The organism is Salinimonas chungwhensis DSM 16280 (assembly GCF_000378185.1).
GTDB lineage: Bacteria > Pseudomonadota > Gammaproteobacteria > Enterobacterales > Alteromonadaceae > Alteromonas > Alteromonas chungwhensis.
Genome location: NZ_KB899377.1, coordinates 115,344 through 173,014, shown reverse-complemented (window position 1 = coordinate 173,014; position 57,671 = coordinate 115,344). Strand labels below are relative to the sequence as shown.

The window sequence follows — 57,671 nt, the reverse complement described above, 5'->3', positions numbered from 1 at the left end:
GTGAGTCTGAAAACTGGTTAAACCTGGCTGACCAACTGTTCCCGCTGAGAATTGATCATCTACGAATTACAGATGGCAAAATAGGTTTTTACAACCCTGACGCTGAACCTCCTGTGGAGGTATCGTTGCATAACATTAATGGCGAAGGTAAGAACCTGGTCAACAGCCGCGATTTATCTAAAAATTTAATGGCCACCTTCAATGCCTCGGCGCAAACCGCCGAACAAGGCACATTAGCCCTTTCCACTTCACTGGATCCCAGTACCCAACGACCCACGTTTGATTTAGATCTTCAGGCTAATGATGTAGCGCTGGTTAATTTTGAGAACCTGTTGGACGCTTATGCACCGTTCGATCTAGAGGCCGGCACGCTGGAACTAGCCATGGAAATTGCCAGTGACGATGGTTATATCAGTGGTTATGTTAAACCTATTTTGAAAAATGTGACCATATTTTCCTGGGAAGGCGATATCGAGCAGGACGACGATGGCTTTTTTGAAGGTATGGTGGAAATGGGTTCGGCCTTCATCGCCGAATTATTTGAAAACCAGTCAGAAGAGCAGATAGCTACCCGCATCCCGATTGAGGGCCAGCTAAGTAAACCAGATACGCCTCTACTGCCCGCCATAGGGGGGGTGCTAAAAAATGCATTCATCAATGCCATGAAAGGCGATGTGGAAAAAAGCATTAAGTTAGAAGATGCCACGCAGCAAAAAGAAGAAAAACAGCAGACCGCCAGTGATCAGAACGCGTCTGACGCATAACCGTGCTTAGCTTTTATTAAAAAACGAAAGAGTAGTCTGTGGATAAGCGGGTCAGGCTATACAAAATCGTGCAAAATCGGACACCCACGCAAAATCGGACACCCACGCGTGATGTTTGATGGATAATTAATCTATGTGCATCAGTGGTTTCGCTATACTTCATAAAAACCCACACAATTGCACGATGAAGATAGTAACGTTTTTACGCTTAGCATGGCGTTGTTCCCGTTGAAAACTACCGCTTTGGTGTTTCTGATTGGATCTGTCGACTATCCCGTAGCGCGGGATCTTGAAATAAAAATTGCGCGAGCGTATAAAGCGGCTGGTACAAAAGTGAGATTTGTACAATTACCCATGGCAAGAAGGCTGAAGCTGTTCAACGCTGGCGTGATTGATGCCGATCTGGCTGCGCGCTCTAATTTGTCAAAAAGCTATCCTGATGTCCTTCAGGTTGGACCTCCCTTACTCCCCCTTGACTTGTACCTTATCTGTCCGCCAGACACTCAATGCACTGAACAGCGCTTTCAGGATACATCAGTCAGTGTTTATAGTAGCCGTGGTAGTAAGGCGTTACTTGATGAGGACGGGCACATATTCTCACTCAAAGGCCTGGCGACATATGTCGATTCTCCACGGCAACTTCTGACTTTATTTAATCAACGTCGCGTTGATTATTTTGTTCATGTTGTCGTCAGTCAGAAGATAGAGGAGGCCCCGATACAACGTCCTTACCAGTCTTTCTTTTTGGGCAGCTATAATCTTCCTCATCATGTTCACAAAAGCCACAACGATATGGTGAGTTCTTTATCAACGGACCTCAGCCGAATTTTTTCGGCTCAATAGTGCGGTGGCGGTGTTTCATCACTTAATCTGGCAATATCAGAAGGCTCCATCGTTTTAATCTTCTCCATCAGATGCCGGATCTGTATTTGCAGCTTTTCAATCTGGTGTTGTTGCCCGGTCAGTGCATCGTTTAACTCATCGATGGTATGCTCCTGAAAGGCTACCTTGGTCTGAAGTTCTTCTATGGCATTATATGCATCAGTTAATGATGTCGTGTCGTTACTACTCATTTTCAAATTCCCATAATTCGGCAAGACCGCTACTACTTTCTGAGACAATGCTTTGCGGGCCGGCAAACCCGACAGCGTAAACCACGGCGCTGGGCGGGGAAGCACCGTCTTTAGGGGTGACTTTCCATTCAGCGACGGACTCACCGGTGGCAACGTCCCATAAATCCACGCTGCGAGTGGGTGAGCCGGTTAATAAATAGTTGCCGTCTTCAGAAAATACAGCATCCGTAAATATTTTCTGGCGTGCAATATACTGAAGGTTAGCCACCGGTGCACCTGTTTGAACATTCCAAATCTGTGACTTTTTCTGACTGCCCGCGGTAAAGGCATAACGCCCCTCGTCGTCCAGAGCCACCAACGTTACCCGGCTGGGATGCGTAAAGGTATGTATGATTTGCCCGTTATCGGTACTCCACAAGTAAGCAACGTAGTCATTGGAGCCGGTGAGAGCATACTTGCCGTTGGGAGATATATCTACACTGTTAATTTTTTCCTGATGGCCAAAAAACTCCAGCCTGCGGCCGGTTTCCGGTTCAAAATACATGGCTTTACCGTTCGAACGACCAACCAGAATTCCTTTACCATCATTGGCCACTGCAACGTCACGAATGGTGGACGTGTCAATTCGCCAAAAGCCCATTGGCTCGCCGCTTTCCAGACTCCATAACGCAAACGCTTCACGGTCACTGGTGACCACCACTTTTTTATCGGCGGAAATATGGATGGTATTTACCAGATTCGCCGCCTCCCCCTGATGGGACCAATGATACATCGGCTCACTAGCTTTTACCTGCCACACATCGATACCATTATTCACCCCCGAAACCACCGCCAGGGTGCCATCGGATGAAATATCTGCCGCGTAAATCCCTTCTTTGCCATGCAGCCACTGCTTCTCCGGATCATAATCAGGGCCGGAACATGCCGGTAACAAACACACCGTCAAAGCCGCGATGCCAGTCCAATGGAACGATTTAAACAGTTTCATGTCGAACAGGTTTTCCTTCTTACAGCTTGAAATAACATAACACGGGATGAAGTAAATCGCGCAAAAGTCTTGTAATCGACTTAATGCGCCTACACAGTATACATAATTAACGTGCGCAATCGGGTTCGTAAGAATCTGGATTTTACGAATAACGATTCGCTATTACTTTACTTAAACGGAGAATAAATATGCGTAAGTCACTTGTCGCATTGTCGACAGTAGCCGCGCTGGGGCTTTTCGCCTGCCAGCCGGACACAGCAGAAAACACAACTAACCAAAACGAAGAAGCAACATCTTCTGATGTGTCAAAATCCGGTGAAGCAATGACCGATGCGCAAAAGCACGCTTATGCCATGGGCGCCAGCATGGGCTTATTTGTTAACAACCGCGCGCAACAGCAAGAGCAGCTGGATGTGCCCATGGACAGAGAAGCTTTGAAACAAGGCTTTGAAGATGGCTTAAATGATTCACTTAAATTCAGCCAGGAAGAAATCCAGCAGTTGGCCCAGGAAGGTGAACAGGTTCTGCGTGAAAAACAACAGGCTCAGGCCCAAAAACAGGCTGAAGAGAATGTTCAGCAGGGTAAAGAGTACATGGCTGAAAATGCCAAAAAAGAAGGTGTAAAAGCCACTGAGTCTGGTATTCAGTACGAAGTTCTCGAAGAGGGTGATGGCGCCAGTCCGTCAGCAGAAGATACTGTGCAAGTCCACTATCGGGGCACCTTAATTGACGGGACAGAATTCGATTCCTCTTATGCTCGCGACGAGCCTGCTACATTCCCGCTTAATCGGGTGATTCCAGGTTGGACTGAGGGCGTTCAGCTGATGCAGGAAGGCGCTAAGTACCGCTTTGTTATTCCACCAGAACTTGCTTATGGCGAACGAGCGACCGGTGCTATTACACCTAATTCAACGCTAATTTTTGAAGTTGAATTACTCGATGTGATGGACGAAAACGCTGAAGAAGAAACGGAATAAATTCTGTTTATAAAATAGAAAAGCCGGTGCACATGCACCGGCTTCTTTGTTTTTAACGGCAAATCCGTGCCAGCCTTATTCCCAACGTGTATAAACTTTAGACGTGGTTTACAGCGCGTGCCCGGATAGTAATACGGGCTTTTCAATTTTTGTCTAATCGACATTAATAACTATAGGCTGTATTACTAAAGCTGCCAGTTTCTGCTAGAACCGATTTGGAACAAAAACCTGTTTGTTTATAGCGTTAGGTGATTTCGACGCTCCCGCTTTACTCTGACGGTTGCGCAATGCCGTAAAACAATACGGCCGGCTTTATACAGAAACAATCCGCCAATCAGGAAAAAGCCTGTGGCAAAATCTTCAATCAATTTAAATACCTCAATCGCCCCTACTGCCAATAGCACCGCACCGGTCATAAACAACAGGAAGCCGACGATTGTCAGACCAAACTTTTTGGGCACTGACGGCTTGTGGTAATTTACCGCTTTCACATTTTCACTGACCATAACGTTGCTCTCTTTAAATCACATCCATTGACATGGATAATCATAAGACCACCGTTTAAACAGGTTGGTTCATTTTTATCCGGGGCAACACAGGAGCGTGTGGCGGCAATGACGCCGACAGATATACTGGGTTGTTTAAAAAATAGTTTAAAAACATTACTTTGGCAAGCATACATTGAAAACGCCTTTAATTACCCGTGGGGGATACCACAAATTAAAAGATGAACTGGACGCTTTGTGGCGCCAGGAACGTCCCGAAGTCACACGTAAAGTTACCTGGGCTGCCAGTTTAGGCGATCGTAGTGAAAATGCTGATTATCAGTACAATAAAAAACGTCTGCGAGAAATAGATCGCCGGGTACGCTATCTGCGTAAATGTCTGGAGCGGTTGAAAGCTATCGACTACAACCCGGAGCAGGAAGGTAAAGTGTTTTTCGGGGCCTGGGTAGAAATAGAAAACGAAGATGGCAAGACACTCATCCTGCGAATTGTCGGTTATGACGAAATTTTTGGTCGAAGAGATTATATCTCTGTGGACTCCCCTATGGCACGAGCCCTGTTGGGAAAATCTGAAGATGATGAGGTGCTGGTGCACACCGAGGCTGGCCAGTTTGAATGGTGGATTAATCGCATTTGGTACGATACAACAGATAAATTATGAAACTGACAATGGCGGATAAAACCACCGATCATCAGCAATGATATTGAAACACAGGACCTGCCATGAGGCGAGCTCCACAAAAAAGAGGATATAAAAATGCAAATTAGGAAAATGTTAGCATGGTGTGGTCTTTTGGCGAGTATAACTCCAACCGCATTCGCCCATGACTTTTGGCTGGCGCCAGGCCAGTATATTAGTGAGACACCCACATCAGTATCTATTCAGTTTAAGGTGGGTCACAAAGAAAATATTAATAACTGGAATTTACGCTGGGACACCATTGTTGCATTGCGAAGCTATAACTCAGATGGCGTCACCGACTTAGCGGCCAGTATTATCCCTAAATCTGACTTACTACCAGGTGCTGCAAAAACCCCGACGCTTCAACCTGGAACCTATGTTATTGGCTTTGAAAGCTATCATAGTGTAAGCGAATTAGTCGCGGACAAGTTCAACAGTTATGTTAAAGATGAAGGCCTTAAAGCAATAGCAGAATACAGACAGTCAAACGGCTTAATGAATTCCACCGGCATTGAGCTTTATTCTCGTAAAGCCAAGACGATTGTTCAGATTGGCGACGAGCTTACCGCTAACGCTACCAAGCCGGTTGGACACACACTTGAAATTGTTCCATTGCAGCATCCCTACGACTTAGCCAACGATGGCTCGCTGTCGGTGAAGGTTCTTTTCAGGGGACAGCCACTTCAGCATGCGAAAATTGACGCCCTGCCATTAAACAACGCTACTCACACAGCGCAATCAGCACGAACTGACAATAAGGGGCATGCGACGTTTAAATTTAATAAAAAAGGGCCGGTAAAACTCAATGTGGTCTGGGGTGTCCCACTGCAAAATAACAATCGTGCTGACTTTGAAACCTACTTTTCAAGTCTGACATTTACGGCTAATCATGCTGCAGAGTAAAGCTTAATATTGATGAAAAGCTCTTAGTGAGTATCTTTGGCGATGACAAACATGCTCTGAGCCATCGATTATTATCATTTAACCAGCCGTTCAAGCTATGGATGGTCAGCCGATACCCAATTGTGGCAGGGCCCAGCGAACAGACACAGCTACCCAGGGGCTGGCGATTGATTTTTGCAGCCAAATGCTTTTGTATACTGATATGCAAAGCATCTTCTGGAGTTTTGCGATTCAGGTTCTGGATTAAAGTCAACATAGCGCATACAGGCAGCTAATGCAGGCTTATTTAACAAAGCCTGTGGTTTTGAAGCTGCTTTCCCAGTACCGACCGTGCAAGGTCTTCTTCGGTAACCTGTCTGATTATATTGTCGTTGAGTAATCGCATAAATCAACTTACGCTGTATAGCCGCATCCGATACACTTTCACCATGCTCTCCACCGCTTTAATTTCTGTCAGAGCCATTCTCTTTCTTTGAATTGGACCTATGACCCGGCAGACCAAAACTGTGCCTTTATGGTGGGTGAACCAGCGGTGTGGAAATACTTCTATTACCCATTGCTATGCTCGGAGGGTGGTGCTTTGTATCCGTGGGTATCTAAGTATGAGCCATGATAGAAAGTACGTAGGTGTACAGAACTACGCTATTTTAAATTTATGTACCATTCGAAGCTCTGCATCCATTGTTGATTATAAGCAGCATCATTTATTCGTTCAGGAAAATAATCAAATTTATTATTGAAATCAATTTCTCTCAAGCCATTATTTTTGAGCTTTAACGATTCATAAGCTAATAGACTAAAGAATAGTGGTGTAGATAACGAATAATGTTATCTTCCTTGGATTTCAATGCAAAGCGTCTTAACTCGTCTCCTGTGACTCTGGAGAAATTTCAACTCAACTTTGAAGTTTTATTATGTCGGCCGTATTACATTTTTACTTAATGTTTAGTGGTGCAATGGTGACTGTAAGTATAATCACCGCAATACTACTTTGTTCACGATTAGGCCGCAGGCAGCATACGGAGCTTAAGTTTTGGGTGTGCACTACTGCACTTTTGGCTGCGATACATGAATATTATCTATATATCTTTTTTAGTGGGGCGTCGCTTGAAAGTATGGTCCTGGCGGCCAAATATCTCAACGTTACCGCGCTATGGATAATGCCCACTGTCGTATTACTTATCACTCGACTCACTGGTTATCTCTACTCCCCTGTTGCGATAACTGTCACCTTATTATTCTGCCTTTCGGTGAGTATCTACGAGGTAATTTCGGCCATTCCTATCCCGTTTTCCGCAATGCCAGAGATAAAAACAATAAATACATTTTGGGGTAGCGCTGTTCCAATATTAACTGGCCCTTCCAGTCTTCTTGGTAGTATCAGAAATTTAGCATTCATAGCATGTCAGTTATGGTACCTGTGCTCGATGCTTATGTACGTGCGAAGCAATAAAGATGTGAGAAGTCAGTTCTTTATTGGCTATATGATTCTCTCAAGCATCCTTTTTCTCCATGATATATTGGTGGTTTTTGGATTCATAAACAGCGTATTCATTTCGTTGTTGGGCGTACTGGTACTCATTGGTTACTTTGCGATCAGATTGATTGTTGAACATGACAGCATGCAGGTTAAATTGGCTGAACTGGCTTTTAAGGATTTACAGACAGGCCTTCCGAATCGCGCTCAAATGGTAAAATCTCTAGAGTCAGAAAAATGGCTTTTAATGGAAAGAGCTTCTATTGCATTTTGGATCGTCGATATTGACCATTTTTCACGTTACAACAGGACTTTTGGTCGTAAAGTCGGCAACCGAATCCTCCGTCGCATAGCAACTCAGCTGAAGTCTGTAGCGGAAACGCATCAAATTAAATTAGCGAAACTGGATATCGATCAATTTCTGTTAGTCTGCTGTGGTGAGACCAATAACGAAGAATTTATCCATCAGGTTGCAATCTCTGTTCAATATGCAGCTCAACAGGAGATTTTTATTGATCAAAGGGATTTTAAGCCCACCTGTACAATTGGTATGGCGGTATTGCGCAGTGAGGAAGTCCGCGAACCAGAAGAGCTATTTGGATTCGCAGAGCAAGCTATTGCTCATGCAAAACAGTTTTCGAAGTCAAATATCGTAAGGCTGGAAGAGAGTGACTTACATCGAAGTCGCTACGAGCAGTCGCTAATGAAATCACTTCAGGACGCCCTCGATGATTTTCTTTTGCAGGCATTTTTTCAACCCCAGATAAGTGCTAGCGGTGAACTTTATGGCGCCGAAGTTCTTGTGAGGTGGCATAGCAAGCAAGGTTTTATCCCTCCCTGTGACTTCATCCCTTTAGCAGAAAAGTATGGGCTCATTCACAAACTGGGGTCCCAAATTCTGGAAAAATCACTTACGGCTATACATAAGTATCAAAACCAACTGTTAAAGAAAGATTTCAGGTTATCAATCAATGTTTCTTCATGGGAACTAGGGCGACCAAGCTATGTCTCTGACATTTTAAGATTATTTGAAAAATATAATGTTTCTCCCGCGTTATACACACTTGAAGTAACTGAGTCAGCAATGATGCACGATATCGACAAATCAATAGAGAAGTTGCTGGAATTAAAGCAACATGGTTTTCGCATAGCGCTGGATGATTTTGGTACTGGCTACTCTTCACTAAGTTACCTTACCAAGCTTCCTCTAGATATCCTGAAAATAGATAAAGCTTTTGTAAAGCAAATGGACTGTGAAGCAGAGGTAATGTTCGTGAAGGGAATACATGATATCAGCCTTTCCTGTAACCTGGTTACATTAGTAGAAGGCATTGAAAGTGAATTTCAAGTAAATGCTCTGCTGGCAATGGGAATTAAGTATTTCCAGGGGTATTACTTTTCTCGTCCATTACCATTTGAAGAATTTGAGAGTTTATATTTGTCTCCCTCTCGCAAAGCTATCAGTAAATTATAACGGTCGCTAAGTAAGAAAAGTGGCAGGCCCAATGGGTATGTTCATCATCGTAGCGTGATGATACAACTGTAGTGAAAGTTAAAGAATCGCCTTAAACGTAAATATAGTTTGTTGCGTGTTTGAGTCAACCCTGAGCTCACCATCATGCGCCTCTGCAATTTGTGAGGCGATGAAAAGACCCAGCCCTAATCCCTGACTATGACTACTGCTTTGCTCACGCCAAAATGGCTGAAACAGCCTTTCCTGGGTTTCTGGAGGAATTGGTTGGCCGCCGTTTGAAACAGACAATTCTAATTCATCTTTGTTTGTACGTCCTTTCACATAAATAGGCTGTTTATGGTCGCCATGAACGATGGCATTTATCAGCAGGTTAGAGAGTAACTGGCTAATGCGATCCTGATCACAATTAAAGGTACCCGCGATTTCTATATCCGCCTGTACATCACATTCTGGATGTAGATCGACAAGCTCGTTAACTGTCCACAAAAGCGCGCTGCCCAAATCTTCCACTGAGCTTAACTTCAATGGTATGCCATTGCCCATTTTTCCATGGGTAAAGTCCATGACATCGCTGATCAGCCGGGTCATTCGCTTAGTGCTCTTATCCATTTTAGTGAGCACTTTTTGCGATGTTTCATCGGTAACATTGCCTTTAAGGTAATCTATGCCCATGCTTACTGATGAGAGCGGGGTTCGTAAATCGTGCCCGAGAATGGCGATGTATTGTTCACGTAGTTTTGAAGCCGTCTGCTCATAAGATAGATCAGACTGAGTGTTGGTTAGCGCTTCTTCAGCTTCAAGTTGCCGAGAGATCAGTTCAGCAAATGCCGCAATCTGTCCCTTTATAAAGGGCGTGTTGAGTTTTTTCGGCAAAGGATCCAAGCCGCAAATCGTGCCGAAAAAATTATTGTTATGATCATAAATAGGATACGAAAAATAGCTCTCAAACCCATACATCAAAGGAATATCGCTTCGGCTATACGTACCATCGGTACTCGCCTGTTCGATGATTATAGGTTTCGCAGTACTTCTGACCCGGTCACAAAACGTGGCTTTGATGTCTAGCTCGTCCCCCGGCTTGAGATCAAAGCTAACTTTATCCAGCACCGCGCAACTTTTCCAATATGACTCGGTAACCCTGGCCACACAAATAAAACGCAGGCCCGTGGTATCTGCCAGCATACTCATTATGTGCGGCACGGCGTCAATAGACTGAATAGTTTGTAAATCTTTATCAACAGCCACTAATCTGAATTACCATATTAAGAAGTTTATAAATAGCAATGCCGTCTGCCACTGTACGACAGTCACACTATCGAAAAGTGCCACGCCTTTTTTGAGAAGAATTATTTAAATTTTACTCATTTACAGAGGAATTTTTTTGCGCATTTGTTTACGCTCACCCTGTTGCTTCTTTGCTTTGATACGTTTTTCTTTCGCCCCTTTACTTACGCGGGTGGGCTTGCGTTTTTTTTCTACTATCAACGCCTGGGCTATCCAGGCCACTAACCGCTCCTGCGCATCAAAGCGGTTTTGTTCCTGAGTGCGATAGTTTTGTGCCTTTAATACAAACACCCCGTCAGTATTTACACGGCTATCAGGTTTGTTTAAAAGCTTTTGTTTAACCTCGTCAGGCAATGATGAAGCAGCAATGTCAAACCGTAGATGAATCGCCGAATTGACTTTATTAACATTTTGACCGCCTGCACCCTGCGCCCGTATTGCTGTCATATCTATATCATCATCTTCAATCTGTACCGACGAAGAAATTTTGATCATGGTTTACCTCTGGTTTTCTCAGGTGTATTAAAAATGGCCTGTTATTCGTAACAAGCGCTCTACACCCTATACGTGTGATCGTGAAAATAGATAAACTTTGCCAGCTTAACCGGATTTGACGCTTTAAAAAAGTGAAAAATAGTTCTCAGCGCAGTATCTTTGACCAACTATCCGTAAAATTACTTATCCACTTTTAATACCAGCTTTGTATACTGTTCACTTCAGGTAATTTCTTATTCCCAGGGACATGGGAAGCCGCATCACTACATTTGATAGGAAATTGATTAGGAAAGCTCATGGCAGATCACGCAGAAATTTATGATTGCGAACTTTTTCAGCGACTCGGGGCTGACAGAGAGCTTGTTCAAAAGCTGCTAAGCCGGTTCTCCGCCAACCTTCCTATTTTGATTGTTCGTCTATCCCAAGCACTTAAATGCGGCGATGCACAACGAGCGTGCGCTCAGATAAATACCTTGCAAGAGGTTGCAAAATCTATCGGTGCAACAGATATTATCAAACAGCTAAACACGCTAAACACATTGCTTGAAGAATTCCCTGCTTGCCAATGGCAGTCCTTTCAGCAAAATATTGAGAATATTGCGCTGGGCTTTCGTAATCATCTTCAGCAGCGGTTTTCTATTACAGTATCAGATAGCCCTGAAACCTTAGCCTGATGAGACAAACGCACTGCTTCACAGGGTTATCAGTGCTATACTGTCCGGCAATTTTTTAGATAATATTTTTCTTTTTTGGCAGATCATGACATACATGCTCCAGCCCAGCTTTTGAGTACCGCACTGATATTATGATTATAAAGACTATCGCAAATGAACTGGCGGTTAACCCCGCCCAGATTGAAGCTGCCGTTTCACTCTTAGACAGCGGCGCCACCGTCCCTTTCATTGCTCGCTATCGGAAAGAGGCCACGCGGGGGCTGGATGATACGCAGCTGCGCACACTGGAGCAGCGCCTGACTTATTTGCGTGAGCTTGATGAGCGACGCAATGTCATTCTTAAGTCAGTTGAAGAGCAAGGTAAGTTGTCGGACACGCTAAAACAACAGATTGTTGATGCTGACAGCAAGACTACTCTGGAAGATCTTTATCTTCCTTACAAACCTCGTCGGCGAACCAAAGGGCAGATTGCCATCGAAGCCGGTTTGCAACCCCTGGCTGATGAGCTGTTTAACGACCCTTCTCAAGTACCTGAATCTCTGGCGCAGCGCTATGTAAGTTCTGACAACGGGGTGGCTGACATAAAAGCAGCGCTGGAAGGCGCCCGCTATATTTTGATGGAGCGGTTTGCAGAGGATGCCAGCCTGCTGGCCAAGATCCGCCGATACCTTACCGACAATGCTTTTATCGACAGTACCGTTGTGAAAGGTAAAGAAAATGACGCGCAAAAATACAAAGATTACTTTGCCCATTCCGAAAAATTAAAAGCCGTTCCCTCGCACCGTGCGCTGGCGATGTTTCGTGGTCGCAACGAAGGCGTACTGCAAATACAGCTTAATGCTGACCCGAAAAGTGAGGATCCTAAAGCCCCGTCTCATTGCGAGCACATTATCGCTGAACACTACAATATCGCTAATCGCGGACGACCTGCCGATGCATTTTTGCAACAGGTCGTACAGTGGACCTGGAAAATAAAAATTGGTCTGCATATGGAAACCGAGTTTTTCAGCACGCTGCGCGATCACGCCGAAGAAGAGGCCATCAGTGTTTTTGCCAAAAATCTCAATGACCTGTTAATGGCCGCCCCGGCTGGCGCAAAAACCACGATGGGTCTGGATCCAGGTCTGCGCACCGGAGTGAAAGTGGCTATCGTAGATGGCACCGGAAAAGTTGTGGCAACAAACACGATCTTCCCCCACACACCTCAAAATCAATGGGATAAAGCCTTACGCACTTTGGCTACTTTATGTAAGCAACATAAGGTTCAGCTCATCAGTATCGGCAATGGCACCGGATCCCGTGAAACCGATAAGCTGGTGGGTGAAATGCTCAAGGCTCACAGTGAGATTAGTGCGCAGAAAATAATGGTCAGTGAAGCCGGGGCGTCTGTTTACTCAGCGTCTGAACTGGCCTCCAAAGAGTTGCCGGGAATGGATGTATCATTACGTGGTGCGGTTTCCATTGCGCGTAGATTACAAGATCCCCTGGCTGAGCTGGTAAAGATAGAACCTAAAGCAATCGGTGTGGGCCAGTATCAGCATGATGTCAGTCAAAGTCAGCTGGGTAAATCGTTGGATCGGGTAATAGAAGACTGCGTAAACGCGGTTGGCGTAGATTTAAATACTGCTTCACCCGCCCTGCTTAGCTACGTGTCCGGGTTAAACAAAACACTGGCGCAGAATATTGTTCAGTTTCGGGATACTAATGGCGCGTTTGATAACCGTAAGTCGTTGTTAAAAGTCGAGCGTCTGGGGCCTAAAGCATTTGAGCAGGCAGCAGGCTTTTTACGCATTTACGATGGTAATAATGCGCTTGACCAGTCGGCAGTGCATCCGGAGTCTTATGCTGTGGTCGATGCTATCGTTAAAAAAACCGATGTCGCCGTGAATGACCTGATTGGCAATACTGCGCTGCTCAAAGCGCTTTCACCGGAGACTTTTACCAGTGAAGCATTTGGCTTGCCAACGGTGAAAGATATTCTTAGCGAGCTTGATAAGCCTGGGCGGGATCCGCGACCAGAATTTAAGACAGCCACATTTAAAGAAGGCGTTGAAACAATTACTGACCTGACGCCGGGGATGATTCTCGAGGGTGTGGTAAGTAATGTGGCGAACTTTGGGGCCTTTGTAGATGTTGGTGTTCACCAGGATGGTCTGGTTCATATTTCAGCCCTTACGGACAAATTCATCTCTGACCCCCGGGAAGTCGTCAAAGCCGGTGATATTGTGAAGGTCAAAGTGATGGAAGTCGATGTTGCGCGCAAGCGTATCTCTTTTTCCATGCGCCTTGATGACACGCCGGGCGCGCCCGCTAAACAAGGTAATGCAGGTGCCCATAAAGGCAAGGCAAAAAATGCCAAAGCAGGAAGTAAAAAGCCGCGCTCTGAAAAATCCTCACAGCCTTCGAACCTGGCGATGGGCAACGCGTTTGCCGATGCGTTTGCCAAGGCCAAACAAAAATAACAGACGTCAGGCGCTGGTCTGAAAACCAGCGTCTTTTGGGGTATAAGCCTGCCGATAAGTAAACTGGATCCGTGCCATCCTCTCAGTCAGCGGATTTGCTGATTCTGAGGGGGCCTTACCATTTTGCTCATCGGTTCGTTCCTGAGCCAGTTCACTACGCGCCTGAGCGATTGCCTGCGCCGCCTCGCTGGCTACCTTTCTGTCCTGAGATGAAGGCTCAGCCGGAGCCAGTGCCGCTTTTCTCACCTGCTCCATTTTTTGTATTGTTTCAGCCGGTGTTTTCTCCTTACTGACATCAATACTTACTTCACCACCGGTCGCATACCGCTTATTATCAGGTCCGGTAGTATATTCATACTGAGGCGCTGACGCATATTGGCCACCAGCCGCCCGGTGAGCCTCTTCATGAATGCGCACTTCTCTATCCCGCTTTTCCAGCTCAGCAACTTTCTGTTCTGCCTGTTGCTCTTGCTGACGCTGTTCTGCCTGTTCTCGTCCTGCACTTTGTTCTTCGCTACTGTTATTTTTAGACGATTGGCCGGCGACACCCGACCCGGCATCTTGCGGCTCGACGGTGACTGGCTTTTCATAGGTAACAGCGTGTTGTGATGCGGCGGGCTGACGTGTACGATCTGAGTCAGAGCCTGGCCCCTGGCCAGCCTGTTCAGGCTCAGATCCTGCAGCTTTGGGTATGGTTTCCTGAAGCACGTTTTCACGACGGGCAGCTTCGGTATTGAGATTACCGGACGGCGAGGCGAGGACCGAGGGAAAAGCCGGCGCAATATTCATTGATCAGGCCCGCGTGTCGATAAGCTGTCCAACTGTATCATCTGTAACACTAACTACTTTCGCAGCAGCTTCATGATAAATCGTGTTGGTTTGCAGGGCCATCAGGTGTGTAACCAGACCCTGAGCCGATGGTTCATTGTTTTGCCTGGCGATTTGCGAGGCGGCCTCTGTCACCTTTTGGCTGGCCTGATGCATACCATACTGAGCATGGGTAAGGGCTGAACCCATCGAGTTGTTGATGCTCACCGTCATAAGTTTGTTACCTTTCCTCACTCTGCTAATGCTTAAGTATTAACCATTAAACAAAGAAAGTAAAAAAGTATTAGTCAGGAAACTCTGGTGGTTACAAAACGCTTAATGATATCAGCGGTTTGTTTCGGGTGAGAGATAAACGGAGCATGAGAGGCGCCGGAAAGTACCACTGCATCAGACTGGGGATGTAACTGGCAAATGCTATCAATGGCCGTTTTAGGCACGAGACTGTCCAACCTGCCATAAATACGCAACGTCGGCTGTTTTATTTGCCCTACATGCCTGCGTAAATCTTCATTAGAGAGCAGTTCAAGAGAGGCTTTAAGTGTCTCAACAGAAGGCTGGGGGTACTCTTTAACACTGTGTTTTATCGTTTTCACGTCTTTGCGTGCTGTCTCGCAGCCCATGGTCTGAATAGCTAAAAACCGATCCAGCGTTTTTGCAAAGTTTTCACCCAGCTCATACTGGAACTGTTGTAATAATGCCGGTTCGATACCGGGCCATCCCTGCTGCGAAGCAAATCGTGGAGAAGAGGCTATTGTTACCAGACCCATCACTTTTTCCGGCATACTGAGCGCCAGTTGCTGAGCCACAAGTCCGCCCATAGACCACCCCGCAAGAATACAGTTAGCCGGCAAAACCGGAGCTAAGATCTCTGCCAAGCCGGCAATTGTATAGTCGGTCGGTGCAACACTGTGATTTTCGCCAAATCCGGGTAAGTCAATTACCGTGACACTGTACTCATCTGACAGTAATGGTGAAAACTCTTTGAATACACCACTATTCATTCCCCATCCGTGCAGCAAAACCAGATCTTTTCCTGTGCCCTGAGTACGGGTTATCAGATCAGTATTTTTTGTACAATTGTGCAAATTGTTCACCCTTATTATGCCCATTTTCAGGCAGCCGTTACGGAGACATTGACGCGATTTATGATGCGCTGGTTAAACTATTCCTGTCTGCTCTGTCAGCAACCTCTTACCGGGGAAGATCCCCTGTGCTGCAGACACTGCAAAACCGATACCTGTTTTTTCGAACATCACACAAATCCACCTAACTTACTGCGCAGACCAGAAATTTCGCGTTACCTACGGCATGCCCATTGTAATGCGTTGTATGCATGTGGTTACTATCAGTGGCCATTTAATCAGATGATTCAAAACCTCAAGTTCAGTTATGACCTGCGCTACGCCAGTATTCTGGCCCGCTGGTTTGTTCAGACATCTGTTGATTATATTACGCCGCTGCCACAGATTTTACTCCCTGTCCCCTTACCGCCATGGCGTTATTGGAAGCGTCAGTTCAATCAAGCGGGTGAGCTGAGCCGGCAACTAAGCCGACTCACGGGAATTGCCACATATGGCGGTTGGGCCACCCGCCGGAATGGCAAGGCGCAACATACGCTGCAACGCTCAGAGCGACTGACTAACCTGCGCAATATGTTTGAGATACGCAGCTTGCCACCGGTTAAAAATGTCGCAATTGTGGATGATGTAGTTACTACAGGCTGCACGGTCGATGCGCTGGCTGCACTTATTCGCCGCCAAGCACCGGATACTGACGTACAAATCTGGGCGATGGCGGTAACACCGCCACCTTCCCGGCGCCGTCTTACTTCAGGTGCGCCGACTGATAAATAGCATTGCTCATCAGCTTATCAGTGCCTCGCCAGTAACCACGAAAATGAATATCATCAACAAAGCCGATGACCACACCCCGGCCCAGGTCATCGGCTACCACAGCAGCTGTCTGTCCGACCATTTCAGTCAACTGCGAGGCGCTGTAGCCTGCCATCAATGGTGACTCGACGTAAGTAGCCGGTGTGGTAAAGGGCGAATTATCGGTTTCAACAATCATATTGGTGGTTTTAAACATCGGCAGTTGCGCCTGTTCATAGCCAAAAAATATCGGATGGGTTGGGTCGATATTAGTGTTGTATACCGCACCCGCAATAAGTTTTTTGGCATACCGGGCACCGCGATCCGCATAGGTCAGACCTTCAGTGCTAAACGCTTCTTCAATCTTTTCTTTATCAACAATCTCCAGCGGCAACCATTGCTGGTCGGCAAACAAACGAAGCGCTGTACGAACGCCGATAAGCGTGCCGCCTTGTTTAACCCAGCGCGTGACTGACCGGGCTACCTTATCATTCATTTGGTTGTAGTCACCGCTGGCAAAAATGATATGACTGTAGTTATTGAGATTGATACTACCTAACCTGTGCTCTTCAACTAATGTTGCCGCCAGGCCAACCCGGGTATCCAGATAATGCCAGATTTCGCCCACTTCGTACTCGCTGGAAGCGCGTCCACCCACCAGCAGAACAGAGGGCGCGTCAATCGGAACCATTGAACTACTGCCAATATCTATCCCTGCGGTTGTATGCCCTGAACGAAGAGCATGAACCGGCAACTCAAAATCAGATTGAATAGCCGAGAGAATCGCGGGCAAGTCATCCGGCTGCTCAAGACCGGTTGGTAAAATAATTGTACCGGCAGCAAAATCCCGGGGCTTGCCGCTGCTTAACGATGCGGTAAAAGCCTCCTGTGCTGAACGCACCATCGCACCGGCTTCTAACAGACGCTGTAATGCTGCAGGGCTGTAATAGTGTTGCCAGTTGATAGCGTAGGCATAGGCATCCTCAGGTAAAGGCTTAAATGACTGTTTAACCGGCGCTTTACCGGTTTCAATCTGGCCCGCATCACCTGATGCTACCGGCGCATAATCGACATTGAAAGCCAGCGGTAAATTCCAGTTTGAAACGTCATAAAAGGTATTATCAACAAAGTCAGTACGGGTAGAAAATAACGACTTCACCAAGCGATAACCCGGCTGGTCTACAGGCACATAAATCGCCTGACCCGCGTTGAACTTGCGCTTGTCAATTTTGGTATTTTCCGTCAGCCAGCTGTACTCAATTTTATGCTGGTCAAGCAGGCTCAGCAATGCATCAAACCGCGCAATATCGTCAGGCCGGGCCAGGACATAACCGGCGTGTTTGTCTTTGTTTATCAGTTTCTGTGTGCTTTGGGCAAACTCACGTTGATAGTTGCGTATTGCCGGCTTATTCGCCATCGCGCCAGCAAAAGTACTTAAAGAAGTGGTTACCTGATTTTGAATTGTGTCAGAGAATGTCAGCTTGCCATTAATGGTGTCCTGCACATGGCCTCTGCTGCTGGCCTGTTCAAATAGAATACCGATACTGCCCAGCGAGTCGGGATACGACGAACCTTTACCGTAATAAAAGTCATCAAAGCCTTCTTCCGAAAAATAAAGCTGGCCCTGTTTGTCAAAAGCCTCAATATGGAATTCGGCCAGTGCTTCAGTTAAACGCACATTGCCTTCGGGGGTATTTGGATTCTTACGACTGGGTACGCCGGGCTGAAAAAAATAAGAGCTGTTAGGACCCATTTCGTGAAAATCGGTCAAAATATGCGGACGCCAGCGCTGCATTTGAGCAATTCGTGCTCTGGACTCAGGGTGCGTTAACAGCAGCCAGTCGCGGTTAAGATCAAACCAATAGTGATTGGTCCGACCGGAAGGCCAGCCTTCAGCATGCTCACGATGCTCCGGGTCAGAAACCAGCTGCTTGCCTTTGTGCATGTTTGCCCACTGCGCAAACCGGGACAGGCCGTCCGGGTTGAAAGACGGATCCAGCAGCACAATATTATTTTGCAACAGCGCATTCACTTTTTCGGACTGCCCGGCGCTCAAATAATAAGCGATGAGCATCGAGGCATTTGCGCCAGAAGGTTCATTGCCGTGAATACTGTAGCCCATGTATAGGATAAGCGGGGCGTCTTCGCTGTCAGCCTGACCTTTTTGCAGCTTTGAAATGTGGTTTTCACGCAAACTGTCTATATTGCGCTGATTGTTTGTCGAAGTAATAGTCAGCAATAACAGGGGGCGGTTTTCATGCGTGCGGCCAGTTTCCTGCACTGTGACGCGGTCAGATTTTTCAGCCAAAAGGCGCATGTATCCTACCAATTGGTCATGGCGCACATGCCACTCGCCAACCTGTGCACCAAGATAGGATTCTGGCGTCGGAATGGCGGGGTTATAGGTGGTTTCCGCTGGCAGATACTGCGCGGCCGGTTTGCCCTGACCTTCATCGGCAGAGATTTTATCAATGACTGCGCTGGCAGGGGTCCACGCGATAAGCGCAACGATAGCCAGCGCACCTTTAAGCGCCATATTATTGAGTAACGCAAATACTTTTTGCATAAATAAATTCCGTAATTGTGTCGTCGTAAGGCGAATGACCTGATAGGTAAAAAGCATCAATACTTGACTGTTTTACTCAGGTAAATTTGTTATTATGTCGTCCAGATACGTTACAACGCAGGACTTGGTCATGATTACTATATCAGAAGAAGCACAAGCGCATTTTGCAAAATTGCTGGAAAAACAAGAATCCGGGACGAATATCCGGGTCTTTGTTATCAATCCAGGTACATCCTCGGCAGAGTGCGGCGTCTCCTACTGCCCGCCAAATGCAGTGGAAGATAATGATCAACAATTAGAATTTAATGGTTTCAACGCTGTGGTGGATGCTGAGAGCGCACCTTATCTTGAAGAAGCAGAAATCGACTACGTCACCGATCAAATGGGGTCGCAACTTACGTTGAAGGCCCCTAACGCAAAAGCCAGAAAAGTGCCTGATGATGCGCCTCTGGTCGAGCGTGTGAATTATATGATTGAAGCTGAAATCAATCCTCAGTTGGCCAGCCATGGTGGCCAGGTTGTGTTGACAGAGATAACCGAAGAGGGTTATGCCGTACTGCAATTCGGAGGGGGGTGTAATGGTTGTGCTATGGTTGATGTTACCCTTAAAGAAGGCATAGAGAAGCAAATGATTGAAGAGTTTGCCGGCGAGCTAAAAGGCGTTAAAGATGCCACCGAGCATCAGGCGGGCGAGCACTCTTACTATTAATTACTAGTCCTCGTGCCGTCTGTTCGTGAACATTTAACCGACCCGCTGCGATGCTGGCGTCGGTTCACTGCCGGTTTGGTGGTATTTGTTGCCGGTGCTGGATTATTGCTGGGCGTTGCTCAGTACCATATTGTTCTGTACTGGCTTGCACTTGGTACATTGCTGATCGGATTTGTACTGGCTATGTCAGGGTATCTGGGCTTGTTCATTCAACGCTTTAGCGGCCTGAATGAAGCTAAGAAGCGATCACGCGGCGGTAATTAAGCCACCATAGCATACCGCCCAGACTCATCCCCCGGGCCAGTAAAAATCCCAATAAGGCATACCAAAGTGCTTCGTTGCCCACATCTTTTAACGCCCACCATAGTGGAAAATATACGGCGGCAGCGCTGAAAATCATGGTGTCGCGCATGGCAGAGGAGCGGGTCAGCCCCACAAAAACGCCGTCGAATAAGAAACACCAGTGGCCCAGTAGTGGTAGCCAGATCATTAGTGGCAAATAGGGTACGGCGGCGTCAAATAAAGCGGGTAAATTTGTTAACAGGCCGATGATATCGCGTCCAAACCACCAAAAAGACAGCGCATAGGCAATGGCAAACAGCGATGACCACAAAAGCCCCCTGAGGGTCTGGCGGATGACCTCTTTACGCTGTTTTTGTCCAGCGGCCTCGCCCACCAGAGCCTCCACAGCATAAGCGATACCATCCAGTCCCAATGCAATCAAAACAAAAAACTGCATTAAAATAGCATTTACAGCTGCTGCAGTTTCTCCGTATCTGGCGCCTTGCAAAGTTAAAAAAGCCAGGCACAACTGCAGGGCTAAATTTCTTATGAGCATGTCGCCATTTAGTTTTAATAAGATACGTCTGGCAGCAGCATTAAACCACTCTCGCTGGGGCCGTAAGCCGTCACAAAGCCGCAGTGCCACGACCAAGGCCATTATCGCCATCGAATATTCTGCAATAACGGTGGCTAGCGCCACACCTCCAACCGACATATCCAATCCCAGCACGAAGAAAAAATCGAGCCCGGCATTTACCAGATTACCTACGATCTGAATAATCATCACAGCACGGGGTCTTTGTTGTCCCACCAGCCAGCCGATGAGCGCCAGATTAAGCATTGCAGCCGGAGCAGACCATACCCGCACTGAAAAATAAGCGCTGATGAACTGACTCACTTGCGTATTAGGATCAGCCAGAAAAAGTCCGGCAGTCAGGATAGGTTGCTGTAAGGTAAAAACAGCGGCCCCCAGCAACAGCGCCATGGCACTGCTTTGATAGAACACTTTTGCCGCGGACTCTTGCGGCTTGTCATGGCCTCTGGCCTGTGCGCTCAACCCCGTGGCCGACATACGTAAGAATCCGCAAACCCAGTAAATTTGGGTAAGTATCAGCGCTCCGATGGATGCCCCTGCCAACATAGCGGGTGAATCCATATGTCCCATTACTGCCGTATCCACTAGTCCTAATAAGGGTGTGGTAATATTCGCCAGAATCATGGGCGCGGCCAAAGTCAGCATATGCCAGTGGGCTGGCCAGCCTTGTCGGAACGTCTGGGTCACTGTCGATTTCATTTATGAGGAAAATTTTGTGAAGTGTAACACGATACAGCATTTTTTAGCGTTACTGACCAATCGCTTATTATTCGTTATTTGTCTGTTTGGCAGCACGGCAACCCTGGCAGACCAGACAAGCGCCCCGGTTCTTCTCTATCATCATGTTTCATCTCAGACGCCGGCCAGTACCAGCGTTTCACAGAAAGTATTCGCTGAACATATGAGGTATATCAATAACCATCACACGGTCTTACCACTAAAAGAGATTGTTGAAGCTACGCAAAACGGCAAATCGCTACCCGATGACGCGCTGGCAATTACCTTTGACGACGGTTACGCCAATATATTGGAAAATGCACATCCTGTTTTACAAAAATATGAGTTTCCCTACACCATTTTTATTAACCCAGACACCATTGGACAGCGCGCAGACCAGCTGAGCTGGGCGCAAGTGCAGAAAATGGCACAGGAGAATGTCAGCTTTGCCAATCATACGATGGGTCACCTGCATATGTTGAATCGCAACCAGAACGAGAGCGATGAACAGTGGCTTGAGCGGGTATGGAATAATGTTCAAGAAGCGCAGGACATACTGACGTCCCGTCTTGATAATGTTGACAACTATCTGGCTTACCCATTCGGAGAATTCAATGAAGCGTTAGCGTTAAAGGTTGAAGAAGCCGGATACATTGGCTTTGGGCAACACTCAGGCGCCATCGGACCTCACGCTAACTTTGCCGCGCTTCCCCGCTTTCCTGCTGCCGGCCCCTACGCAAACCTGAAAAGCCTGAAAACGAAAATGAACAGTTTGGCGTTACCTGTCACCGACAGTTCGGTCTCCGATCCACACATAACTGATACCCGGCCACCCCATGAGGTTACGCTTAATGTGGAAACTGATGATGTCCGGCTTAGTCAGGTGGCCTGCTACTTTCAGGGCCAAGCCATCGCGGTCACAACAAGTAATAACGCTGTAACCTTTACGGTTGAAAAAAGTCTGCCTACTGGCCGGTCGCGGGTAAATTGCACGGCACCTTCACAAAGTCGCCCGGAAAAGTACTACTGGTACTCACAACCCTTTTTTGTGGCTGATGAGAATGGCCAGTTTCCTGACTAATGCGCGTAGCTTTGTTTCGATACAACAGTCATTTAGGATGGCAAGTGAACAAACCATACCAAACCTGTTGATATAAAATTTATATCAAATGGATGTTAGTTAGCAAAGATAGTGATATTGCAGGGCCTGTTAGTAAACTGCACTGACTGCCCTACTGTTTTATCGCTATTGTTGACCTGCACACCGTCAGCACTTATCTGCTGTTAATCCGGCAGAATGCGTTTGCCGGACTAAAAGACAAAGCACAAGCCTACCTCTGAGGGAGCCCGTCAATCCCACACTTCGGCAAAGCCTGAGAGTGGGTGAACATTAGTTGAAGAGGTAATCAGCACCATAGCTACATTAGTTATCAGCCAGTCATAGTTCAGCAAGTCGATAGTTCAGCAAATTGATAGCCAGGTATCGTCACAATCCAGGTAAAACGACCTGCCCAATACGTGAAGAAACCTGTATCAGTTATGACTTGGTGGCTACAATGCCAGGTAAATCGCTCAGGATATGCGCAGGATTGGCGATAGAAAGCTGCCCCGGTTCGGCCTGCGGTTTAAAACGCCCTATAACTTCAGCATCCGGCCCGACCAAAACTACTGAGCCGCTATGATCGACCAGGTAATCGCTCTGATCAGTACTCTCTGGCATAGAGTACATCAAGCCAAAACTTCTGACCAGGGGGAACAGTTGGTTATGCGGACCGCTGGCTGCTATGAACGCATCATTGAAGTGTGTTTTATAACTTGAAAGGCGCTGCGGTGTGTCACGCTTCGGGTCGACGGACAAAAACAACACTTTGATGGGATACTCGCTGTCTATTTTCTGTAGTTCAGGGTAGACACGACTAAGCGCCGCCATTGTGGCCGGGCAGATATCAGGACAAAACGTATATCCCAGAAATACCAGGGTCCATTGATTTTGCAGATCGCTGCTGGTCAGTTCTTTATCGTCGGCGGTGTACAAGGAAAATTCGGGTAACGCCCTGGCAGCAGGGTAGTGTTGAAAATACTCTGCATCGGTTGCCTCAGTACTGATATTTGTAGCAGGCGGGGCCACATTTATTGCCGCCCAAATACCGCCTATAAATGCAACGATAAGAACCAGGCCCACAAGGTTATTTTGTTTCATAGTGTTACAGGTACATAATGATCAAGCAGTAGTACCACAAACAATACCATGAGATGAATGATTGAAAAGCGAAATGTCTTCATCGCCCAGCCTGGTTCATCGTTAAATTTAAGTTTCCAGGCATAACCTACAAATATCAGATTCAGCACTGTGGCTCCCACCAGATAAATGAGTGCAGACATTCCCACCAAGTAGGGCATAAATCCCACCAGCATCAGCAACAAGGTATATCCTAAAATCCAGGTTTTAGTGAAGCTGATGCCGTGCGTAACAGGTAACATGGGAACATTCGCTTTTGCGTAGTCGCGTTCACGATGAATCGCCAGGGCCCAGAAGTGGGGAGGAGTCCAGGTGTAAATAATCAGCACCAGCAATAAAGCATGTGCATGAATACTGCCGGTAACCGCTGTCCATCCCAATAAAGGCGGTGCTGCTCCGGCCAGGCCACCTATAACAATATTTTGCGGGGTGGCGCGTTTCAAAAACATCGTATAGACCCCCGCATACCCTACCAGCGATGCCAGCGTCAGCCACGCAGTAAGTGCATTTACCCAGACACTCAGAATAAAAAAGCCGGTGACGCCCAGTGCTATGGCAAAGTATATCGCCTTGGCTACAGGGATCCGGCCTTTGGCCACGGGCCGGTTAAATGTCCGCGCCATGATGCTGTCAATGCGATGGTCCACCACGTGGTTAATCACCGCTGCACTGCTTGCCAACAGCCCGATTCCCAGCAAACCAGTGACCAGGACTGTTGCAGAAATCCAGCTGTCAGAGGCCAGGCACATGCCCACCAGCGCGGTGAGCAGAAGCAACATGACGACCCGGGGTTTGGTAAGTTCATAATATTCGCGCCAGCGTGGAATTTTGCTGACGCCGGCCTCATAAGACGTAAGATTTGCTGTTTTAGCCATGCGCCCTCCGTTGGATAACTGACAAGTTGAAGGTGATCCACACCATAATGAGCAGCAACATCGCCGCTACAAAGTTATGCGCCACCGCGATAGTCAGTGGCAGGCTCATGACCACATTACTGATCCCCAGACCCACCTGAGCGCTTAATACCGTAATAAGTGCAGTGCCAGCCGAGTTCAGTAATTTGGAGCGAACCCGGAGTAGCCAAATACCTAATGTAAGCAGGTACGCAAAGGTGATTAGCGCACCGGCGCGGTGTATGATGTGCATCGTCATGCGGGCGGGATAATCATGCACGCCAAACTCATAATTGTCTGCCGGCGGCACACTATAGGCTCCCGGAACATCAATTTGGGTCCACCACTGTCCTTCGCAAACCGGTAAATTTGTACAGGCCAGCGCAGCATAATTGGCCGAAGTCCATCCCCCCAGCGCTATCTGACAGCCCAGAATAATCATTCCCACAAAAGCAAATCCCAGCATTCGTTTAGCAGATTTTAACTTGTCGCGGCACATCGCCGGGCTTAATCGCAGATACAAAATAAATAAGCAGGTCAGAACGCCAAAGCCGCCCAGGAGGTGACCCATGACTATCACTGGTAACAAGTTCAGGGTCACTGTCCACATCCCCAGAGCAGCCTGAAAAACAACTAAGCCACATAAAAACAACGGCAGGCCTACTGGCATTCTGGGATCTCTTTTTATAAGCGCCCATCCGGCAATCACAAATATCATTATTCCCAGCCCCCCGGCAAAATAACGGTGTACCATTTCACTCCACGCTTTCGCGGGCTCCAGCGGGCGCTCTGGGAATGCGCTGTTCGCCGCATTAACTTTATCCTCAGAGGAAGGGACAAATAACTCCCCGTAACAGCCGGGCCAGTCAGGGCACCCCAGGCCTGCGTCCGTCAGGCGGGTATAGGCACCAAGTACAATCACCACTATGGCCATCAGTAAACTACAAAATATGAATTTGCGCATGCGGCAGTCTCCTGTTAGCCAATCCGTGACAGTTTCATCAGCTTTTTAACATCCGCCAAAATGTCGCGACTGTTGAGTACTGCCTCTTCACGATCAGCGCTGACTGCGTAGCGCAGCATGGCTTGATTCAATGTATCAACAAGATAAACGCTGTTATCGCCATATTGCTTTAATCGCTTATCTGCCGTGGCTCGGTTTGTATTCACGATCTTCAGTCGGGAATGGCTGTCAAGTTTACTGACTACTTCAGGGTCGCTGGTTTCCGTAACAATTAGGGTAGCCTGGGCCCGGTCGGTCTCACGCCCCAGCGCCAGCCAAACCTGCTGAATGCTATAAATCGCGTTTTGGCAGCTGGCCTCACAGCGTGAGGGTATACGATAAACCAGCCGCCATTTTGGTGGCTGTTGGTCCAGCGCCGCACTAAAGTCCACCACTGGCTGAATCAGCTCACCGTTGTTCGTACTTCCCCGGTTAAACCAGTTATTGTCCAGCGCTACTTTTGCAATTAATACCGGCACCACAAAGGCGACCAGAACCCCAAAAAAGGTCAGACGTTTAGTGTAGGTTTGTTTTGTCATTGCTGTTACCTCTGGGAAAGAAAACAATTAATGCCACGATGCATGCGGCCAGCGCCAAACCAAACCACTGTACTGCGTAGGCGAGGTGCTTTTTGGGGGACATGACCACCGGGCGCCAGTCGCGTTCGAACTGACTATCACTGGGTTGCTCTAGCTGAACTATAAAAGGTTTCAGACGCAAGCCGGTTTGGCGATTGAGTGTTGCAATATCAATTTGCTGAAGCAGGACTTTATTCTGGTTATAGCCGGTCGCTGTTTCCCGCACTACCGGGTTTAATGCAGGTAGGGCGACTGTACCGGAAAATGTGGTCAGCTCACGGGGCAATGCGACGTCGGGAAGGGCGCCCCGATATTGCCCGCCAGACACCCAGCCAAAGTTGACCAGAACCGTACCAGTAGCGGTTATTACAGGAGCCAGCAGATGATACCCGACCCGTCCTTCATATATTTGGTTATCAAGAAAAAACTGCGTAGAGTCCATCACCCGGCCGTTTAATGAAACCGGGTAATCCTGCATATCGACGGGGTGTGCGGGTAAATCCATCAACGAAACTGTCCCCTGCGCTTGTTTTTGCGCTATGCTAGCCAGACGTGCTTCTTTTTGATGCATTCGGTCCAGCTGCCATAGCCCCAGACGAAACATCAGCGCAATTGCAAGGAGCGTCACTACCACAGCAGCCCAGCGTTTAGCAGAAAAGCTTGCGCGGTCGTTTGGATAAGGGGTCAGGGACACATTATGATCGTTAAGATAATTTTGGTGAGTTTGCTCATTTTCATGGTGATTAACCTTTTCATGGCGATGCGTGTAATGATGAAGAATGACCCCAACGGGCAACCGATGAGCAAATATATTGGCAGGCGTGTACTCACATCTGTATGTATCGTAGTACTCATTTTGCTGGCGGTGGCAATGGATCTTATTCATCTTAATCCCCGGCCTTACTAAGCGAGTCGCTACAGCACGTAGACAAAAAGAAACAGCATGACCCACACCACATCAACAAAGTGCCAGTACCAGGCGCCGGCCTGAAAAGCAAAGTGGTTATCTGGTGTGAAATGGCCCTTCAAGACCCTGAAAAACAGCACCAGCAAAATTATCGTGCCCAAAGTGACATGCATGCCATGGAAGCCGGTCAACAGAAAAAATGTATTACCATAAATTCCTGATTGCAGCGTCAAGCCCAGATCCCGGTACGCATGAATATATTCCTGCACCTGAAAAAATAAGAAGATACCACCCAATGCGATTGTCGCTCCCAGCATCCAAGCCAACTGCTTACGTTTATTTTTTTCAAGTCCAACATGCGCAAAGTGCAGCGTCACTGACGAGATCAAGAGGATAATAGTGTTAATCGTAGGCAAACCGGCCGGCCCCATCGCTTCGGTAGTGGTGCCCCCCGGGGTTGTAACCAATGGCCACAAAGCCTGAAACTCAGGCCATAACACAGCATTGGTCATGGCATTATTTGATGCACCTCCCAGCCAGGGCACAGAAATCATTCTTGCGTAAAACAAAGCACCAAAAAATGCCCCGAAAAACATGATTTCAGAGAAGATAAACCAGGTCATACCCTGACGATATGAGCGCCCCAACTGAGCGCTGTAAAGGCCCGCCATTGACTCGTCAATTTGATTTTTGAACCAGCCCACTATCATTACCAGCAATACCACCAGACCAAGGGCTAAAATATACGGGCCGTAGCCATCGCTTTGGTTGCTGTACTCCATGACCACATTTGCAGCGCCCACCGCAATTAAAAACAGTGCCACCGCACCGACTATTGGCCAGGGGCTTTGCGCCGGTACATAATATTTTTCGTAAGACTGCTGCATTACCTTCTTCCTCTCACATCATCAATTAGTGGTCTTAATCGCTGCGTCCGGTGCGGTTAAGGAATGGATTATCAGTGTCATCTAACGAATCAGCCCGGGCTGTGACGTCAAATAACGTGTACTGCACAGTAAAATAAGTCATATCCTCTGGTATTTGCGGGTCTACATAAAAAGACATTGGCATAGTTGCCTCACCCCCGCCTGCCAAAGGTTGTTGGTTAAAACAAAAACATTCGGTTTTATTTAAAAACAAGGCCGCCTCACCCGGCGATACTGAAGGAATTGCCTGGGCGACAAAGTCTTTGCGCATAGGGTTGCGCACATAGAAATTCACGGTAGCCATTTCCCCCGGGTGGACCTTGATACGCTTAGTGTTTGCTCTGAACTCCCAGGGCATACCAGTATGCGTGCGGGTTAAAAACTCCACTGTGACCTGTCGGCTACGGTCTATCTCTTTGGCCGTGTAGACAGCTGCGCTGGCATTGGTTTTACCGTTGATACCGGTGATATTGCAAAATACGTCGTACAGCGGTACCAGGGCAAAACCAAACCCAAACATGCCTACAACAATTACCACCAACCGGGTGACCATTGCACGGTTGCTTGCAGGCTTAGCCATAATTATTTAACCACCGGCGGTGTTTCAAAAGTGTGATAGGGTGCTGGCGATGGAATTTCCCATTCCAAGCCATTGGCGCCTTCCCAGACACGGTCACTTACTGGCTCGCCCTGCTTGCGGCATGCCTGGATAACTACAGCAAGAAATATTAGCTGGGACAGCCCAAACGCAAATCCGCCGATACTGATCCACTGATTGTAATCAGCAAACTGCAGGGAATAATCAGGTATGCGTCGGGGCATGCCTGCCAGGCCCACAAAATGCATTGGGAAAAACAGCACGTTGACAGAGATTAACGAACACCAGAAGTGGGTTTTGGCCAGACCAATATTGAACATCCGACCGGTCCATTTGGGTAACCAGTAATAGACCGCCGCCATAATGGAAAATATAGCACCGCTCACCAATACATAATGAAAGTGAGCTACCACGAAGTAAGTGTCATGATACTGAAAATCCACCGGTGTGATGGCCAGCATCAGGCCAGACAAGCCGCCGATGGTAAATAGCACAATAAACGCCAGTGCGAAGAGCATCGGCACCTCAAAGGTCATCGACCCACGCCACATTGTCGCCACCCAGTTAAAGACTTTTACCCCGGTAGGCACCGAAATAAGCATAGTGGCGAACATGAAGAACATCTCCATGTAAACCGGCATTCCGGTAGTAAACATATGATGCGCCCAGACAATAAATGACAGCAGGGCAATAGACGCAGTGGCATAGACCATCGATGCATAACCGAATAAGGGTTTGCGCGCAAAGGTCGGCACGATATGGGAGATAATGCCAAAAGCAGGCAGGATCATGATGTAAACTTCAGGGTGCCCGAAAAACCAGAATATGTGCTGGAACATGACCGGGTCGCCGCCTCCGGCAGCATCGAAAAAGCTGGTACCAAAGAACTTGTCCGTAAGTACCATGGTCACTGCACCAGCCAGTACTGGCATAACTGCAATAAGAAGGAATGCGGTGATCAGCCAGGTCCAGACAAATAGCGGCATTTTCATCCAGTTCATGCCCGGCGCGCGCATATTAAAAATCGTCACGATGACATTAATGGCGCCCATGATGGAGGAAATCCCCATTATATGGACGGAGAAGACAAACAAGGCTGTACTGTCATTACTGTAAGTGGTTGATAAGGGAGCGTAAAATGTCCAGCCAAAATTAGGCCCGCCGCCTTCTGTAAACAACGACGCCAGCAAAATCGCGAAGGCGAAAGGTAAGATCCAGAAGCTCCAGTTATTCATGCGCGGCAGCGCCATGTCCGGTGCACCTATCATCATAGGAATTAACCAGTTAGCCAGACCCACAAAGGCCGGCATGACAGCGCCAAATACCATGATGAGACCATGCACAGTGGTCATCTGATTAAAGAAGTCAGGCTCTACGATCTGCAATCCTGGCTGAAACAGTTCAGCCCGTATGACCATTGCCATCGCGCCGCCGGTAAGAAACATGATGAATGAGAACCACAGATATAAAGTACCAATATCTTTATGGTTAGTGGTCAATATCCACCGCATTACTCCTTTGGGAATATGATGCTCATGGTGATCCTCATGCGCTGCCGTTGCGCCAGCATCATGGGAAGAGATTTCTGTAGCTTTAGACATGATGCTCTCCTATTGCCCTTTATTGAATGCGTCGACATCTTTTGGTTGTACGATGTCCCCGGTGTCATTGCCCCAGGCGTTGCGTTCATAGGTAATTACTGCGGCTAATTCTTTGAGCGACAGCATTTTGCCGAAGGCCTGCATTGCGGTACCGGTTTTACCGTTTACTACAATGTCCAGATGCCCCTGCATATCTTCTAACGCAATTGCACTGCCTTTAAGCGCAGGAAACGTTCCGGGTAATCCTTCACCGTTTGGCATATGACAAGATGCACACGTTGCGTTGTAAACTTTTTTACCTTCCTCCATAAGCGCATCCATGCTCATATTCATCGACAATAAGCGCTGCTCTTCTTCTCTTGCCTTACGTTGAATCTCCTCTTGCTCTCCGATCCAGGAGGCAAACTCGGCAGGCTCTTTAGCGATTACCACAATGGGCATAAACCCATGGTCCTTGCCACATAATTCGGCACATTGCCCACGGTATAAACCTGGTTCATTGACCCGAGTCCAGGCTTCGTTAATAAACCCGGGGTTAGCATCCTTTTTGATGGCAAAGTCTGGCACCCACCACGAGTGAATTACATCGTCTGAAGTGATTAAAAAACGCACTTTTTTATCTGTTGGGATGACCAGCGGCTTATCTACCTCGAGCAAATAATTTTCACTTTTTTCGAACCGGTTATTGATTTGTTCACGCTGCGTGGCCAACAGGGAGTAAAAGGAAACCTCTGAATCCATGTAACGGTAATGCCACTTCCACTGTGAGCCGGTTACCAGCACGGTGAGATCAGCTTCAGAAGTATCTTCCATCGCGATAAGGGTATTAGCAGCCGGGACCGCCATGAAGATAAGTATCAGGAAAGGAACAATGGTCCAGGCCACTTCAACTTTAACGCTTTCGTGAAACTTGGCTGGTTTGGCACCGCGAGACTTACGATGCAGATACATGGATACAAACATTATGCCGAAGACCACCACGGCAATTCCGACACAGATAAGAAACATCAACATGTGCAGGTCGTAAACCTGACCGCTGATATCAGTCACTCCTTTGCGCAGGTTAATATCAGAAACAGCCTGTGTATCTGCCCGGCTGACAAATGATACTGAAAGAGTTCCCAAAACCATCATTGCGATACTCGCGAGCTTTTTCACTCAACACCTCCGTGATGGACGAATCATGGAAGGCGACTTTATCGACCATGGACTCGAAAAAATTGTGCGATCTTATGTGCATTTGATCGTTTATCTTTTTGTTATCATTATGTAAATGACAGTATAAGAATTAAACAAATTTAACGCCGAGTCTAGTCATTTAAGAAAATTTTGTGCAAAAAATTAGCAAGCGGTTGATCTAGGGGAGTCTTTTGGAAAAGAAAAATGGATGTGATTTGGTGGTTATTTCTAAAAAGGATCTGCGTTAAACGCGCTAGGGACGTAAAGCGTAAACTTTGTTCAATCCATAAAAGCGAGGTTTATACGCACCTGCAAAAATTCTTATCAGGGAAAGGCTGGGATAAAACAAAAAGGACCACACTGCAGCGAGTAAAATCGCTGCAGTTGATAGAGGTATTAAATTACATCCAGTCGGCGTTGCGAATAACGCCCACAGCAAGCCCCTCGATAGATAGTGCCTGAGCGGTTAAATCAACTTTAATCGGGGCAAACTCATCATTTTCAGCATGCAACAAAACTTCGTGCCCGCGTTTTTCGAAACGCTTCACAGTGACGTCGTCTTCTACCCGGGCCACCACAACCTGACCATTATGAATATCCGTGGTTCTGTGTACAGCAAGTAAATCACCATCCAGAATGCCGATGTCCTTCATACTCATGCCATCGACCCGCAGCAGAAAATCAGCATGGGGTTTAAACAAATTGGGGTCCACGTGGTAGTGGCTTTCAATATGTTCCTGAGCCAGAATGGGCTCCCCGGCGGCCACGCGCCCAATTAAAGGCAATCCCGGCTCGTCATTACTGGCTTCTTCTTCCAGAGGTGTCGTCAGACGTATTCCTCGTGACGTCCCGGCTAATATCTCAATCACCCCTTTTCTGGCCAGCGCTTTAAGATGCTCCTCTGCCGCATTGGCTGAACGAAAGCCGAGGCGACTGGCAATTTCAGCGCGGGTAGGAGGCATGCCGGTCTCGCGCATATTGGTTTTAATCAGTTCGAGAACTTCAGTTTGTCTGGGGGTAAGTGGACGCATACACAGCCTGGTTTTCCATACAGTTATCCTGCAGAGTATATACATGCAAATGAATTTGGCAAGCCGCGGATACTCGCAGGGCACTGGTTTTCCGCAATTTTCATTTATTCGGGCAGGAATGTTGAACCAATTCTATTTAACACTATTAGGTATGAAAACTGAAAAACAGGGTGTCGCTACTTTTTACACCTACCACTGAGCGGCTATAGAAAAATAAAAATAACCCTTAATTTTCAATATGATAAAAATATGGCACGGAAATGGCGACAATAGCGTAATCGCTGGCAAACGTATTGCCGCATATATGTATAATCAGAAGTAAGGATGTTCAGATGAAAAAGTCAGTAGCAAGTGTTTTCGCATTAGGTATGATATTGAGTAGCGCAGCATCAGCTGCACTGGTCGAGGTTGAATCCCCGGTATTAGTAAATACACTTTTCACCACTGAGTTCAAAGTTTCACAAGATATCAATGCTGCCGGCACTGGTGGGCAGCAGGGCAAAGATATTTTTCTGCGCAAAGGTAAAGATACTAATATTATTTCCGAAGACTATGACTGGAAGGCCGATTTTGATTATAACCAAAGCTTTGACTGGAGTCTGAGCCTGGCCAACTCTGGTACAACTACGCTGACGTTCGACGGTATCACTTTACAAAACATCGCCGAGGAAGGTACCTGGAACGGCCTGGAGTTTTTTATCAGGCAGTCTGGTCGTTCTCAAATGAATGATGTGTCAGTATCCACAACAGTAAACGGTCAACAAGTAGCCCTGGCAGAGGGCGCACAAAGCGGTGGCTTTACCTTTGCTTTGGAAGACTTTGCTGAATTTACGTCTGTTGCTGGCACCCTTAACTTTAGCTGGACGGCTGATAGTAATGTAATAAAACCAGAAGGCCGCGTGCAGCTTTCCATGAAAGCCCTTGAATTAGAGCCGGCTTCTGTTCCTGCCCCTGCCACAGCGCTGCTTTCGCTAATGGGCTTTGGGCTGTTAGCTGCTCGTCGCATCACAAAATGAAAAAGCGTTTCGATAGAGCCTGATCTTTCAGGCTCTATATTTTTTTAGTCTTGTTTATCTGTCACACTGAACCAAACCCTTCCTCTCTGCGTTACCAGTCTTATGAAGACAAAAATTTCAACATTCGCTTTAGCTTATCTTGCGGTTCTTATTGCATTCGGTGTTCTGGATGGAATTTGGCTGGGAGTTATCGCGATGCCAATGTATGTCGAAAATTTTGAAGGGCTTTTACGCGCTCAGTTTATTACCTGGCCCTGGATTCTGTTTTACCTGCTTTATTGCTTGTCAGTTGTAATATTGACGGTGATTCCAAATATTCATAAGCCTGTTGGTACTGCTGCATTTTACGGCTTTGTTTTAGGCGCCACAGCTTATGGTACGTACAATCTGACGGCGTACTCAATTGTCGCCGGCTGGCCGTTGAATATGACTGTAATTGACTGGCTTTGGGGATCTGTTGCGACCTGTATTTTGGCCGCTGCAGGCAGTGCTGTGGCCAAACTTCGCACGTAGCTGGCTTACCGCACGTTTACTCTGAGGCCTGTTGTAAGTATTACGAAAAACTTATGGTACACTGCGCCGGTTTTTTCTATACAGGATTTTTTTCATGTCGTGGATACGCAGAACGCTACTATCAGTGTTTCATTATCCCGTTAAGTGGCTGGTCAAGCCTCATACAATTCCCACAAACCTGGAAACCGAGCTTGGCATAGACAGCAATAAACCTATTATTTATTTGCTGCCGAGTAATTCCATTACTGACCAACTGGCGCTTCGCCAGGCCACAACAAAGATGGGGCTACCCAGTCCCACTGATGAAGTGTTGTTGGGCGACAAAGCGTACCCTACCTCATTATTTTTGCGCCGAACCCAACCGGTTCGCATGAACGGCAAAGCCAAAACCGATATTGAAACGGTATTTACCGACTTGTTCCATCTTCATCGCGACAACCCCCAACTTGATGTGCAGGTTGTACCGGTATTTATCTCATGGGGGCGAGCACCTGGTAAAGGCAAGCCGGGCTTTAGTGATCTTATCGCCGATGCGGCCACACCCAGCTGGCTGAGAAAGTTTTTTATCGTATGTTTTCTGGGCCGGGATAATTTTATCAGTTTCAGTAAATCAGTTTCCGCCAATGCTATGTCGACGCTTCATGGCAGTGATGCTCAGCTGGCTCACAAGCTTGTCAGGTTAGCAAGTACCCACTTTCATCGTAAGCGCCAGAATATGACTGGGCCTACGTTATTGGAACGCGAGGAACTCTATAATGCGGTGCTTGGTGCAGAATCCGTAAAGCGAGCCATTATTGAAGATGGTAAAAGCAAAAAAAGTTCTCCGGAAAAAGCACGCCAAAACGCCCGGCTTTATATTGATGAAATTGCCGCCGATTACCGCGAAGGATTGATACGGGTTGGTGACCGGCTGTTAACGCGCATCTGGAATAAGATTTATAACGGCATTAGCGTTCATCACAGCGAGCGTGTCCGGGAACTGGCCAGAAACGGCCATGAAATAATCTATGTGCCCTGCCATCGCAGTCATATGGATTATTTGCTGCTTACCTATGTTATTTATCATGAGGGTATGGTTACTCCTCATATCGCGGCCGGAATAAATCTTAATTTCTGGCCTGTAGGTAAGATATTTCGTCGTGGAGGCGCGTTTTTTCTACGCCGCAGTTTTGCTGGTAATAAGTTGTATACTGCTGTTTTTCGAGAATACCTGGAGTTACTGTTCAACAAAGGCTATTCGGTAAAATATTATCCAGAAGGCGGTCGCAGCCGCACAGGGCGTCTTATCCCACCAAAAACCGGCATGCTCGCCATGACCATGCAGGCGATGCTCAAGGGGGTCAACAGGCCGGTAAGCATCGTGCCCGTTTATATCGGGTATGAGAATGTCATGGAGGTCAAAAGCTATCTGAAAGAACTCAAAGGCAGCGGTAAGAAAAAAGAGTCCAATCTGCAGGTTTTCTCTGCGTTAAGAAAGCTCAAAAATTATGGGTATGGTTATGTCAATTTTGGTGAGCCAATTCACCTAAACAGTTTTATGGAAAAGCAGTTACCACACTGGCGGGATCGTGTGCCTTCTGATCCTGACAAAAAACCAACGTGGTTAACGCCTATGGTGAATGAGCTCGCCCATGAAGTAATGTTGCGGATTAATCGTTCTGCCGCGATAAATGGAATGGCGTTATCGGCGCTCTGCCTGCTTTCATCAAAAAATAAGACCATGAGTCAGGATGAACTGCAGCACTCTTTAAGTGCCTTTATGACAATGTTACGAGAAGCGCCATTTTCAGATGATGCCACAGTACCGGAGGAATCTGATGAGCAAATTCTTTCGCACGTTCTGAGCCTGAACCGCTTTTCAGTAAGTAATGACGGTTACGGCAGACTAATCCAGCCAAAGCCTGACTCAGCGGTTCTTTTGACCTACTACCGCAACAATATACTCCACCTGTTTGCGTTACCGGGCATTATCATGTCGGCTGTATTTGCCCATCGTTCTTGTCGCCGGGACTATGTGCTGCAACTGGTTGCAGCATTATATCCGTTGCTGCAACGCGAATTGTTTATACACATGACCCAGGACCAGGCACTGGCATATACCGACAAACTGATTAATCAAATGCTGGAACAGGGGCTACTCAGACAAAAAGATAAATCTTTGCATCCACCCGAGCCCAGCAATAAAGATTATCACTCAGCCTGGTTGCTAAGCAGATGTATGCAGGAAACCTTTCAGCGCTATGCTGTGGTACTGACAATTATTGAAAAAGAGCGGGTTATTTCACGCACTGAGCTTGAACGCACCAGTCGAAAAGTTGCCGAACGCTTATCGACACTGTACGGCATGAGCTCGCCGGAATTCTACGACAAAAACGTATTATCCAGTTTTATCAACGCTCTGCGAGAGAATCACTGGCTGGACTCTACCTCAGACGGGAGTTTAAAGTACTCTGAAGAAAGTGCAGCTTTGCGTAAAGACGTTATGGCGCTGGTTTGGCCGGAAATTATTCAGCACCTAGAAAATGTTGCGCTACATTAACTTATAGTAGTCCGGCGGTATTTTATGTACTGCCGGTTTTTGTATTCGCAATGGAAAGTCAAAAGGATATCAATGACACATTTTTTACCGAGCTGTCTGCTGATAGCGGCAGTTGTTGTGTTAAGCGCCTGCACTAGCAGTCACTCCTCCCACACTGACCCCTCACCAGCTTCAGATTTTGATACCGACTTGCCCTTTTCACTTGAGACCCCACGTTTTGGTGCCGGTATTGCCAATGACGGTGATGCGATTTACGTATTTGGTGGTTCAGGTGATGAAGAATGGCTGGGCGATGTAGAAATCATTGATCCTGCCACTGAAAATGTTCAGGTCATGCACGATCATATCTTACCTCGCCGCTACTTTTCAGCGGTCTACGATGAAGCCCATCATATTTATCTGATTGGTGGAATTTCCCATGAAGACAGCGACTACTCCTATGAAACTCGCGTAGAAATTTTCGATACCCGCAGTCGCACAATTTCTTATGCTGCGGAGTTGCCTTATCCCACCCGCATCAATGCTGCTGTGTATCTTGATGGTAAAATCTATGTCATAGGGGGCGGCCATCGCGATTGGGAAACCAAACAAATGAAGCGCTCATCGGCAATGGCAGTGTATGACATCGCTTCTGATAGCTGGTCGTTGGGACCGCCCATGCCCTCGGCAAAAGAAACCACTGCGGTCGCTTTTAAAGGAAAAATTTATGTCGTCGGGGGGTATGATGGCAACAGTGCCGTTACATCGTTTGAGCAGTTCGACCCGCAAACCAATACCTGGACAAGGTTGCCAGCGCTACCGCATCCGTTGAGCGCCCACTCGGCCACAGTTTGGGATGACAAGCTTTTTACCTTTGGTCATTATACCAATCTTACAGCAACACTGGTCTTTGACTTTGCGTCACAGCAGTGGCGTGAAGCCGATCTGAAATTGCTAGCCAGCAGACATAACCAGGCTACCACCATTAATGATAAAATTTACGTGATTGGCGGGCTGCAACCCGGGGTTAAGGTACTTGATGCTATTCAGGTATTTACACGTCAAGAATTAACTGATGCCGCCCGGTAAACGGGCAGCATACTTTTTCAGCTATTCAGGAGCCGGAAAGAAAGAACTGGTACGCCGGATCCTCGGTCACATCGTTAAAGGAATAATTTAGCGCCTGAAGATGGGCATCAAACGCCTCTCTGCTCTGCGGCGGTATATCAAAGCCAGCCAGCACAAGCCCTTTGGCTGCACCATGATTACGATAATGAAACAACGTAATGTTCCACTTGTCACCCAGCGTATTCAAAAAATTCATCAGGGCGCCGGGGTATTCCGGAAATTCAAACGCAAAGACGGTTTCATTCAAAATAGTCGGCGGCCTCCCACCGACCATATGTCTGACATGCAATTTAGCCAGCTCGTTGGCGCTCATATCGAAGCACGCAAAACCTTTCTCGGTCAAGTTGCTTTGCAGCGATGAAAACTCTGGCTGACCGCCTTTTAGCTTTACTCCCACAAAAATATGCGCCTCGGTCTCATTACCATACCGGTAGTTAAACTCAGTAATATTTTTGCCACCAAGAGCTTCACAAAACTGTTTGAATGCCCCGGGACGTTCATCAAGCTTTACCGCAAAGACCGCTTCTTTTTGCTCTGCCAGTTCGCAGCGCTCAGAAACATAACGCAGTGTGTGAAAATTAATATTCGCACCGCACAATATTCCACCGATGTTTTTGCCGGTTATACCATGCGCTTTCACATATTTGCGGATGGCGGCAACCGATAACGCGCCCGCCGGCTCAGCAATAACCCGGGTGTCATCAAATATATCCTTGATAGCGCCACAGATTTCGTCATTGCTGACCGTAATGATTTCATCCACGTACTCATTGCACAGGCGAAAAGTCTCCTGACCCATGGTTTTCACCGCGACGCCATCAGCAAAAATCCCTACCGACGGTAAGGGCACCGGTTTACCGGCCTTGCGAGCCGCAGTAAAGCAGGCGGATTCTTCTGATTCCACCGCAATAATTTTTATCTGCGGCTTTAACTGCTTTAAATAAACTGAGATGCCTGCTGCCAGACCGCCTCCGCCCACAGCCACAAAAATCATATCCAGATTAGGATTTTGTTCCAGCAGCTCACGGGCAACCGTTCCCTGACCGGCTATGACGTCGGGTTCATCAAAGGGTGGAACAAAGGTGTAACCGTATTCGTCAGCCAGTGCTCTGGCGTGAGCGCTGGCCTGATCGAAGCTGGTGCCATGCTGAATAACGGTGACCTGCTGCCCCCCGAACCGACGCACAGCATCCACTTTAATGTCCGGGGTGGTTTCAGGCATAACAATTGTAGCTTTAATACCCTTAACATTAGCGCCGTAGGCAAGTCCCTGGGCGTGGTTGCCGGCCGATGCAGCAATGACCCCCGCCTGCTGCTGCGCCTGTGAAAGGGTGCAGATACGGTTATAAGCACCCCGCAGCTTAAAAGATTTGACCGGTTGCTGGTCCTCGCGCTTTAAAAATACAGTGTTGCCCACCTGGTGCGACAAGCTGGCCATGGTAACCAGATCGCTGGTAACCGCCACATCGTAGACCGGCGCAAGCAGAATTTTTTTAAGATAATCGTGACTGCTCAGGGTCATATATCTTCTAACTTAGCCGCGTCACGCACGGCACCTTTATCTGCACTGGTGGCCAGCATGGCAAAATTTTTCAGTGACGCTGAGACGACACGCTGACGGTTAAGCGGTTTATAAGGCCGCTCGCGCTGCTCCATAGCTTCACGCCGGTGCGCCAGTTCGGCATCGCTGATATCAATATTGATGGTTCGGTTGGGGATATCAATCAGTATCTTATCGCCATCCTCGACCAGCGCAATGTTGCCGCCACTGGCAGCTTCTGGCGAGCAGTGGCCAATTGACAGGCCACTGGTGCCGCCGGAAAAGCGACCATCCGTGATTAGCGCACACTCTTTGCCCAGACCCTTGGATTTAAGATAAGACGTCGGGTAGAGCATTTCCTGCATACCCGGACCGCCACGAGGCCCTTCATAACGAATAATCACAACATCGCCAGCTTTAACCTCATCGCCTAAAATGCCTGCCACGGCATCATCCTGGCTCTCATAAATTCTGGCTGTGCCGGTGAATGTGAGTATCGACTCATCGACACCAGCGGTTTTCACTATGCAACCATCTTTGGCCAGGTTTCCGTACAACACCGCCAAGCCACCCTCTTGGCTATATGCATGCTCCAGAGCACGTATACACCCGTTCTCACGGTCTTTATCTGATTCCGGCCAACGACAATCCTGGCTGAATGCTTTGGTAGTGCGGATCCCTGCCGGTCCGGCGCGGTAAAACAGATCCGCAGTGCTGTTGTCAGGGTTGGTAATATCCCACTGGCTGATCACTTCACCAATACTGTCACCCAGCACATGGTGACACTTATCGCGCAGCAAGCCTGCTTTATTCAGCTCCGCTAGTATACCCAGTACACCGCCTGCCCGGTGGACATCTTCCATATGATACTGCGGAGTAGCCGGAGCGACCTTACACAGATGGGGAACCTCCCGCGACAGCCTGTCGATATCCGCCATGGAAAACGGGATTTCTCCCTCCATCGCGGCTGCCAGCAGGTGTAAAATAGTATTTGTCGACCCACCCATAGCAATATCCAGACTCATGGCATTTTCAAATGCCTCAAGATTGGCGATATTGCGTGGCAGCGCGCTGCTATCATCATTGCCGTACCAGCGCTGACATAGCTCTACGACTAAACTGCCGGCACGCTTAAACAACCCTTCACGGTCGGCATGGGTAGCCAGCATAGAACCATTACCCGGCAGCGCCAGTCCCAGCGCTTCGGTAAGACAATTCATAGAGTTGGCGGTAAACATACCAGAGCAGGATCCACAGGTTGGACAAGCAGAGCGCTCAATTTCGGTGCTGTCTTCATCGCTGACGCTGTCGTCTGCCGACGCCACCATGGCATCCACCAAATCAAGCTTGATAAGACGATCGGAAAGCTGCGTCTTTCCGGCTTCCATCGGGCCGCCGGAAACAAAGACCACCGGAATGTTCAGGCGCATGGCGGCCATCAACATTCCTGGTGTAATCTTGTCGCAGTTTGAAATGCATACCAGAGCATCGGCACAATGGGCATTAGCCATATATTCCACAGAGTCTGCTATGATTTCCCGTGAAGGTAAGCTGTACAGCATTCCGCTGTGGCCCATGGCAATGCCATCATCCACTGCAATAGTATTAAATTCTTTCGCTACGCCGCCCGCCTCTTCAACACTGCGGGCGACCAGTTGTCCCATGTCTTTAAGATGCACATGCCCCGGTACGAACTGCGTAAAGGAATTGGCGACGGCAATAATGGGCTTTCCAAAGTCGGTATCTTTCATACCTGTGGCACGCCAGAGTGCGCGTGCCCCTGCCATATTTCTTCCCTGGGTGGTGGTTGCAGAACGTAATTTGGGCATAAATGCTCCTAAGATCAGGGGTTAATCATAAACTGGCGTTAACCAGTTCCATTTATCTTCTGTGGTGCCATTGAACAGGCCAAAGAATTTTTTCTGGACGGCTTCGGTTATTGGCCCACGGCCGCCGTTACCCACCGGTATGCCATCAACACTGCGTACCGGTGTTACTTCAGCGGCGGTACCACACATAAGAATCTCGTCCGCCAGATACATGGCTTCACGAGCAATATTTTCTTCACGCACCTCGTAACCCATGTCACGCAGCAGCGTCATCACGGTATCCCGAGTTATACCGGGCAGAATTGCCGCTGTTTTTGGGGTGGTGGTAACAACACCATTGCGAATCACAAAGATGTTTTCTCCGGCGCCTTCACTGATATAGCCATTGCGATCAAGGGCGATGCCCTCGCCATAGCCATGACGCCGCGCTTCCATGGAAATTAGTTGTGAGGACAAGTAATTACCACCAGCTTTGGCGCCTGTTGGCATTGTGTTGGCCGCCAGACGGTTCCAGGATGAAATGCCGGCATCGACACCATTTTTTATTGCCTCATCACCCAGATAAGCGCCCCACTCAAATGCTGCGATGGTCAGCTCAGTTTCCTGGCCAAACGGAACCTGAAGGCCCATGCCGATATCACCGTAAAATGCGATAGGACGGATATAGGCAGATTGCAAATTGTTTTTTCGAATGATGGCCAGGGTCGCTTCGTTAACCTGATCCAGCGTGTAAGGAATTGTCATACGATAGACTTTTGCCGAATCAAAAAGGCGACGATTGTGCTCCTGCAGGCGGAACACACAAGTACCTTTATCTGGCGTTTTGTAAGCGCGGATCCCTTCAAAAACTGAAGAGCCGTAATGAATAGCATGAGTCATTACATGCACGGTGGCCTCTTTCCAGGGTTTGATTTCACCGTTAAACCAAATGTATTCAGCAGGTTGCTTAGCCATGTTTATTCCTTATCTACGGGGCATGATTGCCCGGGAACTGCGAAAACTGCAGTAAATTAAATGTTCAGCGCAAATGATACAGCAGCAGAATAAAAAGGCCCAATGGGGAACCATTTTAAGCTATCCGAATGGACAGCATTTTTTACATTTGGCTAACTTTTACGGCGCAAACAAGGAAGTGAGCTCCCGAAACAGGGAGATACCTGATGAAAAACTGCGCGACTACGCAGATGCAGATGTTCGGAAATTTTTTGGCGTGAGCGATGTTTTTGCTCGATTGTTACAGGCTGGCTGACCCGTAACAAAACGCGTAATTAAAGAAATAGCACGAAACAGTGGTCTTTTTCAACCAATTTAGCCAGACTATTCTTTTTATTATCTGCCAGAAGGTCTTCCTGAATGATTGAAAACTGGGTCCATGCACTGAACTTGGCCGGCGTTGCGGTGTGTGCAATTTCCGGCACACTTATGGCTTATCAAAAGCGAATGGATGGGTTTGGTGTCGTACTACTGGCCTCGGCGACCGCTATCGGTGGCGGCACATTGCGGGATATGATGCTGGATTTACCGGTTTTCTGGATTGAAGATACTGATTATCTGTACGTTACTTTTGCCGCAGCCTTTATCACTATTATCTGGCTGCGCCTTACGTCAATGTTTCCGTATCACTATCTGCTAGTTGCCGATGCTTTCGGGCTCGGGCTGTTTAATGTTGTGGGAATTGAAAAGGCATTAAGTATCGGCTCGGGAATGGCCGTAGCCATTGCCATGGGTACCATTACCGGTGTGTTTGGCGGGCTGACGCGCGATGTAATCTGCCGGGAAGTCCCTCTGGTACTCAACGGTGAATTATATGCCATTACCTGTATTGTGGGCGGCGCGGCCTATGCGTTGCTTTACTATCTTAACCTGCCTGACACCTGGTGCGTAACGGCCGCATTGGCCACGACGGTAATTTTACGCCTGGGCGCAATGCGCTGGCACTGGGAGTTGCCGGTATTTAAGAGCGAGTAAAACCGCCCAACAGAACAGTTCCGGAAACAGCACCAAGTTTATAAAGTGTAGCTTTTTTGCGGATGAGCATTATGGGCTATGCAATTGTAAACACCCGGGCGGGCGAGGGGGTAGGCGCGCCTCCGGTGCAGGTAGAAGTACACCTAGCCAATGGTTTACCAGCGTTTCATTTGGTAGGCATGGCCGAAACCTGTGTTAAGGAAGCAAGGGACCGGGTTCGAAGTGCGTTGATCAACAGCGGCTTTGAGTTTCCGGCCCGACGCATTACCGTAAACCTGGCGCCGGCGACTATTCCTAAACATGGCGGACGTTATGATCTACCCATTGCCATTGGGATCCTTATTGCCGCTGGGGCGCTGCCTGCCGACTGCGCCAGACAGTATGAGCTTATCGGCGAGCTGGGACTTAACGGCAACCTGAAGTCCGTGCGCGGTCTTATTCCGGCATTACTGGCAGCCAGAGATACAGAGCGTCATATCATCTTCGCGGCAGAAAATGCCCAGGAAGCCTCCCTGGTCGAAAAGCTAACCCGATATGCAGCCACTAGCTTGCTGAGTGTTTTCAATCATTTAAATCATACTGAAAAACTCAGTGCGCTGCCGGACAGTGGCGTGCAGCACTGCGAAGAAAACTCACCACGCTGGGATGATATCATCGGCCAGCATCAGGCAAAACGGGCGTTAATGATAGCCGCGGCTGCCCGGCACCATATTCTGTTTGTAGGCCCGCCAGGAACCGGTAAAAGTTTACTGGCCAGCCGCTTATTATCGTTGCTGCCGCCCCTTAGTGTGGATGAGGCTCTGCAGGTTGCGGCTATTGCATCGGTCAAAGGGATTCCAATCGATCCACGAACATTATTTTCGCGCCCTTTTCGCGCGCCGCATCACACCAGTTCGGCTATCGCTTTGACTGGCGGCGGCAGTCAGCCCTTGCCTGGTGAGGTTTCACTGGCCCACCAGGGCGTCCTGTTTTTAGACGAGTTACCTGAATTCGGCCGACGGGCCCTGGATGTGCTGCGCGAACCATTGGAAACGGGTGATATTTGTATCAGTCGAGCTCAGGGCCAGGCGGTTTATCCTGCACGCTTTCAGCTGGTAGCGGCAATGAACCCAAGCCCTACCGGCGATATTCATGATGGCCGCACCTCACCGGACAGTATTTTGCGCTACATTAATCGTCTTTCCGGCCCTTTTTTAGATCGCATTGACTTACAGGTTAATGTCCCGCGCCTAGACGATTACCTGCTTGGTAACCCCACCCCTGATAAAAACGATACGGCCAGACAGGCCCGGGAGCAAATTATCCAGGCTCAGCATACTCAGCTATGCCGACAGGGTAAGCTCAACAGCGCGCTGCAATCAGCGGAGCTTACTGACGTATGTGGGTTATCCGCAAGTGATTTACACTTTATTCAGCGTGCCGCTAAACACCTTAAACTGTCCATGCGGGTATTTCATCGCACACTGAAAGTGGCCCGGACTATTGCCGATTTAGAAGATAGTCAGACGGTACAACAGGCGCACATCAGTGAAGCATTGGGCTACCGGGCACTGGACAATATTATTGCTCAGCTTAGCTCCAGCTGAAACAGTGCGTTTATAAGGGGCTCGTCGCGACGATGACTCAGACAGCATAAACCAAGCTGATACGGCTCGATACTGTCCACGTTTATGCGAGTGACCTTGGCTGACATGCTGGAGTGATCCAACACCACCTGAGGAACAAACCCGATACCACATTCAAACGCCACCATACTCACGATAGCCTCGTTGCCGCCCACAGAAGCATAAACATTCGGTCTGATACCCGCTTCGGCAAACCAGTGATAGACAATACGTCGTGTCGGGCCATACTCCGGCATCACTACCTGATGATGCCGCCAGTCAATATCCGACAGTTGGCTGATGCCCCAGTTTCTGGGCACGATAAGATCGAGGGGAATACTGTCCAGCGGCGCAAAACTCAAATCACCGGGAAAGTCTGGCGTGTGAATGGCAATACTCACATCACAGGCTTTTTGCTTAACCCGGTCGATGGACAAAGCCGGATCGCCGGTAATTAAACGGATATCTACCGCCGGATGCAAATTGCGAAATGCCCTTAACAGGTTCGGCAGGTGACTCTGACTGGCCGTCACTGAACAGAACATACTGAGCTGACCTTGTAATGTTTGCGACGTTTCGTGCAATTGGGCGTGCAGGGTCTGCCACTCTTTTACCACCCGCCGGCTAAACATCAGCAACTGTTGACCAGCAGGAGTCAGTGACACCTGACGATTGTCGCGTACAAATAAGGCTGTGCCGCATTCCTGCTCCAGACGCTGCACCGTGCGGCTTAACGTCGATGCAGATACATAGGTGGCTTTGGCGGTTTCTCCAAAGTGCAGCGTATCGGCCAGATGATTAAATAACTGCAGGCTTTTAAAATCCATGATGTTGCAAAAAGTGAAACGTGGTCTTGCAAATATATCATTTTTCAAAACAAAAGCGATGGGCTAGTCTTCATAACAAGTCGTCACAGACGAGGTCTTCCGGGGTTGGCAGCCACCGGGATTGATGAAATAAACAAGATGTTCGGAAATCTTATGGCTAATTATTTCAATACATTATCGTTACGTCAGCAGCTGGACCAGTTGGGTCGCTGTCGCTTTATGAACCGTAGCGAATTTGCTGACGGTTGCCAGTTTTTAAAAGACAAGCGCATCGTCATCGTTGGTTGCGGTGCACAAGGCCTGAATCAGGGTCTTAACATGCGCGACTCAGGACTGAATGTTTCTTATGCGTTAAGGCAGGCAGCAATAGATGAAAAACGTGATTCGTATCAGCGGGCCACAGAGAATGGGTTTACCGTGGGGACATATCAGCAGCTAATTCCCGAAGCGGATTTAGTTTACAACCTTACCCCTGATAAACAACACGCCAGCGTTGTTGAAGCGGTGATGCCGCTAATGAAAGACGGTGCGGCGCTGGGGTATTCCCATGGCTTTAATATTGTTGAAGAAGGTCAGCAAATTCGTCAGGACATCACTGTTGTTATGTGCGCACCTAAATGTCCGGGCACTGAAGTACGAGAAGAATACAAGCGAGGTTTTGGTGTACCCACACTGATTGCGGTCCATCCGGAAAACGATCCCAAACAAGAAGGCTGGGATATTGCAAAAGCGCTGGCCAGTGCCACAGGGGGCGACCGTGCTGGCGTACTGGCTTCGTCCTTTGTGGCCGAAGTAAAATCAGACTTGATGGGCGAACAAACCATCCTTTGCGGTATGCAGCAGGTGGCTGCAATACTGGCTTTTGAAAAGATGGTTGAAGACGGTATCGATAAAGCCTACGCCGCTGCGTTGATTCAGTATGGTTTGGAAACTATCACCGAGGCACTGAAAATCGGTGGGGTGACCAATATGATGGATCGGTTATCGAACCCGGCTAAATTGAAAGCCTACGATTTATCAGAAACACTGAAAACCACGTTGCGCCCTCTGTTTGAAAAACATCAGGATGACATCATCAGCGGAGAATTTTCCCGGAATATGATGCAAGACTGGTCAAACGGCGATGCGAACTTGCTTAAGTGGCGGGAAGAAACCGGCGAAAGTGCCTTTGAACAAGCCCCGGTTTATGAAAGCAAAATCTCTGAGCAGGAGTTTTTCGATAAAGGAATTTTATTGGTTGCAATGATAAAAGCGGGTGTAGAGCTGGCGTTTGATGTGATGGTAGAGGCCGGGATTCTGCCTGAATCAGCCTATTACGAATCACTGCACGAAACACCTCTGATCTCTAATACCATCGCGCGCAAGCGTTTATACGAGATGAATGTGGTCATTTCGGACACCGCAGAATACGGTAACTATTTATTCGCTAATGCTGCGATTCCGTTGCTTAAAGAATCGTTTATGCCGGGTATTACCACTGAGGTCATCGGCAAAGGCCTTGGACAGCAAACCAATCAGGTGGATAACCGCCGACTGGTGACCGTAAACCATGCTATCCGACAGCATGGTGTAGAAACGGTAGGTGAAATCCTACGCGGGTATATGACTGACATGAAAGCCATTGTCCGCGAGTAACAGTTTCTGTCGTTAGGTGCTTTTAGAAGCCCTCTTGCCCGGCCAGTTTGGCCGGGCTTTTTTATATACCGTGAGAGAATAACGTCTTAATCGGGTTGAATCTCATGGCGCTCTTTTTCAGCAAAATATACTGCGGCGGCAGCCAGCATGAAAAAGATTAAAAAGCCAATACCAATGGGATACAGGTTGGAGGTTAAAAAGCTATCGATACTCAGGGCGACAGGAACAGCTATCAGGCTGGATAGTGAACCGATGATAGCGGCGCCCAACCCTGCCATTTCCCCTAATGGTTGCATCGCCATTGCATTGAGATTGCCGAATAAAATACCGACGAAGAAAAAGCCAACAAACATCGTACTGATGGTGATAACCAGCGGCGGCAGTCCATCGAAAGCCAGTAAAATCAAGTTAAACAGCAAGGCAAAGGAAAGTACCCCTACCAACGCGATTCTCACCAGCTTACTCATACCAAAGCGCATGACCATAGTGCCGTTGAAAAATGAGGCCAGACCAATTGAAAATGCCAGTGTGGCAAAAATATACGGGAACATCACACCTGTATCATAATATTCCTGAAAGATTGTCTGAGAAGCACTTAGATACGCCAGAAACGAGCCAAAGATACACCCCATGGCCAGTGTATAACCAATTACGGACATGTGGGTAAGCACAAATTTAGATGACCGCCCGAATTGCTGCCATGAGAACGGCTCTCGCCTGGCTTTAACCAGTGTTTCTGGCTGACGCCAGAAGTACCAGCCACCGGCCAGCACCGCAACAATCAAAAACAAACTGAAAATATGACGCCAGGTAAAAAACAGCAGTACCGCCTGGCCTACCATTGGCGCCAGCATAGGCACCAGAATAAACACCATCATTATAAACGACATGACCCGTGCCATCCCGTCACCCACATATAAGTCACGAATGATAGCCATAGCTGCAATACGGGGGCCCGACACACCAAAAGCCTGGATCAGGCGACCTGCCAGCATAGTATTCATGTCGTCTGCCTGCATACATACCAGCGAGCCGATGGCAAATATACACAATCCCAGTAAGATGGTTTCCCGGCGGCCGCGACTGTCTGAATAAGGCCCGAAAAACAGTTGTCCGAATGCCATACCGCCAAAAAATACCGACACAATCAGATGCGCATCATGTTCATTTTGCGCATTAAGTGCCTCGCCAATTTGAAGCAGCGCTGGCAGCATTGCATCAATACTTAGCGCTACCAGCGAGGTCATCAGCGCCATGAGCGCCACAAATTCCTGTAGGGCCAGAGTTGGTGTGGCTTTGGTATCAGTAGCAGGCTTCACGGAGCAGTTCCTTATCGGGAGTGAGCATAAAAGGGACCTACCCAAAAGGCGTCAGTGTACATCAAATGCGTTTTTTAAATAGCGCAATTGCTACTGATTACAGAAAGATAACGGTAAACCGTGAAAACAACTAAAAAACCGACGGAAACCGTCGGTTTTTATATTTAAAGGTAGCGATTTAAAAAGGTATCCATTTCGGCAAAAAACCGATGACGATTACGCTGAATCGACAAGTAGTGGTCTCCGGCCTCGAGTTCAACATACTTAAAAGCCGGATGCTCGTTGTCTTTTAGCGCTTCTGCCATACGCCGGCTATGCGTTACATACACACTACGATCCTCTTCACCGTGAACCAGTAACACCGGGGTTTTGATCTTTTTGGCGTGGTACAACGGTGAGCGGGCTTTTAAATCCTCCCTGTCGTCACCTATCTGGTTCTGGACAAATGCATGATTAAGAAAATACCGTGAATTACGCTCTAAGTAAGTCAGATCAGATACCCCGTTAACACTGACGGCACATGCAAATAAATCCGGCGTCTTGACCGTTGCCATCAGTGCGGCATAGCCGCCATAGCTGCCGCCTACAATACATATTTTTTCGTTGTCGGCATGACCATTTTCAATCATCCACTGTGTAGCGTCAGTAATATCGTCCTGCATCTGCAACCCCCAGCTTTTCATCTGAGCGTTGGCGAACTCATAGCCGTAACCTGTTGAGCCACGAAAGTTAGGCCGCAAAACCGCATACCCGCGACTGGTAAAATAGGCTATCCAGTAGTTGAACCCGTCAACGTCCCGGGCGCCAGGGCCCCCATGTGGATGAATGATAGTAGGATATGGTGGTTTGCCTCGGTTCGGTAAGGTCAGATACGCTTCGATTTCTAACCCGTCCCGCGCCTTGTAGGTTATTTGTTTATTCTCGGGAATATTCAAGCCCACCAGCTGCGGGTAGAGATTAAATAAGCCATCAATTTTTTGGGTCTGGGTATTGCCAAGACTCAGATAAGGTGGTTCGCCCTGGGTTTCTGAATGCAGAATATAATGCGTTTCATCTGCACTGAAGCTAAGGATGGTATTGGTAAACTCCGGTAGCGCTTCGTCTAACATTGTCTGCAGTGAAGCCCAGCGGGGCTGCCAGTAATATTCGCCGTTATCTGCCTGGGTATGAGTGATTCCTATGGCCTCGCCGGTTTTAGGTGAATAAATAAGACTACCGTCAACATCATAATTTTCATCAGCATAAACCAGCTCGCTTTCACGAGTATCCAGCTGCATTTTGTACAGGGCCAGGTAATCGCCGTTGTAGGCAGCGTAATAAAGGATGTTTGGATCAAGACCAAACCCTTTTGGATAAAAGCCTTTTTCATTCATTTTGTTGTATGAAAAAAGTGTCTTCCAGTCAGAGTCTTCATTGTCCCGGATGAGTACCCGGGTATCGCCATTGTCATAGTCTACGGCAATACCCAGGCGAAGCGTTGACTGCTGATCAGTCATCCACTGACGAACCTCCCGCTTGCCCCGGGTAATACGGGTGCGGCTGTAGTCGTTTACATTGACCTTATAAACTGACGGTTGCGCAGGCATATCTGTATCCACCTGCATCATGATATGTTCAGGATCATCGTCCATCCAGTCAATAACGCTGTCGACATACTGAGGGTAGACTTTGATTCTGCCCGAACGTCTTAACCTCTCAACATCAATCACCATACGCGGCTTTTCATCCGGTTTGGTGTAATCCATGATGTACATGCGGGTTTTGTAGAAGCGGGCTTGTCGCTGCTTTTCTTCGTACAATGCACTGATGGCCAGCTGGTGATTATTGACCCAGCGATACCAGTTTATTTTCACTTTTTCATTATCTGAACGTAATAAATAAGCGGTCTTGCGCTTGTCAAAGTCATACACCTGCAATATCGCAAGCGCTTCACCTTTTATTGTTACATTGTGCGTATACGCTATGCGACCGCCATCTGGCGATAAGCGAACTTTTTGTATTTTGGGCAACGCACTAAAGTCAGTGACCGGTGGCGGTTGGTATGTTTCAGATAAAACTGATGAGCAAAAAAATATTGCCAAAAACAGGACCAGATGCCTGATATTCTTGAATCCTTTCAAGGGTTCTTCCTTATAAACGTGGTATTTTGCAGTTACACCGCAAATCCATGCGATGTATCGCAGCTGATCTTCGCAAGGGCCAAAGCGATAATATACTAGAGTCCTTAGTTCAATCATCGTATTGTACCGGCCTCAAATTTATCACTATTGGACTGTTGCTAAACAATCAGTCTGATTAGTGCCTCAATAACAATGCTGTTATTCACCGATACGCCTTTAAGGACTATAAAGTAAATTCATGCCTCTGAGAAAGTATTATAAAACCCGCTGTCTGATTTTATTGGTGGCACTCCTGCCGTGGCAGGCGCTGGCTGAATTAACATTTTCCATAGACGGTATTGATGACGATGAGATAGAGGACAATATTCGGCTGCATCTGAAAAGCATTAATATTAGTCAGGATGCATTAAGTGACCCGTTCTGGCAGGAAGAAATCAGTAAGACCGTCGCCACAGCAGTCGAACCTTTTGGTTACTATAACAGCACAACGTTGATTGAAACTACCGAGGATGGTGATGTTGAACTTACTGTTTCACTGGATACACCGTTAAAGGTCACTAATATCACGCGGGAAATTATCGGCGCAGGTCGCGCGGATAAAACGTTTCGCAAAACCTTTAACAGTTTCCCGCTGCAAAAAGGGGATGTGCTTTTACAGCCAGAGTATGAGCAGTTCAAATCGCGAATGTTTAACTATGCGCTTAATCACGGGTATTTTGATTTTCACTGGCAGGCAACCCGGCTGGATTTAGTGCGGGAAGAACGAGCCGCCAATATTTTGCTCATCGCTCAAAGTGGCCCTCGTTATGAATTTGGCGAGATTGCTATTAACGGTCAGGACAAAGCCGCTTCTATCGTAGAGCAGCTCAAACCGTTTGACGTCGGTGAGCCGTATACCGCCGATCAGTTAACTGAATTTAATCGCAGGCTCAATGCTACAGGGTATTTCTCCCGAGTAATTGCCCGCCCGGTGGTCAGTAAAGCACAGGGAACAAGGGTACCCATTGAAGTAACGCTGGACCATAAACCCCGCGATAATTTTAATATAGGTATCGGAGCGGCAACAGATACAGGTCCGCGCTTGCGCCTGAAGTGGGAACGACCCTGGGTCAATGATGAAGGTCATTCAGCAAATGCAGAGTTATTTATTTCTGCTCCGGAACAATCAATTACTGCAGACTACCTCGTGCCCATGGGTGATTTAAAAAATGATTATCTGAAGTATGAGGCGGGTTATCAGTTTCTTGATTACAGCAACACAAATACGGAAAGCGAAACACTATCGTTGTCTGTGCACAGGCTGATACAGCAGGCTGACTCCCCGTGGCAAAGTGATTATTCGACCACACTGCTGCGTGAAAAGTATGAGGTAAATGATGATCCCAGTCAGACCACCCAGCTGTTACTGCCCGGCTATGCCCTTCAATATCTGACGAAAGATGATCCACTGAATATCAGTCGTGGCACTTATTTTAGAGCCGGCGTGCAAGTTGGTCGCGAGGATATTGGATCGGATATTGATATTATCAAGGCCTCGGTGGAAGCAAAGTTCATTCGTACTATCGGCAAGCATCGGTTCATGGTGCGTTCTGAAATCGGTGCCATCAAAACCGACAGCTTTACCGAAGTTCCGGCCTCCGTGCGATTTTATGCCGGCGGAGACCAGAGTGTACGGGGCTTCGGATTCCGGGATATTTCACCGGCTGGTGAAATCTTCAATCCGGTACTAGGCGCAATTCAAGAGTCAGCGGGGGCCAGGTACCTGGCTACCATGGGCAATGAATACGCTTATCAGGTGGCCCCAAACTGGCGAATAGCCGCATTTGTTGATGTGGGGGTTGCGACCAACGAGTTTGAAGAAGACCCTTCCTACGGTGTCGGCCCGGGCGTGCATTGGCTGTCTCCTATCGGACCGGTGCGGCTTTACATAGCCAGAAGTTTTTCACCGGACGAAAAAAACTGGCGAATCCATTTTATGCTGGGGCCTGAATTATGAGAAAACGCTCTGTCGCACTGTGGATTACTGCGCCGTTCATACTGGTTCTGGTGTTAGTTGGTGTATTGATCAGCCCTTTGGGAAGCCCGCTGTTGGCAAATATCGGCGCGGCCCTGGTTGAAGATCTTGAAATTGAAGCGATTTCCGGTTCGCCATTAAGTGACTTTACGGTAAACGGGTTATCCTGGCACAACCCGCAATGGAAAGTGGAAGTCAAAGAAGCCTCGATTAATCTCGTACTGGGCTGTTTTCTTTCAAAAAAAGTATGTGTCGATACACTTACGACCCAGGGGGTCACTGTCACGCAAACCGGTGAGGCAGCTGAGCAGGAGCCCCCTTCTGACGAGACTGGTTTTGCCATGCCTGTTACCGTCATTATTAATCAGGCATCCTTTAAAAATACGACGGTGAACATGCCGGGCCAAAAAATTTCTCTGGCGTCGCTATTTGTCAGCGGACGCGCGGCAGATAAAATTACCCTGGACCCGGTGGAACTTGAAGGGCTATTTATTGATATACCTGCCACTGCAAAGCCAGACGCACAGACGCCACCCAGTAGTTACGCACTCAGTTATTCAGCGCCTGAACTGCCTGAGATAAAAACGCCTATCCCCATCCAGGTGTCATCCCTTAGTTTGAAAAATGCACAGCTTCAAACCGGTGATGAACCGCAAAAACTGAACCTTCTCAGTATCGATAATTACCAGTTTACTGATTATTCCATGCAGCTAAGCCGGTTACACGTGGAACATGAGATGGGCCAGGCCGATCTGTCGCTGGCCGTTACGCTTCAGGATAAATATCCTCTTGAGACCAACTTAAATGCACGATTCACCCTGCCTGATGGTCAATCTCAGCAGGTTAACGTTACGCTCAATGGCATGTTGTCAGCACTGGATGTGAGTGTAGTGGCCACCGGTCAGTATCAGGCTGACCTGCAGTTAACAGCCGATATTTTAAACGACCAGCTACCGGTCGACATGAAGGCGACCTGGCCACAGCAGCCGCTTCCTGGTCTGCCCGAGGGCAATGTGTACAACGGTCAAATCACTGCTCGCGGTGAAATGGGCAACTATCAGATTACTGGGAGTACAGCGGTCGATGCACCCGAAATAGGCCGCGTACCGCTGGATGTAGATATTGTACTTAACCGCAAAAATATCACCGTAAATTCACTGGACGCAGACTTATTGAACGGCTCTGTCAGTAACAGCGGTACCTTATACCTTGACGAGGCTATTAGCTGGTCAGGGACTACCAAGCTGAAGAACATCTCAACGACTTCTCTTGTGAGCAGCGGTCCTACCGACTTATCCGGTCAGTTCACCAGTTTAATGCAATATAACAGTAAAGGCATTCAGGCCAGCTTAACCGATATCAATATAACCGGCTTGCAGGGTGGGTTTGACTTAAGTCTCAGCGGCTCTGCGGTATACTCCGGCCCGAACGAAATTCTGGTGACGTCGATTCAGCTTACCCAGGGTGAAAACCAGGCTGAGATTGCCGGACAACTGATTAAGAACCGTTTACTTAAAGGCACCGTACAAGCGCAACTGACTCAGCTTACCGCTATCTACCCGGGCTTAAGCGGTTCAGTAACTGCCGATATTGATATCTCCGGAGAGTGGCAGGACCCCGGCGCACAGGGCAGTGTCGCGCTCAACGATCTTCAGGTGCCCGCCTCGTTAAATCCCTCACTGGCACAACAGGGGCCGTTAAGTGGTGAACTTTCGGTCAGCGGTAAATTATCTGATCATCATGTGGAAACCAGCGTCAATTTGCCGGAACACGCCCTGGCTGTCGTCATTGATGGTGGTTGGGAAGGTGAGCGTTGGAAAGGTACATTATCTGACAGCACTATTGGTATTTTCTCCACACGCTGGGAATTAGGCTCCCCGTTTACCGTCGCGGTGCGGCCTTCGCCCTTTAGTACCAAGATTACCGCACACTGCTGGGAGTCGCGCAAAGAAGGTCAGCTGTGCGTAAATGATTTGCTGTATAAAGACAGCGTCGCCAGATGGGATATCGATGCCAGTAAACTGCCTGTCGGCCTGTGGGCCAGTGAGTTTTTAGGCGATATTGTTCCTCAGCCGCCAGAGGCTACCGCCTCCCTTGCTACGCAGGGCAGAATGCGCGATGGCGAACGGCCTCAGGGTATTTTCAATTTCAATGTGACACCGGCGACGTGGAAGCTCGGTGAAAATGGTAACGTCGCCATCGAGGTTGATGCGATTGAAGCCAGCGGTGAACTCAAAGCCGATGAACTGGTGGCATCGGCAAGCCTTAAAAGTGAACAGTTAGGTGATATTGTCGCTCACATAACGACCCAGCCATTTGCTTCGACACCTACGATTGATGGCAATATCAGGCTGGACAATATCAATGTGGCACCACTGAAGCCGATATCACCTGCGATCAGAGAGCTGACCGGTTCAATCAACGGAGATATTGCACTTGATGGCAACCTAACAGCCCCGCAACTAAACGGCGATTTAAAGCTGGCCAATGGCAATATTGATATTGAAGATACCCCGGCGGCTATCAGTGACTGGACCCAGGATATTCGTTTTAAGGGAAACCGTGCTGAATTTGACGGTCAGTTTGCGCTAGGACCGGGAACAGGCCAACTGCAGGGCAGCATCGACTGGAGCTCGCCGCAACAACCCGAAATTACGCTAAGCCTCACCGGAGACAGACTGGAAGTTCAGCAACGTGATATCACCTTACGGGTATCACCGGATTTAAATGCCACCGTCTCGCCAGAAGCCGTTAAAGTTAGCGGCGAGGTGAGAATTCCGTGGGCCAGAATCAAAATCGAAGAGTTGCCGGAAAGCGCGGTAGCGCCCTCAAAAGATGTGCATTTGCGCGGCGAGCCCCCCAGCGAAGACCCACTGAGTATTGTTAATGCGGATGTGGATGTCATCATTGATGATAACAAAAGTGGCGAAGTGAAGGTGGAAGCCTTTGGCTTGACGGCTAATCTCACTGGCCACCTGCAAGTAAAAACGCAACCTGCACTGGTCGGCTATGGTGCTCTTCAGGTGATGGATGGCCGGTTTCAGGCCTATGGCCAGGACTTAATTATCCGGACCGGCGAAGTGCAGTTTAACGGCCCGCTGGACCAGCCCAATTTACTGGTGGAAGCGATTCGTCCCCCGGCTAAAACCGACGATGGGGTTATTGCGGGGGTCCGTATAGACGGTATGGCCGACAGCCCCAATATCAGTATATTCAGTAACCCGGCGATGGATCAGAGTCGCTCGCTCAGCTATTTGCTCACCGGCAGCGCAGAATTCACCGGTGGGGGGGGAGACACCAGCTACGGGGCTGTCCTGCTGGGACTCGGCCTGTCTAACACGAGCGAAATACAAGGTCAGCTGGGAGAGGCGCTGGGTATTCAGGATTTCAGTATTGGTACTACCGCAGGCTCGGCAGGTAACGACCCTAAACTGTCACTCAGTGGTCAGATTAATGACCGCCTGAGTATTCGGTATAACTTTGATGTCGGATTGAGAAGCGGTGATAGCGCGGCAGAGACAGTCCGTCGCCGCTCAGTGCCGCCTGACCTTGCCCTGAGATATCGCTGGATGCCACAGTTTTATGCTGAGGCTATTCAGACCACCATTGAAGAACAGGCGGTATTTGCGCTGGACTTTTACTATCAGTTCTTCCTGGGTAAGGAGCCAGAAAAAGGTGCGCCCCAGAGTAATCCAACTGAGCAGGAAAATCCGGACAACACAGATAGCGATGAATAGCCACTCTGGATTTCATTAGCGAGGGGCGATGTCTCCGAGTTGTTTCTCAAGCTGGTGCAGCTCCTGTATAAAACGTTGTTGGCGTCTGGTTGCCCATACATAAAAAATAGCATTAGCCAGGCCAGCCGCTGCCAGCGCAATTATGACAGGGACAAACTTGGCTTCAGGTAACTTTCCCGACACATAGAGCCAGCAATAAAACCCAACCAGTAACCCCTGAGCTACCCAGGCTGAGTGCCTGGTAACCCGGGCTATGCGAATGTTGTTTTCAAGCTGGCGAAGAAACACACGCAGATGATCTTGCGTCGCTTTGCCACTAACCAGTGACAGCCGGCGTAACCACGTCAGATAGGCAGTATAGCCTATCGCCATCACACCGATACCCAACAGAAAATAACGCTCAGGGCCGTGAATAACATCCCGCGACCAATAAAAAAGATAAATCAGTGGTATCAGACACAGACAATCCAACAGCAGGTAAAGCCGGTGCTTAATTCTGGCCGAGCGCAAACGCTTTTTAATGATGGCGATATCCACCGGCGTCACTGACTGTGAGTGCCACAATGCTCCTATTTGCTCGTCAAAATCATTCATTCTTCAGCTTCCTTTTTATCGTTACCTTAGCCCGGTTAATCAGCACCCCAACATGGGATGTAGTCAGCCCGCAGACTTCGGCGATTTCCTCATAACTCAGTCCCTCCAGAGAAAGCGTCATAGCCTGACGGCTTTGAATTGGCAGCTGACGGATAACATCAAGTAACTGCTGGCGGATCTGTGCATTCTCAAGCTGTGTAACGGGGCTGGCCTCAGTGTGCCCGCACGCCCAGCTTTGGTTGTCTTCATAACTGTCTGAGGCGGGGTGTCGTACCTGGCGGGCGACATGGGTGACTGCACGATTGTGCGCTACTTTTAAAATATAGGTTTTAATGCTGCTTTTACCCTGATAACGCTGCAAGCTTTGCCAGACGGCAAGACAGATGTCCTGAGTCAGTTCATCGCGCAGAGCGGGCCGTGCTTCATATGAGGCTGCCACCCGCGCTAATATAGCGCCGTATTGAGAAAAAACCTGCTCAAAATCCACGTTTAATTCTGCTTCCTTTCACATTTAGACACATAAGCCAGAGTATCAGTCTGTGAAGGATAATATTTATTACACCTTACCTGTAATAAAAAAGCCGACCTTGCGACTACTTACTCATAACCAACGAAAAATGCGAGGCAGGTATGACATTATTTATTACATTAACATTGATTTTTGGCACTATGGGGCTGGCATATTACCTTGATGCACGGTATGACTGGCAAGTAGTGTCATGGCTCAACGGGCAAGCGTCGAGCCCGTTTTCACCGGATACACAAAAAGCGCGAAGCACCGAGCAGGCGGAGATCACTGCCCTGAAAGCACGAATTGAAACCCTGGAGACCATTGTGACCGACCAGAGTTATGAGCTGAACCAGAAACTAAACCGATTGTAGTTGCCAGGGCGTGGCGACCTAACGGTTCTCAGCAACGAAGCGCTGGACATGTGAGACGGCAATATCCAGTAAACGTTGTCTGGATTCGGTCGCCCCCCAGGCAGCGTGTGGGGTGATAATCAGATTATCCGGCTGAGGGCAGCCC

General features: G+C 48.1%; 52 protein-coding genes (2 of these 52 cut by a window edge). 23 read left to right on the top strand and 29 right to left on the bottom strand.

Annotated features, from left to right (window positions below):
• Together F458_RS0105005 and F458_RS0105000 are read left to right on the top strand one after the other, a co-directional pair.
• Positions 1–764: the 3' portion of an AsmA family protein gene (locus F458_RS0105005; RefSeq protein ID WP_018982288.1), read on the top strand. The gene continues 370 nt to the left of window position 1, outside the view; only the last 764 of its 1,134 coding nucleotides appear in the window; its start codon lies beyond the left edge, outside the window; it ends in the stop codon at positions 762–764.
• Between the two features lie 333 nt (positions 765–1,097).
• Positions 1,098–1,607 (top strand): hypothetical protein, encoded by a 510-nt coding sequence (locus F458_RS0105000; protein ID WP_156824169.1) that lies wholly within the window; start codon positions 1,098–1,100, stop codon positions 1,605–1,607.
• On the opposite strand, the gene F458_RS0104995 is transcribed toward F458_RS0105000, so the two are convergent.
• Positions 1,601–1,837, bottom strand: coding sequence for a SlyX family protein (locus F458_RS0104995; RefSeq protein WP_018982286.1), 237 nt, complete (start codon positions 1,835–1,837; stop codon positions 1,601–1,603). The genes F458_RS0105000 and F458_RS0104995 overlap by 7 nt on opposite strands.
• On the bottom strand, positions 1,830–2,825 hold the full coding sequence (locus F458_RS0104990; protein WP_018982285.1) for a WD40 repeat domain-containing protein: 996 nt from the start codon (positions 2,823–2,825) through the stop codon (positions 1,830–1,832). The genes F458_RS0104995 and F458_RS0104990 overlap by 8 nt, the downstream gene beginning before the upstream one ends.
• 188 nt (positions 2,826–3,013) lie before the next feature.
• Here F458_RS0104990 and fkpA point away from each other — a divergent pair, with 188 nt between their 5' ends.
• Entirely contained in the window at positions 3,014–3,802 is a 789-nt protein-coding gene (gene fkpA, locus F458_RS0104985) for an FKBP-type peptidyl-prolyl cis-trans isomerase (protein WP_018982284.1), read from the top strand.
• Positions 3,803–4,038: 236 nt separating this feature from the next.
• Here the strand turns inward: fkpA and F458_RS19045 are convergent, their stop codons facing one another.
• Positions 4,039–4,308: a hypothetical protein gene (locus F458_RS19045; RefSeq protein ID WP_018982283.1), complete on the bottom strand. Its 270-nt coding sequence runs from the start codon at positions 4,306–4,308 to the stop codon at positions 4,039–4,041.
• A gap of 175 nt (positions 4,309–4,483) precedes the next feature.
• Between F458_RS19045 and greB the strand changes: the two genes are divergently transcribed.
• The 3 genes from greB to F458_RS0104955 all read left to right on the top strand — a co-directional run bounded on the left by greB (position 4,484) and on the right by F458_RS0104955 (position 8,844).
• Complete coding sequence (gene greB / locus F458_RS0104970; RefSeq protein ID WP_018982281.1) at positions 4,484–4,969, top strand: transcription elongation factor GreB; 486 nt, start codon at positions 4,484–4,486, stop codon at positions 4,967–4,969.
• Between the two features lie 132 nt (positions 4,970–5,101).
• On the top strand, positions 5,102–5,893 hold the full coding sequence (locus tag F458_RS0104965) for a DUF4198 domain-containing protein (RefSeq protein WP_232362637.1): 792 nt from the start codon (positions 5,102–5,104) through the stop codon (positions 5,891–5,893).
• Between the two features lie 1,457 nt (positions 5,894–7,350).
• Positions 7,351–8,844, top strand: a complete 1,494-nt coding sequence (locus F458_RS0104955; RefSeq protein WP_169334825.1) for a putative bifunctional diguanylate cyclase/phosphodiesterase — start codon at positions 7,351–7,353, stop codon at positions 8,842–8,844.
• A 78-nt stretch (positions 8,845–8,922) separates the two neighbouring features.
• Here F458_RS0104955 and F458_RS0104950 read toward each other — a convergent pair whose 3' ends face one another.
• Both F458_RS0104950 and arfB read right to left on the bottom strand, forming a co-directional pair.
• Positions 8,923–10,089, bottom strand: a complete 1,167-nt coding sequence (locus tag F458_RS0104950) for a GAF domain-containing sensor histidine kinase (protein WP_018982277.1) — start codon at positions 10,087–10,089, stop codon at positions 8,923–8,925.
• 120 nt (positions 10,090–10,209) lie between these two features.
• Positions 10,210–10,623: an alternative ribosome rescue aminoacyl-tRNA hydrolase ArfB gene (gene arfB, locus F458_RS0104945; RefSeq protein ID WP_018982276.1), complete on the bottom strand. Its 414-nt coding sequence runs from the start codon at positions 10,621–10,623 to the stop codon at positions 10,210–10,212.
• Between the two features lie 296 nt (positions 10,624–10,919).
• Between arfB and F458_RS0104940 the strand changes: the two genes are divergently transcribed.
• Positions 10,920–11,297 carry a hypothetical protein gene (locus F458_RS0104940; RefSeq protein WP_018982275.1) on the top strand — a complete coding sequence of 126 codons (378 nt, stop codon included), beginning with the start codon at positions 10,920–10,922 and terminating at the stop codon, positions 11,295–11,297.
• 131 nt (positions 11,298–11,428) lie between these two features.
• A complete protein-coding gene (locus tag F458_RS0104935) occupies positions 11,429–13,759 on the top strand; it encodes a Tex family protein (protein ID WP_018982274.1) in 2,331 nt (776 codons plus the stop codon).
• 6 nt (positions 13,760–13,765) lie between these two features.
• Here F458_RS0104935 and F458_RS0104930 read toward each other — a convergent pair whose 3' ends face one another.
• The 3 genes from F458_RS0104930 to bioH form a co-directional block, all read right to left on the bottom strand.
• Positions 13,766–14,548 (bottom strand): putative metalloprotease CJM1_0395 family protein, encoded by a 783-nt coding sequence (locus tag F458_RS0104930; RefSeq protein ID WP_018982273.1) that lies wholly within the window; start codon positions 14,546–14,548, stop codon positions 13,766–13,768.
• A 3-nt stretch (positions 14,549–14,551) separates the two neighbouring features.
• Positions 14,552–14,800, bottom strand: coding sequence for a hypothetical protein (locus F458_RS0104925; protein WP_018982272.1), 249 nt, complete (start codon positions 14,798–14,800; stop codon positions 14,552–14,554).
• Between the two features lie 74 nt (positions 14,801–14,874).
• Positions 14,875–15,681: a pimeloyl-ACP methyl ester esterase BioH gene (gene bioH / locus F458_RS0104920; RefSeq protein WP_051085002.1), complete on the bottom strand. Its 807-nt coding sequence runs from the start codon at positions 15,679–15,681 to the stop codon at positions 14,875–14,877.
• Between the two features lie 270 nt (positions 15,682–15,951).
• On the opposite strand from bioH, the gene F458_RS0104915 reads away from it, so the two are divergent.
• Positions 15,952–16,440 (top strand): ComF family protein, encoded by a 489-nt coding sequence (locus tag F458_RS0104915; RefSeq protein WP_156824167.1) that lies wholly within the window; start codon positions 15,952–15,954, stop codon positions 16,438–16,440.
• Here F458_RS0104915 and F458_RS0104910 read toward each other — a convergent pair.
• Entirely contained in the window at positions 16,412–19,024 is a 2,613-nt protein-coding gene (locus F458_RS0104910; RefSeq protein ID WP_018982269.1) for a M14 metallopeptidase family protein, read from the bottom strand. The genes F458_RS0104915 and F458_RS0104910 overlap by 29 nt on opposite strands.
• Before the next feature lie 130 nt (positions 19,025–19,154).
• Here F458_RS0104910 and nfuA point away from each other — a divergent pair, with 130 nt between their 5' ends.
• Together nfuA and F458_RS0104900 are read left to right on the top strand one after the other, a co-directional pair.
• Positions 19,155–19,733, top strand: coding sequence for a Fe-S biogenesis protein NfuA (nfuA, locus tag F458_RS0104905; protein WP_018982268.1), 579 nt, complete (start codon positions 19,155–19,157; stop codon positions 19,731–19,733).
• Positions 19,734–19,745: 12 nt separating this feature from the next.
• On the top strand, positions 19,746–19,997 hold the full coding sequence (locus F458_RS0104900) for a hypothetical protein (RefSeq protein WP_018982267.1): 252 nt from the start codon (positions 19,746–19,748) through the stop codon (positions 19,995–19,997).
• Here F458_RS0104900 and F458_RS0104895 read toward each other — a convergent pair.
• Positions 19,969–21,234 (bottom strand): MATE family efflux transporter, encoded by a 1,266-nt coding sequence (locus F458_RS0104895; RefSeq protein WP_018982266.1) that lies wholly within the window; start codon positions 21,232–21,234, stop codon positions 19,969–19,971. The genes F458_RS0104900 and F458_RS0104895 overlap by 29 nt on opposite strands.
• Positions 21,235–21,325: 91 nt before the next feature.
• Between F458_RS0104895 and F458_RS0104890 the strand changes: the two genes are divergently transcribed.
• Positions 21,326–22,408, top strand: a complete 1,083-nt coding sequence (locus F458_RS0104890) for a polysaccharide deacetylase family protein (protein ID WP_211213187.1) — start codon at positions 21,326–21,328, stop codon at positions 22,406–22,408.
• Positions 22,409–22,864: 456 nt separating this feature from the next.
• On the opposite strand, the gene F458_RS0104885 is transcribed toward F458_RS0104890, so the two are convergent.
• From F458_RS0104885 to F458_RS19040, 5 genes are read right to left on the bottom strand one after another with little or no spacing between them, the layout of a single operon-like run.
• Entirely contained in the window at positions 22,865–23,527 is a 663-nt protein-coding gene (locus F458_RS0104885) for an SCO family protein (protein WP_018982264.1), read from the bottom strand.
• Positions 23,524–24,441: a heme o synthase gene (gene cyoE / locus F458_RS0104880; RefSeq protein ID WP_018982263.1), complete on the bottom strand. Its 918-nt coding sequence runs from the start codon at positions 24,439–24,441 to the stop codon at positions 23,524–23,526. Before cyoE ends, F458_RS0104885 begins: the two co-directional genes overlap by 4 nt.
• Positions 24,434–25,423 (bottom strand): COX15/CtaA family protein, encoded by a 990-nt coding sequence (locus F458_RS0104875; protein ID WP_018982262.1) that lies wholly within the window; start codon positions 25,421–25,423, stop codon positions 24,434–24,436. The genes cyoE and F458_RS0104875 overlap by 8 nt, the downstream gene beginning before the upstream one ends.
• A gap of 14 nt (positions 25,424–25,437) precedes the next feature.
• Positions 25,438–26,001 (bottom strand): hypothetical protein, encoded by a 564-nt coding sequence (locus tag F458_RS0104870; RefSeq protein WP_018982261.1) that lies wholly within the window; start codon positions 25,999–26,001, stop codon positions 25,438–25,440.
• Positions 25,979–26,668, bottom strand: a complete 690-nt coding sequence (locus tag F458_RS19040) for an SURF1 family protein (protein ID WP_269745197.1) — start codon at positions 26,666–26,668, stop codon at positions 25,979–25,981. The genes F458_RS0104870 and F458_RS19040 overlap by 23 nt, the downstream gene beginning before the upstream one ends.
• 69 nt (positions 26,669–26,737) lie before the next feature.
• On the opposite strand from F458_RS19040, the gene F458_RS20390 reads away from it, so the two are divergent.
• Positions 26,738–26,947, top strand: coding sequence for a DUF2909 domain-containing protein (locus F458_RS20390; RefSeq protein WP_083928586.1), 210 nt, complete (start codon positions 26,738–26,740; stop codon positions 26,945–26,947).
• A gap of 8 nt (positions 26,948–26,955) precedes the next feature.
• Here the strand turns inward: F458_RS20390 and F458_RS0104860 are convergent, their stop codons facing one another.
• The 5 genes from F458_RS0104860 to lexA all read right to left on the bottom strand — a co-directional run bounded on the left by F458_RS0104860 (position 26,956) and on the right by lexA (position 32,282).
• Positions 26,956–27,834 carry a cytochrome c oxidase subunit 3 gene (locus F458_RS0104860; RefSeq protein ID WP_018982259.1) on the bottom strand — a complete coding sequence of 293 codons (879 nt, stop codon included), beginning with the start codon at positions 27,832–27,834 and terminating at the stop codon, positions 26,956–26,958.
• Positions 27,835–27,868: 34 nt separating this feature from the next.
• Positions 27,869–28,453: a cytochrome c oxidase assembly protein gene (locus F458_RS0104855; protein ID WP_026294503.1), complete on the bottom strand. Its 585-nt coding sequence runs from the start codon at positions 28,451–28,453 to the stop codon at positions 27,869–27,871.
• A gap of 2 nt (positions 28,454–28,455) precedes the next feature.
• A complete protein-coding gene (ctaD, locus tag F458_RS0104850; protein WP_018982257.1) occupies positions 28,456–30,072 on the bottom strand; it encodes a cytochrome c oxidase subunit I in 1,617 nt (538 codons plus the stop codon).
• A gap of 9 nt (positions 30,073–30,081) precedes the next feature.
• The gene (gene coxB / locus F458_RS0104845; protein WP_026294502.1) at positions 30,082–31,206 is read right to left on the bottom strand and encodes a cytochrome c oxidase subunit II; all 1,125 of its coding nucleotides are present in this window, start codon (positions 31,204–31,206) and stop codon (positions 30,082–30,084) included.
• Between the two features lie 446 nt (positions 31,207–31,652).
• On the bottom strand, positions 31,653–32,282 hold the full coding sequence (gene lexA / locus F458_RS0104840) for a transcriptional repressor LexA (protein WP_026294501.1): 630 nt from the start codon (positions 32,280–32,282) through the stop codon (positions 31,653–31,655).
• Positions 32,283–32,614: 332 nt separating this feature from the next.
• Here lexA and F458_RS0104835 point away from each other — a divergent pair, with 332 nt between their 5' ends.
• The 4 genes from F458_RS0104835 to F458_RS19035 all read left to right on the top strand — a co-directional run bounded on the left by F458_RS0104835 (position 32,615) and on the right by F458_RS19035 (position 37,418).
• Positions 32,615–33,298, top strand: coding sequence for a hypothetical protein (locus tag F458_RS0104835; RefSeq protein WP_018982255.1), 684 nt, complete (start codon positions 32,615–32,617; stop codon positions 33,296–33,298).
• 102 nt (positions 33,299–33,400) lie between these two features.
• Complete coding sequence (locus F458_RS0104830; RefSeq protein ID WP_018982254.1) at positions 33,401–33,811, top strand: DUF2177 family protein; 411 nt, start codon at positions 33,401–33,403, stop codon at positions 33,809–33,811.
• A gap of 94 nt (positions 33,812–33,905) precedes the next feature.
• A complete protein-coding gene (gene plsB, locus F458_RS0104825; RefSeq protein WP_018982253.1) occupies positions 33,906–36,350 on the top strand; it encodes a glycerol-3-phosphate 1-O-acyltransferase PlsB in 2,445 nt (814 codons plus the stop codon).
• A gap of 72 nt (positions 36,351–36,422) precedes the next feature.
• A complete protein-coding gene (locus F458_RS19035) occupies positions 36,423–37,418 on the top strand; it encodes a Kelch repeat-containing protein (protein WP_018982252.1) in 996 nt (331 codons plus the stop codon).
• A gap of 25 nt (positions 37,419–37,443) precedes the next feature.
• Here the strand turns inward: F458_RS19035 and ilvA are convergent, their stop codons facing one another.
• The 3 genes from ilvA to F458_RS0104805 are packed head-to-tail and all read right to left on the bottom strand — an operon-like array spanning position 37,444 to position 41,780.
• Entirely contained in the window at positions 37,444–38,979 is a 1,536-nt protein-coding gene (ilvA, locus tag F458_RS0104815) for a threonine ammonia-lyase, biosynthetic (protein WP_018982251.1), read from the bottom strand.
• On the bottom strand, positions 38,976–40,826 hold the full coding sequence (gene ilvD / locus F458_RS0104810; protein WP_018982250.1) for a dihydroxy-acid dehydratase: 1,851 nt from the start codon (positions 40,824–40,826) through the stop codon (positions 38,976–38,978). Before ilvD ends, ilvA begins: the two co-directional genes overlap by 4 nt.
• A gap of 21 nt (positions 40,827–40,847) precedes the next feature.
• Positions 40,848–41,780 (bottom strand): branched-chain amino acid transaminase, encoded by a 933-nt coding sequence (locus F458_RS0104805; protein WP_018982249.1) that lies wholly within the window; start codon positions 41,778–41,780, stop codon positions 40,848–40,850.
• A 399-nt stretch (positions 41,781–42,179) separates the two neighbouring features.
• On the opposite strand from F458_RS0104805, the gene F458_RS0104795 reads away from it, so the two are divergent.
• Positions 42,180–42,794: a trimeric intracellular cation channel family protein gene (locus F458_RS0104795; protein ID WP_018982247.1), complete on the top strand. Its 615-nt coding sequence runs from the start codon at positions 42,180–42,182 to the stop codon at positions 42,792–42,794.
• Between the two features lie 71 nt (positions 42,795–42,865).
• Complete coding sequence (locus F458_RS0104790) at positions 42,866–44,380, top strand: YifB family Mg chelatase-like AAA ATPase (protein WP_018982246.1); 1,515 nt, start codon at positions 42,866–42,868, stop codon at positions 44,378–44,380.
• On the opposite strand, the gene ilvY is transcribed toward F458_RS0104790, so the two are convergent.
• Positions 44,362–45,225 carry an HTH-type transcriptional activator IlvY gene (ilvY, locus tag F458_RS0104785; protein ID WP_018982245.1) on the bottom strand — a complete coding sequence of 288 codons (864 nt, stop codon included), beginning with the start codon at positions 45,223–45,225 and terminating at the stop codon, positions 44,362–44,364. The two genes, F458_RS0104790 and ilvY, sit on opposite strands and share 19 nt — an antisense overlap.
• Positions 45,226–45,378: 153 nt before the next feature.
• Here ilvY and ilvC point away from each other — a divergent pair, with 153 nt between their 5' ends.
• Positions 45,379–46,860 (top strand): ketol-acid reductoisomerase, encoded by a 1,482-nt coding sequence (ilvC, locus tag F458_RS0104780; RefSeq protein WP_026294499.1) that lies wholly within the window; start codon positions 45,379–45,381, stop codon positions 46,858–46,860.
• Positions 46,861–46,946: 86 nt separating this feature from the next.
• Here the strand turns inward: ilvC and F458_RS0104775 are convergent, their stop codons facing one another.
• Complete coding sequence (locus F458_RS0104775; protein WP_018982243.1) at positions 46,947–48,179, bottom strand: multidrug effflux MFS transporter; 1,233 nt, start codon at positions 48,177–48,179, stop codon at positions 46,947–46,949.
• Positions 48,180–48,343: 164 nt separating this feature from the next.
• Positions 48,344–50,299 carry an alpha/beta hydrolase family protein gene (locus tag F458_RS0104770; RefSeq protein WP_018982242.1) on the bottom strand — a complete coding sequence of 652 codons (1,956 nt, stop codon included), beginning with the start codon at positions 50,297–50,299 and terminating at the stop codon, positions 48,344–48,346.
• Positions 50,300–50,537: 238 nt separating this feature from the next.
• Between F458_RS0104770 and F458_RS0104765 the strand changes: the two genes are divergently transcribed.
• Together F458_RS0104765 and F458_RS0104760 are read left to right on the top strand one after the other, a co-directional pair.
• Positions 50,538–52,295, top strand: coding sequence for an autotransporter assembly complex protein TamA (locus F458_RS0104765; RefSeq protein WP_018982241.1), 1,758 nt, complete (start codon positions 50,538–50,540; stop codon positions 52,293–52,295).
• Complete coding sequence (locus tag F458_RS0104760) at positions 52,292–56,050, top strand: translocation/assembly module TamB domain-containing protein (RefSeq protein ID WP_018982240.1); 3,759 nt, start codon at positions 52,292–52,294, stop codon at positions 56,048–56,050. Before F458_RS0104765 ends, F458_RS0104760 begins: the two co-directional genes overlap by 4 nt.
• Positions 56,051–56,065: 15 nt before the next feature.
• Here the strand turns inward: F458_RS0104760 and F458_RS0104755 are convergent, their stop codons facing one another.
• Positions 56,066–56,644, bottom strand: coding sequence for a hypothetical protein (locus F458_RS0104755; protein ID WP_018982239.1), 579 nt, complete (start codon positions 56,642–56,644; stop codon positions 56,066–56,068).
• Positions 56,637–57,131, bottom strand: coding sequence for an RNA polymerase sigma factor (locus F458_RS0104750; RefSeq protein WP_018982238.1), 495 nt, complete (start codon positions 57,129–57,131; stop codon positions 56,637–56,639). The genes F458_RS0104755 and F458_RS0104750 overlap by 8 nt, the downstream gene beginning before the upstream one ends.
• 143 nt (positions 57,132–57,274) lie before the next feature.
• Between F458_RS0104750 and F458_RS0104745 the strand changes: the two genes are divergently transcribed.
• Positions 57,275–57,526, top strand: coding sequence for a hypothetical protein (locus F458_RS0104745; RefSeq protein WP_018982237.1), 252 nt, complete (start codon positions 57,275–57,277; stop codon positions 57,524–57,526).
• Positions 57,527–57,544: 18 nt separating this feature from the next.
• On the opposite strand, the gene F458_RS0104740 is transcribed toward F458_RS0104745, so the two are convergent.
• Positions 57,545–57,671: the final stretch of a D-2-hydroxyacid dehydrogenase gene (locus tag F458_RS0104740; protein WP_018982236.1), read on the bottom strand. It continues 809 nt past the right edge of the window; only the last 127 of its 936 coding nucleotides appear in the window; its start codon lies off the right edge, out of view; its stop codon occupies positions 57,545–57,547.

Bases quoted from the DNA above. Each gene is read 5' to 3' on its own strand.
- F458_RS0104995 (WP_018982286.1), bottom strand. From the start codon at position 1,837: ATGAGTAGTAACGACACGACATCATTAACTGATGCATATAATGCCATA.
- F458_RS0104990 (WP_018982285.1), bottom strand. From the start codon at position 2,825: ATGAAACTGTTTAAATCGTTCCATTGGACTGGCATCGCGGCTTTGACG.
- fkpA (WP_018982284.1), top strand. From the start codon at position 3,014: ATGCGTAAGTCACTTGTCGCATTGTCGACAGTAGCCGCGCTGGGGCTT.
- F458_RS19045 (WP_018982283.1), bottom strand. From the start codon at position 4,308: ATGGTCAGTGAAAATGTGAAAGCGGTAAATTACCACAAGCCGTCAGTG.
- arfB (WP_018982276.1), bottom strand. From the start codon at position 10,623: ATGATCAAAATTTCTTCGTCGGTACAGATTGAAGATGATGATATAGAT.
- F458_RS0104940 (WP_018982275.1), top strand. From the start codon at position 10,920: ATGGCAGATCACGCAGAAATTTATGATTGCGAACTTTTTCAGCGACTC.
- F458_RS0104935 (WP_018982274.1), top strand. From the start codon at position 11,429: ATGATTATAAAGACTATCGCAAATGAACTGGCGGTTAACCCCGCCCAG.
- F458_RS0104930 (WP_018982273.1), bottom strand. From the start codon at position 14,548: ATGAATATTGCGCCGGCTTTTCCCTCGGTCCTCGCCTCGCCGTCCGGT.
- F458_RS0104925 (WP_018982272.1), bottom strand. From the start codon at position 14,800: ATGACGGTGAGCATCAACAACTCGATGGGTTCAGCCCTTACCCATGCT.
- F458_RS0104915 (WP_156824167.1), top strand. From the start codon at position 15,952: ATGATTCAAAACCTCAAGTTCAGTTATGACCTGCGCTACGCCAGTATT.
- F458_RS0104910 (WP_018982269.1), bottom strand. From the start codon at position 19,024: ATGCAAAAAGTATTTGCGTTACTCAATAATATGGCGCTTAAAGGTGCG.
- nfuA (WP_018982268.1), top strand. From the start codon at position 19,155: ATGATTACTATATCAGAAGAAGCACAAGCGCATTTTGCAAAATTGCTG.
- F458_RS0104895 (WP_018982266.1), bottom strand. From the start codon at position 21,234: ATGATTCTGGCGAATATTACCACACCCTTATTAGGACTAGTGGATACG.
- F458_RS0104885 (WP_018982264.1), bottom strand. From the start codon at position 23,527: ATGAAACAAAATAACCTTGTGGGCCTGGTTCTTATCGTTGCATTTATA.
- cyoE (WP_018982263.1), bottom strand. From the start codon at position 24,441: ATGGCTAAAACAGCAAATCTTACGTCTTATGAGGCCGGCGTCAGCAAA.
- F458_RS0104875 (WP_018982262.1), bottom strand. From the start codon at position 25,423: ATGCGCAAATTCATATTTTGTAGTTTACTGATGGCCATAGTGGTGATT.
- F458_RS0104870 (WP_018982261.1), bottom strand. From the start codon at position 26,001: ATGACAAAACAAACCTACACTAAACGTCTGACCTTTTTTGGGGTTCTG.
- F458_RS20390 (WP_083928586.1), top strand. From the start codon at position 26,738: ATGATCGTTAAGATAATTTTGGTGAGTTTGCTCATTTTCATGGTGATT.
- F458_RS0104860 (WP_018982259.1), bottom strand. From the start codon at position 27,834: ATGCAGCAGTCTTACGAAAAATATTATGTACCGGCGCAAAGCCCCTGG.
- F458_RS0104855 (WP_026294503.1), bottom strand. From the start codon at position 28,453: ATGGCTAAGCCTGCAAGCAACCGTGCAATGGTCACCCGGTTGGTGGTA.
- ctaD (WP_018982257.1), bottom strand. From the start codon at position 30,072: ATGTCTAAAGCTACAGAAATCTCTTCCCATGATGCTGGCGCAACGGCA.
- coxB (WP_026294502.1), bottom strand. From the start codon at position 31,206: ATGATGGTTTTGGGAACTCTTTCAGTATCATTTGTCAGCCGGGCAGAT.
- lexA (WP_026294501.1), bottom strand. From the start codon at position 32,282: ATGCGTCCACTTACCCCCAGACAAACTGAAGTTCTCGAACTGATTAAA.
- F458_RS0104835 (WP_018982255.1), top strand. From the start codon at position 32,615: ATGAAAAAGTCAGTAGCAAGTGTTTTCGCATTAGGTATGATATTGAGT.
- F458_RS0104830 (WP_018982254.1), top strand. From the start codon at position 33,401: ATGAAGACAAAAATTTCAACATTCGCTTTAGCTTATCTTGCGGTTCTT.
- plsB (WP_018982253.1), top strand. From the start codon at position 33,906: ATGTCGTGGATACGCAGAACGCTACTATCAGTGTTTCATTATCCCGTT.
- F458_RS19035 (WP_018982252.1), top strand. From the start codon at position 36,423: ATGACACATTTTTTACCGAGCTGTCTGCTGATAGCGGCAGTTGTTGTG.
- ilvA (WP_018982251.1), bottom strand. From the start codon at position 38,979: ATGACCCTGAGCAGTCACGATTATCTTAAAAAAATTCTGCTTGCGCCG.
- ilvD (WP_018982250.1), bottom strand. From the start codon at position 40,826: ATGCCCAAATTACGTTCTGCAACCACCACCCAGGGAAGAAATATGGCA.
- F458_RS0104805 (WP_018982249.1), bottom strand. From the start codon at position 41,780: ATGGCTAAGCAACCTGCTGAATACATTTGGTTTAACGGTGAAATCAAA.
- F458_RS0104795 (WP_018982247.1), top strand. From the start codon at position 42,180: ATGATTGAAAACTGGGTCCATGCACTGAACTTGGCCGGCGTTGCGGTG.
- F458_RS0104790 (WP_018982246.1), top strand. From the start codon at position 42,866: ATGGGCTATGCAATTGTAAACACCCGGGCGGGCGAGGGGGTAGGCGCG.
- ilvY (WP_018982245.1), bottom strand. From the start codon at position 45,225: ATGGATTTTAAAAGCCTGCAGTTATTTAATCATCTGGCCGATACGCTG.
- ilvC (WP_026294499.1), top strand. From the start codon at position 45,379: ATGGCTAATTATTTCAATACATTATCGTTACGTCAGCAGCTGGACCAG.
- F458_RS0104765 (WP_018982241.1), top strand. From the start codon at position 50,538: ATGCCTCTGAGAAAGTATTATAAAACCCGCTGTCTGATTTTATTGGTG.
- F458_RS0104760 (WP_018982240.1), top strand. From the start codon at position 52,292: ATGAGAAAACGCTCTGTCGCACTGTGGATTACTGCGCCGTTCATACTG.
- F458_RS0104755 (WP_018982239.1), bottom strand. From the start codon at position 56,644: ATGAATGATTTTGACGAGCAAATAGGAGCATTGTGGCACTCACAGTCA.
- F458_RS0104745 (WP_018982237.1), top strand. From the start codon at position 57,275: ATGACATTATTTATTACATTAACATTGATTTTTGGCACTATGGGGCTG.